The organism is Paenibacillus sanguinis 2301083 = DSM 16941 (assembly GCF_000374825.1).
Taxonomy (GTDB): Bacteria; Bacillota; Bacilli; order Paenibacillales; family Paenibacillaceae; genus Fontibacillus; species Fontibacillus sanguinis.
This window is the reverse complement of record NZ_KB895391.1, coordinates 1-57,671: the sequence shown is the minus strand read 5'-3', so window position 1 is coordinate 57,671 and position 57,671 is coordinate 1. Positions and strand designations below refer to the sequence as shown.

General features: G+C 50.5%; 49 protein-coding genes and 2 pseudogenes (1 of these 51 running past the window's edge). 15 read left to right on the top strand and 36 right to left on the bottom strand.

Annotation, left to right across the window (positions count from 1 at the left end; all coding sequences use genetic code 11):
* The 4 genes and pseudogenes from C557_RS0119135 to C557_RS0119120 form a co-directional block, all read left to right on the top strand.
* Window positions 1-270 carry the 3' end of an LCP family protein gene (locus C557_RS0119135; protein WP_018753485.1) on the top strand. The gene continues 810 nt to the left of window position 1, outside the view, so the window shows 270 of its 1,080 coding nt (coding positions 811-1,080); its start codon lies beyond the left edge, outside the window; the stop codon is at window positions 268-270.
* 64 nt (window positions 271-334) lie between these two features.
* Complete coding sequence (locus tag C557_RS0119130) at window positions 335-1,645, top strand: glutamate-1-semialdehyde 2,1-aminomutase (RefSeq protein WP_018753484.1); 1,311 nt, start codon at window positions 335-337, stop codon at window positions 1,643-1,645.
* A 97-nt stretch (window positions 1,646-1,742) separates the two neighbouring features.
* Entirely contained in the window at window positions 1,743-2,711 is a 969-nt protein-coding gene (locus C557_RS0119125; protein WP_018753483.1) for a bile acid:sodium symporter family protein, read from the top strand.
* 366 nt (window positions 2,712-3,077) lie between these two features.
* Window positions 3,078-3,441 (top strand): annotated as a pseudogene (locus C557_RS0119120) (5-methyltetrahydropteroyltriglutamate--homocysteine S-methyltransferase); the annotation flags it as partial.
* 69 nt (window positions 3,442-3,510) lie between these two features.
* Here C557_RS0119120 and C557_RS0119115 read toward each other — a convergent pair.
* The 12 genes from C557_RS0119115 to C557_RS0119060 all read right to left on the bottom strand — a co-directional run bounded on the left by C557_RS0119115 (window position 3,511) and on the right by C557_RS0119060 (window position 20,391).
* A complete protein-coding gene (locus C557_RS0119115) occupies window positions 3,511-4,962 on the bottom strand; it encodes an ABC transporter substrate-binding protein (RefSeq protein WP_018753481.1) in 1,452 nt (483 codons plus the stop codon).
* A gap of 117 nt (window positions 4,963-5,079) precedes the next feature.
* Window positions 5,080-5,946, bottom strand: coding sequence for a carbohydrate ABC transporter permease (locus C557_RS0119110; protein ID WP_018753480.1), 867 nt, complete (start codon window positions 5,944-5,946; stop codon window positions 5,080-5,082).
* A gap of 1 nt (window position 5,947) precedes the next feature.
* Complete coding sequence (locus C557_RS0119105; RefSeq protein WP_018753479.1) at window positions 5,948-6,886, bottom strand: carbohydrate ABC transporter permease; 939 nt, start codon at window positions 6,884-6,886, stop codon at window positions 5,948-5,950.
* 93 nt (window positions 6,887-6,979) lie between these two features.
* A complete protein-coding gene (locus C557_RS0119100; RefSeq protein WP_018753478.1) occupies window positions 6,980-8,308 on the bottom strand; it encodes a response regulator transcription factor in 1,329 nt (442 codons plus the stop codon).
* Window positions 8,309-8,333: 25 nt separating this feature from the next.
* Complete coding sequence (locus C557_RS0119095) at window positions 8,334-10,139, bottom strand: sensor histidine kinase (protein ID WP_018753477.1); 1,806 nt, start codon at window positions 10,137-10,139, stop codon at window positions 8,334-8,336.
* A gap of 349 nt (window positions 10,140-10,488) precedes the next feature.
* Window positions 10,489-11,166, bottom strand: coding sequence for a beta-phosphoglucomutase (gene pgmB, locus C557_RS23815; RefSeq protein WP_018753476.1), 678 nt, complete (start codon window positions 11,164-11,166; stop codon window positions 10,489-10,491).
* Window positions 11,167-11,415: 249 nt separating this feature from the next.
* On the bottom strand, window positions 11,416-13,803 hold the full coding sequence (locus C557_RS0119085; protein WP_018753475.1) for a glycosyl hydrolase family 65 domain-containing protein: 2,388 nt from the start codon (window positions 13,801-13,803) through the stop codon (window positions 11,416-11,418).
* Window positions 13,800-16,103, bottom strand: coding sequence for a glycoside hydrolase family 65 protein (locus C557_RS0119080; RefSeq protein ID WP_018753474.1), 2,304 nt, complete (start codon window positions 16,101-16,103; stop codon window positions 13,800-13,802). The genes C557_RS0119085 and C557_RS0119080 overlap by 4 nt, the downstream gene beginning before the upstream one ends.
* Before the next feature lie 242 nt (window positions 16,104-16,345).
* Window positions 16,346-17,329, bottom strand: coding sequence for a mannonate dehydratase (locus C557_RS0119075; RefSeq protein ID WP_018753473.1), 984 nt, complete (start codon window positions 17,327-17,329; stop codon window positions 16,346-16,348).
* 13 nt (window positions 17,330-17,342) lie between these two features.
* Entirely contained in the window at window positions 17,343-18,650 is a 1,308-nt protein-coding gene (locus tag C557_RS0119070; RefSeq protein ID WP_018753472.1) for an ABC transporter substrate-binding protein, read from the bottom strand.
* Window positions 18,651-18,672: 22 nt separating this feature from the next.
* On the bottom strand, window positions 18,673-19,512 hold the full coding sequence (locus C557_RS0119065; protein ID WP_018753471.1) for a carbohydrate ABC transporter permease: 840 nt from the start codon (window positions 19,510-19,512) through the stop codon (window positions 18,673-18,675).
* The gene (locus C557_RS0119060) at window positions 19,513-20,391 is read right to left on the bottom strand and encodes a carbohydrate ABC transporter permease (protein ID WP_018753470.1); all 879 of its coding nucleotides are present in this window, start codon (window positions 20,389-20,391) and stop codon (window positions 19,513-19,515) included.
* Between the two features lie 307 nt (window positions 20,392-20,698).
* Between C557_RS0119060 and C557_RS0119055 the strand changes: the two genes are divergently transcribed.
* Window positions 20,699-21,601, top strand: a complete 903-nt coding sequence (locus C557_RS0119055; protein ID WP_018753469.1) for an RraA family protein — start codon at window positions 20,699-20,701, stop codon at window positions 21,599-21,601.
* Between the two features lie 51 nt (window positions 21,602-21,652).
* On the opposite strand, the gene C557_RS0119050 is transcribed toward C557_RS0119055, so the two are convergent.
* The 8 genes from C557_RS0119050 to C557_RS0119015 all read right to left on the bottom strand — a co-directional run bounded on the left by C557_RS0119050 (window position 21,653) and on the right by C557_RS0119015 (window position 29,412).
* Complete coding sequence (locus C557_RS0119050) at window positions 21,653-22,831, bottom strand: helix-turn-helix domain-containing protein (RefSeq protein ID WP_018753468.1); 1,179 nt, start codon at window positions 22,829-22,831, stop codon at window positions 21,653-21,655.
* A gap of 47 nt (window positions 22,832-22,878) precedes the next feature.
* Window positions 22,879-23,517, bottom strand: coding sequence for a GntR family transcriptional regulator (locus C557_RS0119045; RefSeq protein ID WP_154656282.1), 639 nt, complete (start codon window positions 23,515-23,517; stop codon window positions 22,879-22,881).
* Window positions 23,518-23,744: 227 nt separating this feature from the next.
* Window positions 23,745-24,614, bottom strand: a complete 870-nt coding sequence (locus tag C557_RS0119040; protein WP_018753466.1) for an inositol monophosphatase family protein — start codon at window positions 24,612-24,614, stop codon at window positions 23,745-23,747.
* Between the two features lie 222 nt (window positions 24,615-24,836).
* Window positions 24,837-25,607, bottom strand: a complete 771-nt coding sequence (gene fabI / locus C557_RS0119035; RefSeq protein ID WP_018753465.1) for an enoyl-ACP reductase FabI — start codon at window positions 25,605-25,607, stop codon at window positions 24,837-24,839.
* An 80-nt stretch (window positions 25,608-25,687) separates the two neighbouring features.
* Window positions 25,688-26,689, bottom strand: a complete 1,002-nt coding sequence (gene uvsE / locus C557_RS0119030; protein WP_018753464.1) for a UV DNA damage repair endonuclease UvsE — start codon at window positions 26,687-26,689, stop codon at window positions 25,688-25,690.
* Window positions 26,686-27,009, bottom strand: coding sequence for a hypothetical protein (locus tag C557_RS0119025; protein ID WP_018753463.1), 324 nt, complete (start codon window positions 27,007-27,009; stop codon window positions 26,686-26,688). The genes uvsE and C557_RS0119025 overlap by 4 nt, the downstream gene beginning before the upstream one ends.
* Before the next feature lie 42 nt (window positions 27,010-27,051).
* On the bottom strand, window positions 27,052-28,149 hold the full coding sequence (locus tag C557_RS0119020) for a D-alanine--D-alanine ligase (RefSeq protein WP_018753462.1): 1,098 nt from the start codon (window positions 28,147-28,149) through the stop codon (window positions 27,052-27,054).
* A gap of 252 nt (window positions 28,150-28,401) precedes the next feature.
* A complete protein-coding gene (locus tag C557_RS0119015; RefSeq protein ID WP_018753461.1) occupies window positions 28,402-29,412 on the bottom strand; it encodes an amidase domain-containing protein in 1,011 nt (336 codons plus the stop codon).
* Between the two features lie 229 nt (window positions 29,413-29,641).
* On the opposite strand from C557_RS0119015, the gene acnA reads away from it, so the two are divergent.
* On the top strand, window positions 29,642-32,359 hold the full coding sequence (gene acnA / locus C557_RS0119010) for an aconitate hydratase AcnA (protein ID WP_018753460.1): 2,718 nt from the start codon (window positions 29,642-29,644) through the stop codon (window positions 32,357-32,359).
* Window positions 32,360-32,426: 67 nt separating this feature from the next.
* On the opposite strand, the gene C557_RS0119005 is transcribed toward acnA, so the two are convergent.
* Window positions 32,427-34,742, bottom strand: a complete 2,316-nt coding sequence (locus tag C557_RS0119005) for an AraC family transcriptional regulator (RefSeq protein ID WP_018753459.1) — start codon at window positions 34,740-34,742, stop codon at window positions 32,427-32,429.
* 358 nt (window positions 34,743-35,100) lie between these two features.
* Here C557_RS0119005 and C557_RS0119000 point away from each other — a divergent pair, with 358 nt between their 5' ends.
* From C557_RS0119000 to C557_RS0118985, 4 genes are all read left to right on the top strand, one after another.
* Window positions 35,101-36,039 carry an ABC transporter permease gene (locus C557_RS0119000; RefSeq protein ID WP_018753458.1) on the top strand — a complete coding sequence of 313 codons (939 nt, stop codon included), beginning with the start codon at window positions 35,101-35,103 and terminating at the stop codon, window positions 36,037-36,039.
* Window positions 36,040-36,048: 9 nt separating this feature from the next.
* Entirely contained in the window at window positions 36,049-36,933 is an 885-nt protein-coding gene (locus C557_RS0118995; protein ID WP_018753457.1) for a carbohydrate ABC transporter permease, read from the top strand.
* A gap of 76 nt (window positions 36,934-37,009) precedes the next feature.
* On the top strand, window positions 37,010-38,548 hold the full coding sequence (locus C557_RS0118990) for an extracellular solute-binding protein (RefSeq protein ID WP_018753456.1): 1,539 nt from the start codon (window positions 37,010-37,012) through the stop codon (window positions 38,546-38,548).
* A 31-nt stretch (window positions 38,549-38,579) separates the two neighbouring features.
* Window positions 38,580-39,623 carry a glycoside hydrolase family 130 protein gene (locus C557_RS0118985; protein WP_018753455.1) on the top strand — a complete coding sequence of 348 codons (1,044 nt, stop codon included), beginning with the start codon at window positions 38,580-38,582 and terminating at the stop codon, window positions 39,621-39,623.
* A 79-nt stretch (window positions 39,624-39,702) separates the two neighbouring features.
* Here the strand turns inward: C557_RS0118985 and C557_RS0118980 are convergent, their stop codons facing one another.
* Window positions 39,703-40,449, bottom strand: a complete 747-nt coding sequence (locus C557_RS0118980; protein WP_018753454.1) for an IclR family transcriptional regulator — start codon at window positions 40,447-40,449, stop codon at window positions 39,703-39,705.
* 239 nt (window positions 40,450-40,688) lie between these two features.
* Here C557_RS0118980 and C557_RS0118975 point away from each other — a divergent pair, with 239 nt between their 5' ends.
* The gene (locus C557_RS0118975) at window positions 40,689-41,690 is read left to right on the top strand and encodes an alpha/beta hydrolase (protein ID WP_018753453.1); all 1,002 of its coding nucleotides are present in this window, start codon (window positions 40,689-40,691) and stop codon (window positions 41,688-41,690) included.
* Window positions 41,691-41,811: 121 nt separating this feature from the next.
* Window positions 41,812-42,960, top strand: coding sequence for a Fe-Mn family superoxide dismutase (locus tag C557_RS0118970; protein ID WP_018753452.1), 1,149 nt, complete (start codon window positions 41,812-41,814; stop codon window positions 42,958-42,960).
* A 108-nt stretch (window positions 42,961-43,068) separates the two neighbouring features.
* Here C557_RS0118970 and folE read toward each other — a convergent pair whose 3' ends face one another.
* The 7 genes and pseudogenes from folE to C557_RS0118935 form a co-directional block, all read right to left on the bottom strand.
* The gene (gene folE, locus C557_RS0118965) at window positions 43,069-43,662 is read right to left on the bottom strand and encodes a GTP cyclohydrolase I FolE (RefSeq protein ID WP_018753451.1); all 594 of its coding nucleotides are present in this window, start codon (window positions 43,660-43,662) and stop codon (window positions 43,069-43,071) included.
* Window positions 43,663-43,706: 44 nt separating this feature from the next.
* On the bottom strand, window positions 43,707-43,937 hold the full coding sequence (locus C557_RS0118960) for a YneF family protein (RefSeq protein WP_026263571.1): 231 nt from the start codon (window positions 43,935-43,937) through the stop codon (window positions 43,707-43,709).
* Window positions 43,938-44,029: 92 nt separating this feature from the next.
* Window positions 44,030-45,064 carry an HD-GYP domain-containing protein gene (locus C557_RS0118955; protein WP_018753449.1) on the bottom strand — a complete coding sequence of 345 codons (1,035 nt, stop codon included), beginning with the start codon at window positions 45,062-45,064 and terminating at the stop codon, window positions 44,030-44,032.
* 55 nt (window positions 45,065-45,119) lie between these two features.
* Window positions 45,120-46,286 (bottom strand): annotated as a pseudogene (queG, locus tag C557_RS0118950) (tRNA epoxyqueuosine(34) reductase QueG); the annotation flags it as partial.
* Window positions 46,287-46,367: 81 nt separating this feature from the next.
* On the bottom strand, window positions 46,368-46,808 hold the full coding sequence (gene rnhA, locus C557_RS0118945; protein ID WP_018753447.1) for a ribonuclease HI: 441 nt from the start codon (window positions 46,806-46,808) through the stop codon (window positions 46,368-46,370).
* A gap of 23 nt (window positions 46,809-46,831) precedes the next feature.
* Window positions 46,832-47,446 (bottom strand): signal peptidase I, encoded by a 615-nt coding sequence (lepB, locus tag C557_RS0118940; protein ID WP_018753446.1) that lies wholly within the window; start codon window positions 47,444-47,446, stop codon window positions 46,832-46,834.
* Between the two features lie 159 nt (window positions 47,447-47,605).
* The gene (locus C557_RS0118935; protein ID WP_018753445.1) at window positions 47,606-48,049 is read right to left on the bottom strand and encodes a GNAT family N-acetyltransferase; all 444 of its coding nucleotides are present in this window, start codon (window positions 48,047-48,049) and stop codon (window positions 47,606-47,608) included.
* Window positions 48,050-48,468: 419 nt separating this feature from the next.
* Here C557_RS0118935 and C557_RS0118930 point away from each other — a divergent pair, with 419 nt between their 5' ends.
* Both C557_RS0118930 and C557_RS0118925 read left to right on the top strand, forming a co-directional pair.
* Window positions 48,469-49,083 carry a superoxide dismutase gene (locus C557_RS0118930; RefSeq protein WP_018753444.1) on the top strand — a complete coding sequence of 205 codons (615 nt, stop codon included), beginning with the start codon at window positions 48,469-48,471 and terminating at the stop codon, window positions 49,081-49,083.
* Between the two features lie 10 nt (window positions 49,084-49,093).
* Window positions 49,094-49,306, top strand: coding sequence for a hypothetical protein (locus tag C557_RS0118925; protein WP_018753443.1), 213 nt, complete (start codon window positions 49,094-49,096; stop codon window positions 49,304-49,306).
* Between the two features lie 79 nt (window positions 49,307-49,385).
* Here C557_RS0118925 and C557_RS25045 read toward each other — a convergent pair whose 3' ends face one another.
* From C557_RS25045 to C557_RS0118890, 7 genes are all read right to left on the bottom strand, one after another.
* Window positions 49,386-49,535 carry a hypothetical protein gene (locus tag C557_RS25045; protein ID WP_018753442.1) on the bottom strand — a complete coding sequence of 50 codons (150 nt, stop codon included), beginning with the start codon at window positions 49,533-49,535 and terminating at the stop codon, window positions 49,386-49,388.
* Between the two features lie 14 nt (window positions 49,536-49,549).
* Window positions 49,550-50,860, bottom strand: coding sequence for a 6-phospho-beta-glucosidase (locus tag C557_RS0118915; RefSeq protein WP_018753441.1), 1,311 nt, complete (start codon window positions 50,858-50,860; stop codon window positions 49,550-49,552).
* Window positions 50,857-51,834: an N-acetylglucosamine kinase gene (locus C557_RS0118910; RefSeq protein WP_018753440.1), complete on the bottom strand. Its 978-nt coding sequence runs from the start codon at window positions 51,832-51,834 to the stop codon at window positions 50,857-50,859. Before C557_RS0118910 ends, C557_RS0118915 begins: the two co-directional genes overlap by 4 nt.
* A 12-nt stretch (window positions 51,835-51,846) precedes the next feature.
* Window positions 51,847-53,496, bottom strand: a complete 1,650-nt coding sequence (locus tag C557_RS0118905; RefSeq protein ID WP_018753439.1) for an extracellular solute-binding protein — start codon at window positions 53,494-53,496, stop codon at window positions 51,847-51,849.
* Window positions 53,497-53,521: 25 nt separating this feature from the next.
* Window positions 53,522-54,415 carry a carbohydrate ABC transporter permease gene (locus C557_RS0118900; RefSeq protein WP_018753438.1) on the bottom strand — a complete coding sequence of 298 codons (894 nt, stop codon included), beginning with the start codon at window positions 54,413-54,415 and terminating at the stop codon, window positions 53,522-53,524.
* A gap of 49 nt (window positions 54,416-54,464) precedes the next feature.
* Complete coding sequence (locus C557_RS0118895; protein WP_240472986.1) at window positions 54,465-55,328, bottom strand: ABC transporter permease; 864 nt, start codon at window positions 55,326-55,328, stop codon at window positions 54,465-54,467.
* Window positions 55,329-55,664: 336 nt separating this feature from the next.
* Window positions 55,665-56,549, bottom strand: a complete 885-nt coding sequence (locus tag C557_RS0118890; RefSeq protein ID WP_018753436.1) for an AraC family transcriptional regulator — start codon at window positions 56,547-56,549, stop codon at window positions 55,665-55,667.
* Window positions 56,550-57,454: 905 nt separating this feature from the next.
* On the opposite strand from C557_RS0118890, the gene C557_RS0118875 reads away from it, so the two are divergent.
* Window positions 57,455-57,671 (top strand): transposase (locus tag C557_RS0118875; RefSeq protein WP_018753433.1); only part of this gene is annotated, 217 nt, incomplete at its 3' end.

Genomic DNA, 57,671 nt, shown 5'->3' with positions numbered 1-57,671 from the left:
GGCTACGATAGCCAAATGACGGCAAGCGAGCAGATTCCTCCGATGGAATTGCTGGAGGAAAAGACGGTTGGTGGCTCGTCTGTGCTTGGTGTACGTAGTGAAGAAGAATTAAAGCAATACGTCCAGGACGTATTTAATAAAAGTGAAACAACCGGGACGGATAGCGAAAGTACGTCTGGAAACGGTGCAAATAGCGAGACCAACAGTCTTAGCAATAATGACGGCTCGGGCAACGGCAGCTCCAGCAAGGAAGGGTCCTCCGGTCCATGACCGGGGGAAGTTTTTTTGCGTCAACAACTACAAATTCATTCTGTGTGGAAAGGAAGTTATAATCATGAAGCGATTGCAATCAGAACAACTGTATGAAGAAGCACTTCAACATATTGTAGGAGGCGTCAACAGCCCCTCCCGCTCTTTCAAGGCGGTTGGCGGCGGGGCGCCTGTTTTTATGAAGAAAGCGGAAGGAGCCCATTTCTGGGATGTAGACGGCAATCGTTATGTCGATTATCTGGCAGCCTACGGCCCGATTATTACCGGTCACGCCCATCCGCATGTGACCAAGGCAATTCAAGAGGCTGCGGCGAACGGCACCTTATACGGCACACCTACAGAGCTGGAAATTCGCATGGCGCGTATGCTGAAGGAAGCTATTCCTTCCATGGATAAGGTGCGGTTTGTCAATTCGGGCACTGAAGCCGTCATGACCACCATTCGCGTCGCCCGCGCCTATACAAAGCGGAACAAGATCATCAAGTTTGCCGGCTGCTATCATGGCCATTCTGACCTGGTATTGGTTGCCGCTGGCTCCGGTCCGTCCACACTTGGCATTCCCGACAGTGCAGGGATTCCGACCAGCATTGCCCATGAAGTGATTACCGTGCCCTTTAATCAAACGGAAGCCTTGCAGGAAGCACTGGAGAAATGGGGCGACGATGTTGCCGCCGTTATGGTCGAGCCGATCGTCGGCAACTTCGGCATGGTTATGCCTAAGCCGGGCTTCCTGGAGGACCTCTGCCGTCTGGCACGGCAGCATGGCGCTCTCGTCATCTATGACGAGGTCATTACCGCCTTCCGCTTCCACTACGGCTCTGCGCAAACCTTTGCCGGGCTGCAAAATCATGAAGCGATTCGGCCGGACCTGACTGCGCTCGGTAAAATTATCGGCGGTGGTCTGCCAATTGGCGCCTACGGCGGCAGCAAGGAAATTATGGAGCAGGTAGCACCGCTCGGGCCCGCTTATCAGGCGGGTACAATGGCAGGCAACCCTGCTTCTATCTCTGCGGGAATTGCCTGCCTGGAAGTCCTCCAGGGCGCTGGCGTTTATGAAGAGATGGACCGGCTGACCATCAAGCTTACAGACGGCTTGGCCGAGTCGGCCCGCCGCCATAACGTGCCATTGACGATTAACCGGATTCGCGGCTCGTTCTCCACCCATTTCTGTGATCATCCGGTCACGGACTATGAGGAAGCGCAGGACACCGATGGTGAAACCTTTGCCGCCTTCTTCCGGGCGATGCTGAACCGGGGCGTGAATCTGGCCCCCTCCAAATATGAAGCCTGGTTCCTGACGACCGCACACACGGAAAGCGATATTAATTTTACACTGGAAGCAGCCGACGCTGCATTTAAAGAGATTGTTCAATAATTAAGTCATCTCTTGAAGCTCTTTGTTGCTGAGGGCCTGATTTAGGGATCTCTCATTTCAAGAAGTGTGGCAATAAACGGGAGAGGAGGCCATACCTGTGCTCGTCGAGCTTAATCGCAAGCTGAACAAGTTAATGCCGCTGATTACACCAACCAGCATTTTCGTTGGTATACTTTGCGGGAGCAGTCTGGCCTCCTACACTTATCTTTCTCCGTGGCTATTTGCCTTTATGACCTTTGCTGGCAGCATTAGCTTAAGCTTCCGGGATTTCCTGAGCGTGCTCAAAAAGCCGCTCCCGTTATTGCTGTGTCTGTTCATTTTACATCTGGCCATGCCCGTGCTGGCGATGACCGTAAGCCACCTGTTGTTCCCCGGAGATCCTTATATGCTGACCGGATTTGTGCTTGCAGCCGTCATACCTACCGGAATCAGCACCTTTGTCTGGGTCAGTATCTATAAAGGGAACATTGCATTGACCTTGTCGATCATCCTGATTGATACGCTCCTGGCCCCCTTCGTTGTGCCTGGTGTGTTATCCTTGCTGGTCGGTGCCAGCGTTCACCTGGATGCCTTGTCGATGATCGGAAGCTTGTTCTGGATGATCGTGGCCCCTTCCCTGCTCGGTATGCTGCTGAACGAATGGAGCAAGGGGAAAATTATTCTGTCGTGGGGGCCGTGGCTTAACCCCTTCTCCAAGCTGGGGATGGCCTGTGTCGTTGCTATTAACGGGGCGGTCGTGGCCCCTTACCTAAGCGACTTCAACCCCCGGTTGCTTGGACTGGCCGCCGTCATCATCGGGCTGGCATTGGTCGGCTACCTGCTGGGCTTCGGCTTGTCCCGGCTGACCAGGCTCAAGCAGTCCGACAAGGTAGCTCTTGTCTTTAACGGCGGCATGCGCAATATTAGCGCTGGCGCAGTGCTGGCGGTCACCTATTTCCCGCCGCCGGTGGCTGTTCCGGTTGTGCTGGGCATGGTGTTCCAGCAGTTGACTGCCTCGCTGATCGGCCTGGTGCTCGGGCGTCAAAATCGCAGGCATCAGCAGACAGACTCGGCTTCTGCTGCGTAAGCCCAGGCATCAGCAGACGGACTCCGCTTCTGCTGTGTAAGCCCAGGCTCCGACAGGCACTATGCTCCAACTAACGGGAAATCCTCCATCTAAAAATTTGCCTTGAGCGCATTAATAGCGATTATAGGGAATACCTCCATATAATATCGCCCAAAATGACAAATATGGAGCTACAGCACCGATTTATAAGGAGCTTTTCCAGCTAATCATCAAAATTCAGCCTATTTACGCATATTAACAGGAGGTTTTCCTACTACCCACTACTTATGGCGAAACCAGCTATTGCGAAACCAGTCAGGCGACAAGAAGGAGCCATATATTACAGGCGGATAAGCGAACTATGGAGTGATCTGAAACTCCACCTGAACAGGCTCCGATGGTTATGACGCAGCGGCTGAGGCTATTTTTGCCGGCCTGAACCTGGACGGATTGTTCCTGGAATTCGACGACGAACGCTCCGGCGGCTTTGAGCCAGCCACTTCGCTATGTGCATCGCCCTGACCTGCAGGTCGTGCTGGGGCTTATTACCTCCAAATTCGGTGAGCTTGAGGATCAGGAAGCAATCAATCGCCGGATTGAAGAAGCCTCCCGCTATGTAGGTCTTCATCAGCTTAGCCTAAGTCCGCAATGTGGCTTCGCCTCCACCGAGGAAGGCAATATGCTGGCCGATAAACAACAATGGGCCAAGCTAAGCAGCGTAGTCGATATCGCCAACGACGTGTGTAAATAGACGATTAGAACGACAGCAACCCCCGCCAATACAGAGCTTGGCGGGGGTTGCTTTTTTAAAATTCATGATTTACTGTTGTGGTGCCTTATCGAAGAAATTCTCCTGTACATATTGCGCCGCTACATCGAGCTGCTTCTTGGAATCCGTACCCTTCTTGGAGAACGACTCCTGCACCACATTGGACATAGTCGCATAATAGTCCTGCGTGCCGAATTGCGCCTCCGGCTTGCCCTCCAGCAAGCTGAACAGTTGCGGATCATATTTGTACACATTGTCGTATTGATCGTAAATCGCTTTCACTTTCGCAGCATATTCGGAATCCTCGCTGAAGTATTCAAGTGGAGTTGGAATGAAGTATTTCCCTTCTTCTTTACGTGCCTTGATGGTATCCTCCACCGATTTCAAAGCATCATTTGTGAAGTAATCAAAGGTAATGTAGCGGAAGGCCATCTCCTGCTCATCCTTGGTTGCATTCGGGTTGATCACCAGATAGTTGCCGCCCAGAATGCCATAGTGCTTGCCACCCTTCTCCGCTGCCGGCATCGGATAGGCAATAACATCCTCCGGCTTCATGCCGCCTTCATTCAGGGCCGCCTGAATGACGTCAAATGCTCCGGCAATAACCATAGCGGTACGTCCTTGCTTGAAGGAGCTGACTGCATCCCCCCAGCCCAGCGCCCAATCCTGCGGGATGGCGTTGGCTTCCCATCTCAGCTTCTTGTAGAAGTCCAGTGCCTTCACACCTGCTTCCGAGTTGAATACCGCAGTCAGCTTGCCGTTATCGTTCTGCTGAATGTCTCCTCCGGCTTCAAACAGGAAGTTCGTCCAGTTCCATCCGGCTTCGTTGCCTTTCCCCATCGGAGCAATCCCGGAAATCCCTTTCTTCGGATCGGCTACACCCTTGGCCGTGTTATACATATCATCCCACGTCCAGTCAAAGGCTGGTGCCGCTACGCCCTTCTCGTCGAGCAATTTCTTGTTCACCACCGTCGAGGTGACATAACCGTTTTGCGTCACGCCATACACCTTGCCATCGACTACAAATTGATTTTGCAGCACAGGATTCATCTCATCCTTGTACTCCCAGCTATTCCACAGCTCTGTGATATCGGCAACCCAGCCGCGCTCTACCAGCAATTGGGCTTCGGTTGCCCATGTATTATAGAAGGTTGGAGCCTCATTGGACGCCATTTTTGCCCCGATTTCATTTACGTTGTAGGCCCAATCATCCTTGACGATTGTAACGTTCGGATACTTCGCCTGGAACCGGGCAATTTTATCGTCCTCCTGCTTGCGCAGTGTCGCTTCATCAGGCAGTGGATAATGGATCTTCAATGTCACCTTACGGTCGGCGATATCCCCCGACTCTCCTGCTGCTCCGGCTTCATTGCCACTGTTATCGCCCGTACCAGCATTCCCCGTGTTGCTCCCTTCTGTCTGATTCCCAGCCCCGCCGCCGCAAGCTGCCAGCAAAGAGCCGAACAGCACAAGGCACATCAGAAGTACAGTTAACTTGCGCATTGAAACTCCCCTTTTCGTGAATTGTTTGTTGTTACCTTCTCATCATAGAAGAGAACATGCCGGCAATCGATGTGCAATCATATTTCTTTCGTGTGCGGACCTACGATATTGTACGCGTTATCCTTTCACTGCCGACAGATTGACGCTGCGCATAATAAACTTCTGGAACACCAGGAATACGAAGATCGGCGGAATCATGGCCATAAACAGGATGGTAAATTTCACGTTCGTATCCAGGCTTCGCGCATTCACCACATATTTATAAATGGCGGTGGCCAAGGTGTATTTATCCTCGGTCTGCATGACGAGCGATGGCCAGAACCAGTCATTCCAGGCCGTAGAGAAAATAAAAATAGATAGCGTAGCAAAGATCGGTACAGACAAGGGAATGGCAATACGGATATAGTTAGTCCAGTCCGAGGCTCCATCGATGCGCGCTGCTTCAAAAATCTCCGGATGTATCCCGTCGAAGAAATTTTTGATCAGCAAGAAATAATAAGCACTGGCTCCCGCTGGCAGCCAGAAAGCCCAAAACGTATTTAACAGGCCTAATTCCTTCAGGTTCACAAAGTTCGGAATCATATAGCTGGACGCTGGAATGAACAAGGTCATCAGGATGAAGAAATAGACAAATCGGCCAAGGGGAACCTGGATTCGCGAGATACTGAATGCCGCTAGCCCCAATACCAAAATAGTGACCACAAGGCTGCCGACAAAGACCAGCATCGTATTCTTCAAATAACCCGGCAAGTTCATAAACTCCCAACCTCTGATAAAATTCTCCCAATGCCACTCCTGCGGGAAGAAGTGAGGCGGGAAGGAGTTTACCTCCGGATTGCTCTTGAGTCCGTTGAACATTGTCATAGCAATTGGATATAACATGGTCACAACCATCACGGCTATACATAACAACATGAACCCGTAAACGACTTTGTTGAAGGGCTTGCGCAGATCGGCGGGTGATAAGATGCCTCTTTCCTTCATGCTAGTACTCCTCCCTGTTCAGCTTGAATTGGATAACTCCCAAAATCGCCAGCACAAGGAACATCAACACGCCTAGTGCGGTCCCTGAACCGTAATCCAATTGGGTAAAGGCATATTTTACCGTCAGCAAGGCATAGGTGAGCGTGGCTTTATTCGGGCCGCCATCCAGCATGGCAAGCTGTGATTGATAAGCCTGAGAGGTGCCGATTAACTGGAGAATCAGCATCAGCATAATCAGATTGCGCATCGCTGGCAGCGTGATATACTTGATCCGGCTCCATACCCCCGCACCATCAATTTCTGCCGCCTCATACCAATCTCGGGGAATGCTGAGCACACCTGCCAAATAAATAAGCATCGCCGAGCCAAACTGCTGCCACGTCTCCATGAAGACGAGGGAGACCATCGACCATCTCGGATCGGAAATAAAGGCGATTGGATCAACGCCAAACGAACTCAGCAATGCATTGATAGGTCCTACCGGATCGTACATCCATCTCCACAACCCGTAGAGGACAACCCCCGGCACCACATAAGGCAGATAGGCGGCGATCCGCGCAAAGCCCTGGAAGAATTTCAACTCAGAAATCGCAATCGAGGCGGCGATAGGCACCCAAAACCCGATAACCAGACATAAGAGCATGTAATACAGCGTGTTCTTAATCGAGATAAGCACATCCGGGTTGTTCAGCACCTTGATATAATTATCCAATCCAACGAACGTATTCCCGTTAACAAAATCGATATGATAGAAGCTGTACACCATCCCCTTAATGATTGGAATCCATAAAAAGACGATGAAAATAGCAATCGCCGGAACGAGGAACAAATACCCCATCATATATTTTTTGAATTGCATCCCTCTTCGCGGCTTGATTTGCAGCGGCTTCTCCGCACGCTTATGCTGAGCACGCTTTGGTGTAAAGGTCGTCTCCCCCATCTTCTCCCTCTTTTCTTCATAGTGTCTATCCCTAATTGTAGAAAAGAGGCGGAGAGGCGAACATGTCTAAAACTATGTAGAGTATGCTTGATCTTACTTCTTCAATTCACTGGGGCTGATTCCAAAATATTTTTTGAAAATTTTGCTGAAATGCTCGGGAGATTCATAGCCTACGCGCTCGGCAATCTCGTAGCGGCGCATATCCGTGTTCAGAATAAGCGACTTGCTTTCCTCCATCCGCAGCTTGATTACATACTCCCACAGATTGTAGCCCGTGTTTTTCTTGAACAGATAGCTGAGATAGTTGGGACTGACATGGTTCTCCTTCGCCACCTCATGAATCGTTAAACCCTTGCGGTTATAGTTCTGTTCGATATAGTCTCTGGCATTGTCTACGATCCGGTTCGTCTGCGTATGCAGTTCCTCTTGAGAAGGCTCTTTGGCATAGCTATGCCAGTTGTAATCACCATAATAAAAAATATGGTATTCCCCGTGCTCCCCACTCCATTCAATCGCCTTGTCCGCTTGCAGATTTAATTCACTCAGGAAGCGGATGCCCTTGAGGATTTGGCTGATCCCCACGGTGCATACAATGCCAAGATATTTATGCACATGGTGATGCAGGCTTCTGCCAATCATCTCAAGCTGGTTGATTTTATTGACGCTGGACTCGGCGTATTCCCCTTCACCCCACTGCATGATAATGGCAATCTCCATATCACGGGTGTAGAAGGATAACGCATTCCACTCCTCATGCAGCAGCTCCTTGATGATATTCAGCGCAGCATATTGGAACAATTGAACATCTCGCTCATTGTACCCTTCTGTCTCCTTCCCCGAAGGAAGCGCCAGCTTCATTTTGATCACGGAAAAATAAGGACCCAGCCCCCTCAGCCACTGTGTCCCCTCCCGTTGCCAGACTTCTTCCGTCAACTCCGCGGATGACTCCAGCAGTCGCTGCAGCCACTCCACTCTCTCTGGCCGCGGTTCCTCCATGCGGAAGTTCTCCCGGCTATCCGACAGCCATTCCTCAATCTTCAGGACAGGCTTATCTATCTTAAGCAGCGTATTCCGTACGGAATCGAGAAATTGCTCACTGTTCAGCGGCTTGATAAGGTAATCCCTTGCCCCCAGCCTGATGGCCATTTGCGCATATTGAAAGGTCTCATGGGCTGAAATAATAATGGTCTGCACCCAGGGCTTTAATATCTTGGCTTGATACATAAGCTCAATACCGCTCATCTCGCCCATTTGGATATCCGTTACAATCAGATCGATGTCCTCCATCCGGACATAATCCAGTGCCTCGTGGGCATTAAGAGCAGTAATGATCTGCCCGATCTCCAGTCCTGAGGCCGATAATAGCCCGGTTAACCCTTTACAGATCAACGGTTCGTCATCTACGACCAGGATATTGTACATGCTTGGCTTCCTCTCTTTCGTTTCGTTAGTCCTCTGATAGTTCTTTTCGGGGCAGCGTGATGGTCACGGCCGTGCCTCCCCCCGCTCTTACGGCGTAGTCCAGTCCATATTCCGGTCCAAAGTGCAGCCGAATCCGCTGATGGATATTACGAATACCATAACCTACAGACGGGCTGGGACTTTCATGATTCAACAGTTTATGGATTGCTGCAAAATCAACCGGCTTGTAGCCGTTATCCTCAATAACAATTTGGATGCGATCCTCCTGCGAAACAGCGCGAATCGTGATTTCACCATCTTCGCCCATCTGCTTCACGCCATGCATAATTGCATTCTCGATTAACGGCTGGAGGGTGATCTTCGGTATGATGTAATCATGAAGTTCCGCAGGCACATCCCAGGTTACCCGAAATCCATATTCATAGCGATACTCCTGCAGCTTGAGATAAGCTGCCGCATGCTCAAGCTCCTCACCTAACCGGATCAACTCCCGGCCCCGGCTCAGACTGATCTTCATCAGCTTGGACAACTGCTTGATCATTTCGGCAGAATCCGAGTTCCCCTCCATCTTGCTCTTCCAATAGATGCTTTCAAGTGTGTTGTACAGTAAATGCGGATTGATCTGCTGATACAAAATTTGCAATTGGGCTTCCTTTTGCTTAATGTCCATCTGGTATTTGTAGTGGATAAGGCTGTTGAGTCTACGCGCCATCTCATAAATGGTGGAGATCAGGACGCTAACCTCATCATTTCTGCGCCATTTTGGCGTTTCCGGCACTACCTTCCCCGGCTCATACCTTCTCACAAAATAAACCAAGCGCTGCAAAGGAGTCATCAAGGCTCGCCAGAAATACAAAATCATAATCAGACCAATCACGAAATAAGCAATTGAAATCAACAAAATAATCCGCTTAATTTCGTTTTGCTGCTGGAGCAGTGTCTTCAATGGCACTTTATAGATCAATTTCTGCTGCAGCACCTCATTATAATTAACAACATAAATGAAATTATTTGTAATGATATCCCTGGCGCCAATTCCCGAGCTGAGCACCTCTCCATCGTGTGGCAACTCCAATATCTCGCCTACCCCTGAGGCCGAAGAGGTTAATATCCGGTTCTCCCAATCCGTGAAGTACAGCTCACCATCGGGAATAGAAACCGTTTGCAAAGATTCGCCGATGCGGGCATCTACATTAGATACAACCAATACACCGATCGTGCCACCTCGATCAATATTATTGATCGCTCTGATGTAGGCCAGTGTGTGCTGATTCTTCTGCCCCTGCACAGGCGGAGACAAGTGCTCGATCAACCGCAAATAGCCGTTCCCCTTCTTGGCGACCGCTTCGTCAAACCATTCTGGCTTCTCCTTCTCCAGAAAAAAATAAACCCCGGCCTTCATAGACTCCGGATAATAGGGGGCAAAGGAATAGGAGTTGGAGGGATCATACACAAACAAGGAGTAAAATAACGGCGCCTGCTGATCCGCTTCCTGGGAATAACTATTCAGCAAGCCTTCCAAGCGTTCGTAGTTCTTAACACGCTCCAGCATGCTGCTGTTCACATCCGGGTTTAATTGCTGAACCGTCGGGTGTTGAAATACGGTGGAGGTCACCTTGTTGATCGATTCAATATCCCGGCTAATCAGCTTGAAATTTTGCTTGTTCAATTCAATATAAGCGTTGGATACATTCCGCTTCAAAATTTGATCCGTTCGATAGTTGCCATACCAATTCAATAGAAACAGAGGGATGACCAGCACCAGAAATACCAGGATAATCTGCTGTTTCAAATTGATTTGCTTCAACGGGTTCTTGAATCCTGCATTCATCCTTCTGCCTCCTCCTGCCCTTTAACTATATCAAGATTAAAAACATGCCAGGTATGCGCGTTTCTACGGAAATTGTGGTGTTTCCTCCGATGGCTCACCCGAAGGAACGTCTTCCTTCCTTCTAGTGTAGGTTTTTTTTTCGTTCTTGCCAGTCCTAATTTTTTCACGAGGCTGAGCGAACCACCAGAAGGCGGCGTTGATGCAGGCTATACTGCTTGAATGCGTTGTGTCAGGCACTTATTTTCTGGTGATTCACTGACTATGACCGAGCATGAAGTTAAAGGTAGAGGTCGTAGCAAACCATTAAGAAAGGCCCTCACCACACGGGCAAAGGCCTTTCTAATTATCTTCAGTTATTGTATGTCCCCTGGTTTCTAGCCTTGCTAATGGACTGGCTAGTTAGCTCATTCAGGCCACTTACAACCAGGTCGGCGGCCCCCAGAATGGCGGGATTGCCGATGCCAACGACGCGGCAGCCGGCGGCTTGCCCGGCCTGTACCCCAGCCTCTGCATCCTCGAATACGACGCACTCGGAGGGCGGAAGCCCCAAGGCTGCGCTGGCCGCGAGGAATACCTCGGGGTCCGGCTTCGCCTTGGATACCTTCGTGCCATCGATCACCGCGTCGAACAGATCGCTGATTCCAAGCCGCGCCAGAATGAAGGCGGCATTCTTGCTGGCCGAGCCTAGCGCAATCTTCACCCCCTGCTCCCGCAGCTCCAGCAAATATTCCCTGGCTCCCGGCAATATTTCTGACGGCTCCAGCCTGGAAATATAATCAACATATTCATTATTCTTCATCTCGGCCATTTTCTCGCGTTCCGCTTCCGTGGCCGTTACGCCTCCTACTTCCAGCAAAATGCGCAAGGACTCCATTCGGCTGACTCCCTTAAGGCGTTCGTTATCGGCTTCGGTGAACTCGAAGCCTAGTCGCTCTGCCAGCGCACGCCAGGCGAGGTAATGGTATTTGGCCGTATCCACAATTACACCGTCGAGATCAAAGATGGCTCCCTTCATCGTTTGCAGCATGTTATCCTCTCCTTTTTTAGGCTCAACACCAAAATCAGTGCTTGACATGCTAACAATGAGGCTCTACGGGTCCATTGGGTTCTTCCAATCGCTGTTGTTCCTGGATTTTCCTGATTCAATAAATTCTTATGAAGGTAGCAATCCACTCACAAAGGCGACCACTTCGTTTCTCCAGAATCCCTACGACCCTCCGTTCTATAGCTGTCTTTTATCAAGCACTGATTTTTAGATTGAGCCTTTTTAGGCTCATTAAATAGATAGACTCACTTGTTGTCCCGGCATCACGGCCAATTCCTGTTCACCAATGACAAATCGCGCAGCTCCAGTATTATCTGCCTCGGAACATATCAAAACATTCTCACGTCCAACGCGTACCCGGTAGGCTCCTTCGCGCAGCCGAACTGGGAACTCGACAGCCTGCCATGCGGAAGGCAACGCAGGCTTCAAGGTAGCCTTAACGCCATCGTAGCGCAATCCGGCAAAGCCCAACACCGCCGCCATCCAGGCTCCGCCATTAGCAGCCGTATGCGTCCCGCCGATATACAAATCTCCGACGTATTGCTTTGATTCCCCGGTCAAATCAATGGTCGCCGTCTTCAGAAAGTAGGGGTAAGCCCAATCTGGTGAACCAATATCGGCAGCTACCAGGGCATAGACACAGGAACTTAGACTTGAACCGTGCTCTGTCCGCGGTTCATAGAACTCCCAATTGGCCTGCTTGATCGCCTGAGCATACTCATCCTTATACAAATGCAGCATCAGCACTACATCCGCCTGCTTGAGAATTTGGGTTGTCGTAGCCAGTCCGTTGCCTCCCCCCAGATATTCATGGGGATTGATCATCCGTGCCTTTAGCTCAGGGAGCGCAACGTCCTCCAGGGTAAAGTATCCATCAAATTGCTCGATAATTCCACTAGCCGGATCGGGCTGCGGCACATATAAGCCGTCATGCATATCCTGAATATGCTCGGGACGAATTGAACCCTCTGCCAGCAGGCGGTCATATGTGCGGGAATCATGTTTTTGCAGCAATGCCATCACATCTATAGCAATGCGCAAAGTCTCCTTGACCAGCCGGTTTGTAAAGGCATTATTGTTCACACGCTCATGGTATTCGTCAGGTCCAGTCACGTCAAGAATTTCGTACTGTTGCTTGGAGGGATTAAAGTAAGCGTAAGAATAGAAGAATCTGGCGCACTCCCATACGACTTCCGCCCCGCCATCCAGCAAGATACTTTCATCGCCAGTAAAGACGTAATACTGCCATATCCCGCAAGCGACATCAGCACTGATATGCACCTGCTTATCCCGGAAAAAGGTCCGCATCGGACGTCCGGTAAACACGTCGTTCACGTTAAACAGTGTACAAGCGTCATCCCCTGTCTCCTGACTCTCCCAGGCATAGAACGCCCCTTCATAGCCATATTCCGCCGCCTTGCGCCGGGCTCCGTCCAGCGTGTGCACCCGGTACATCAGCAAATTCCTCGCTACCTCTGGCCGAGTGTACAGGAAGAACGGAAGCATGAACATTTCAGTGTCCCAGAACACTGCGCCCTTATAGACCTGGCCGGATAACCCGCGCGCCGGAATCGACACCTTCTCTGAGCGGTCCGGGGCAATAATATGCAATTGATACATGCTATAGCGAAGCGCCAACTGAGCTTCTTCATCGCCCTCGATCACGATATCGGAGGCAGACCACTTCCGCTCCCACTGCTCGGCATGCTCTTGATAGAGCCTGTCATAGCCAAGCTGCTGCGCTTCGCGGATGGAGGATACCGCCGCCTGGACGGAGCTTGGCTGTACTTCCCCGGTCCCCCCGACTGATCCGGCGACCACGGATACGTATTTGACCCAAGTATACGGCGTTTCAGCCGAAACATGTAAACGAATAATTTGCGAGATGGAGTTGCCTTCCCTTTGCAGCTCCCACTGCTCTCCAAAGCCTTCTGGCATCGTGCTACCTTCCAGCGCTGCCGCGGTAGTGACCGGAACATTCAGCTCATGCGTCCAGCCGGTCAGCGTTAATAGATTATCCGTTTTATTTGAATCCGTATGCCCTACCTTTACCGAGTTTAAGCCCTTGCTTTGACTTGTATTTGTCTCTCGGTTCACCTCGCTCACCAGCCGCTCCAAATGCGGCCCGTTAATGTCCCATACCTCGCCATCAATCCCCGTATTGATCACGAGTTCTCCCTCACGGCTGCTTTGTACAGTAAAACGCTGAACGATCAAGTCAAGCCGTGCCGCGCTGCACCAACGCTCCGAGAACACCGTCACTTGGGCGCCATCCGGTGTGCTGAATACCGACTTGCGGCGATGTACAGCGTGGAAGATATCCAGCGACTGCTCATGTTGGGGCAGTTCTACCTGACCCGCCTTCGCCTCCAGCACACTAAGCGGAACGCCGTTCCAATGCAGCTTTGTCATTAAGCCATTGGGCGCATTTACCGGCTCCCGCCACTGGTCGCCAACCTGATCATATAGCCCGGCGATGATCGTAGCTGTCAGCTCTTCTTTTCCGAATTCCTCCAGGGTTCCCCGAATTCCCAAGGCTCCATTCCCGGTCATGAACTTGTTGCCGTTCATCGCAATCCGCTGCGGGTCAAACCCGCTCTCCTTCACGATCCAGCTCATGAGACAACCGCCTTCCGCACAGGCCCCTGCATGCCCGCTTCGTCAATCACACAGACCTCTCCATACAGCATAATTTCCACCGTTCCACCGGATGCCTCAATAGACACGCTTTCCTGAGTAACCTTGACCAGCAGCTTGATACCGCGGTATGTCACCGGGAAGCTGTAGCTGTCCCAACGCGCCGGAATGCTTGGATTCAGCATGAGCTGTTCCCCGTCCGAGCGCATGCCGCCAAAGCCATACACGATGTTCATCCACGCTGCGGCAATGGAAGTCGTATGCAGCCCTTCCCGCGTGTTCCGGTTGTAATTGTCCAAATCCAGACGTGTAGCAAACTCAAAGAAGCGGTATGCTTCATCGGAACGTCCAATTTCTGCCGCCAGGATCGAGTGAATGGAGGGAGACAGAGAAGACTCATGAATACAGCGCGGCTCATAATAATCATAGTTAACCTGCTTCTCCCGGGCGGTGAATTCGCTGCTATAGAGAAACATGAACATCAGCACATCGGGCTGCTTGATCATATCATAGCGGTACAAGCGATCATACGACCAATGCGAATACAAAGGGAACTCCGTGACTGGAATAGCGTGGATATCCAGATGCGGCAGGTCAAAGAAACCGTCATGCTCCTCATAGACCCCCGTCCGCTTATCCTGCGGTATTTTCATATGCTGAGCCTTATTCCGCCAGTCCTCCTGCTCTTCTGCGGTCAATTCCAGACGTGCCTCCAATTCCCGATAAGCCTCGGTGGCCTCCGTCCGCATCGACTCCAGCACCTCCAGCGTGTACTCGAACAGCTTCTTGGCCATAAAATTGATGTAGCAGTTATTGTTGACCATCAATTGAAACTCATCGGGACCCATGACGCCGTAGTAGCCATAAAGCCCCGTTTGCGAACCCCACTGCCCACGAGTCGCGTAAAATCGGCTGATCTGGATGAGCATCTCTGCCCCTTTCTCATACAGAAACGCCGTATCCCCCGTAGTTCTCGCATAATGACGTAATCCGTAAGCCACCGCTGTGCCGACATGCAATTGCAGGTTGGAATGCTGCCACAGATCGCAGCTTTCCGTCCCATCGATGGTGGCAATCGGGTAGAAGGCCCCCTCGCAATCAAGCTCCTTGGCTCGCTTCAAAGCTTCGGGCAACGACTTGTAGCGGAACTCCAACAGACTTCTCGCCGCCTTCGGATTGTTAAAGATATAGAACGGCAGACAGTAGGATTCCGTATCCCAGAAGGCCAAACCACGATAAGCCTCCCCGGTCAGCCCCTTCGCTCCAATATTGAATCCGGGGTTGTCCCCATGATAGGTCTGATACAATTGGAAAATGCAAAAGCGAATGCCTTGCTGGTTCTCAGGATCTCCCTCAATTGCAATGTCGGAATCGGCCCATACCTGCTCCCAGTAGCTGCGCTGCTCAGCAGCAACCGCCTCATATCCCCTATGGACATGTTTGACCGCTATCTCCATTCCCCTTTGCCAGAGCTCATCCGTGCTCTTGGTGTGGTCCTTTTCCGCCACATTAACAACAAGCTTGTCAATTCGGGTTGCTGTTCCTTGCTCCAGGGCCAATACCAGTTCCCGGCCAATGTAGCTCTCGTCCTTCACCAGCTTGCTCTCAAGCGCTTCGCCAGCTTCTACCCGAAATGCAGAGAACAGCCGATTGCCTGTGTTCGCGGTCTCGCCAAGCAATCCGGCAATTTCACCAGATGCTTCCCCTTGCTTCCGAACCTGCCAATAGCGACGCCCCTGATCCTCATGAAGCACGGCCAAATCCAGGCCGGTACGCACGCTCACCGTGCCTGAAAAATTCAGCGGCTCCAAGGTGATTCGCTGCGCTCCCAAATGGGATACCTTCATACTAACCAGACGCTCAAACGTAAGTCTAAGATCCTTACCGCCAGCCGAATGCCAGACAAACTCCCGAGTGTAAATCCCTGTACGAAAATCTACTTCCCTCCGGAAGCCACTGAATTTGCTCTTCGCCAAATCCAAAGTTTTGCCATCCAGCGTAATCCGCGTATGCAGCCAATCCACCGCATTGACCATAAAGCGCAGCGATTTAATAATTCCTTTATAGTGGGCCGTAACCGGGCTCTCCTCAAATAAACCATTGAAGTAGCTGCCCAATAGCGTATCCCCGCTATACCCTTCCTCCGGGTAACCTCTAACCCCCATATATTCATTGCCCAAGGAAAAAATCGACTCACTCACCCGATTGCGTTCAGCATCAAAGCCTTCCTCCACAACCTTCCAAGGATTGACCTGCAAATATTTATCCGCAATTTTCGGCATGCTCCACCCTCTCCTTCTGTTTCATCCCCTCTTATTTGGCCTGGCTTGCTGCAACGTGAAATAAGCAAAGCCACTCCCCTCCAGCTTACCGAACCCTCTCACTTCTCCAAATGTCCAGGAATAAGCAACTTATGTGTAATCATACGGAATAGTCGAATAGGGCCGCCCCATTGCGGGGCGACCCTGTCAAGCACAATACTTGGCCCCCCTATCGGGTAAGCCATAGACCCAAGTCAGTAACATCACCAGCTTATGCCATATCGTTTATAACCTGCAGCCTCCATCAGCCCGAGCATATACCCGTTGCCGAATAAGCGCCCCATGATTTCATAGCCGGGAAATTCATTTTTCTCTCCAGCCATCGTCGGTACATGATCCGCACGGACCGGTCCGTTATATCCGATTTCATAGTAGGTTTTCATCGCTGCAAACATATCGGTCTTGCCGTCATCATGAAAGGTCTCATGAAACTTGTCCGCAGTTCCGCTAACATCGCGAAAATGCACAAAAAATATTTTATCCTGCCTGCCAAATTGCCGAATCGCCTTGGGAATATCATCACCCGCTGTAGCCAGCGTGCCTTGACAAAAGGTAATCCCATTATAGGGGCTGGGCACCAGATCAATCGCCCGCTGCAGCGCATCAGCATTGCGCAATATTCTTGAAATGCCGCGAATAGGCGAGATCGGAGGATCATCAGGATGCAGCGCCAGCTTAACCTTGGCCTCTTCCGCAACGGGAACGACCCGTTCCATAAAATACTGAAGATTGCTCCACAACGTCTCTTCGCTTACATGTCCATGTGCGGTCAGCGGCTCCTGTTCCATTTGCTTGTGATCGTAGCCCGATACCAGAGCTCCGCCGCGAGTGGGTATATCCAAGGCCGAACGAAACCAACCAAATTCGGCCATAAAATTATAGCAAAGCACCGGTATCCCCAGCTTGCCCATCCCTCTAATTAAAGTCTGGAAATAAGCGATTTCCTCATCTCTTCCCGGCAAGCCAAGCTTGATCTTGTTGGAAGGCGGCATGCTTTCAATAACGGTTACCCGCAGCCCCCCTTTCGCATACATTTGCTGAATCCGGGCCAGGTTATCGTATTCCCAGGCATTCCCCTCAGTTAATGAAGTCAGCGGAACTACAGCGTCAGTAATCCCCATCTGTTTAGCCAAAGACCATAATTCGCATTCATAATCATGGAAAAAATAAGCCTCTGCCACCTGCATTCTCTTCAGCTCCTTATCTGGACAAGCTTTTCGTCGTTTCCTCTCCCTTTTTAACAATAATTTCGTATGCCTTTTCCAATGAAATCTTATTAAACATAACCTCTGTCATGGTATCCTCATAGGTCTTGATAAAATCCGACCAGCCGGATGGAGCCGGGGAGAATGGCAAGGCCTTATCAATAGCTATGTCGTACAGCTCAACCCCCATAAGCTCACCTTCCGTAAGCTCGCCCTTGATTGCATCGAATACGCTTTCATTAATCGGAATACCGCGAGTTGTTTTTAGCAGCTTGCCAGATTCAAGATCGTTCACCAGCCATTTGAGAAATTCCAGCGATTGCTCCTTGTTGTCGGAATTGGCACTCAGCGACCAATACATGGTCGATTGGGCCCAACCTCCCCCGGCCGGACCTACCGGATTGTTGACAAGCGCCAGCTTGCCGGGCATCATGCTGTTCAAGGCCCCCACCGAGCCGACGGGCACACCCCGGGTCATAATTTTGCCGGATACAATCGGATCTGTCACCGGATCATTCTCTACCAAAGACAGCATAGTTTGCGGGTCTGGAACTACGTTTTGCTCACGGAAATCAGCGTAAGTTTGCTGAAATTTGAACCACAGCTCTTTATCAATATTCAGCTCCGTTCCGTTTTTAAACAAGGGCCCTTTGTCGTAGGACATTTGATAAGCCTGATACCAATCCCAAATCGGTGTATAATCCCCGATTCCATATTTTCCGTCCGGCAGCTTCTCTCGGGCCTCTAGTGCAAACTCGAAGAACTGTTCCCAAGTCCAATCCTTTACCGGCAAGGTAATTCCGGCCTCCTCCAGCTCCGTCTTGTTATACGCAAGCCCTGTTCCATTGTAGCTAAGCGGGATGCCATACAGCTTACCGTTAATTTTGGACAGCTCAAGCAAATCCTTATCGATAATTTCTGCCAAATCGCTGTCCGACAGCTCCGCCAGGACATTGCGGCTGGCATATTCCTGCATATACGCGGCATCCATTTGTAATATATCAGGCAAGGATTGTGAAGCTGCAAGGGTAGGAAGCTTCTTCCAGTATCCCTCCCAGTCGGTATACTGCGGGGTGAAAGTTATATTCGGATGCTCGCTGCTGTAGAGGTCCATCGCCTCAAGCGTCGCGTCATGACGCTCCTGAGAGCCCCACCACATGATCCCCAGCTCCGTTCCCTTCTCTTTTCCACCTGCATCACCGCCCTCTGCCTTGTCTGAACCACCGCAGGCTGTAAGGAGCATAGCAAAAGCCAAAATTACTAAGAACATAGAACCCGTCAGCTTTTTGGAAGCTGCCTTCATTTGTCTCATCCCCCTTGGATAATTAACCTTTAATGCCCGTTGTAGCAATGCCTTCTACGAAATATTTCTGTGCGAACATGAAGATCACGGCAGAGGGCAATACAGATAATAATGACATCGCCAGCAGTTGACCCCACTGGATATCGAATTGATCAACAAACATGCGAAGCGCCAGACCCACCGTGTATTTATGAATCGAATTCAAGTACAAAATCTGCGACATAAAATCATCCCAGCTCCAGATAAAGGTGAAAATCGCTACATTCACCAAAGCCGGTACAATCAGCGGTAAAATAATGCGATAATAAATGCCGAAAGTAGAGTTCCCGTCAATCGTGGCCGCCTCATCCAGCTCACGCGGAATGCCGCGGATAAATTGCACCACCAGGAATACAAAAAATGCGCCTCCGCCTAGAAAATGTGGCAAAACAAGCGGAATATAGCTATCTACCAGCTCAAGCCGGTTATACAGGATGTATTGCGGTATTAAGGTTACTTGCCCGGGCAGCATCATCGTCAACAGCAATATAGAAAACCATAATTTGCTGCCTGCAAACTTGACTCTGGCAAATCCAAAGGCTACCAGTGAGCTGCTAATAATAGCGCCAATGACATTCCATAGCTCCATCCATAATGTGTTCTTGAAAAAGGTAGCAAAGGTATAGTCGCGAGAAAAATGCCAGCCTTTGATGTAATTGTCCCAAATTGGCTGCTTGGGCCAGATCGTTGCCAGCCCCATCTCTGATGCATCTTTTAGCGAAGCGCCAATCCACCAAAAAACAGGATACAGCATCAGTAGAGAGGCCGCGATCATCACTATATGTGTTATCGTGCTTTTGAAGAGAGGCTTGGACTGAAGCATTTATCGACCCTCCGATTCGTAAAACACCCAGTGCTTGGAAAACATAAAGTTAATTAACGTAAAGACAGCAATAATGATGAGCAAAATCCAGGCCAATGCGGAGGCATAACCCATCTGGAACTGATCGAAAGCCTTTTCATAAAGAAATAACGCATAGGTATAGGTTGCATTAGCCGGGCCTCCCTTGGTAATGATGAAGGCCGAGGTGAACATTTGAAAAGAGTTAATCATCCCGAGAATCAGGTTAAAGAACATAACCGGGGACAGCATCGGCAGTGTAATGCTGAAAAACCGTCGAAAGGCATTAGCACCGTCCACATTGGCTGATTCATACAGCTCTCGAGGAATCTGCTTCAAACCGGCCAGGAAAATGACCATCGTTGATCCGAATTGCCACACATTCAGCAAAATCAAGGTGCTTAACGCGGTATCCGGATGGGAAATCCAGCCGATGCCTTCAATGCCGATCCAGCTCAAGAGCTTGTTGACGTACCCGTCCATGCCAAACATATTTCGCCACAGAACAGATACGGCAATGCTGCCCCCGATTAAGGAAGGAAAATAGAAGGCTGTACGATAAAGATTCATGCCCCGAAGGTTTCCATTCAGCAGCATCGCCACAAGCAGAGAAAAGGCCAGCTTCAGCGGGACGGATACAAAAACAAAGGTAAAGGTGACCGCTAGTGATTTGTAAAATAAAGAATCTCCAAAGATGCCGCGGTAATTATCCAGCCCAACCCACTGCGGTGCCTCCAGCAGTGAATAGTCCGTGAAAGACAAATAGAAGGATTGCAGGATGGGCCAAAGTGATAACAGAAGGAAACCAAGCAGCCATGGAGAGATGAACAAATAGCCAGCGATATTATTATTTTTATTCATCCAAGATCAACACCTCAATTCCTTTTGTTGGTTATGCAGCGCTACTTGCCAATAAATATATCACCCGGTGTAAAGCCTTCATAGCAGACAAATATATGATGGAAGACGATGATTTTACACTACTTATGACAGCGTTATCATTAAATTTTACATAATATTTATATTTGACTTTATTTTGTAAGAATGAGGGGGCTTTTTATGTTTTTGCTCTTCAAAGAGTATAAGTTCTGCGGATAGACCTGCCGTTACCCGCTCGTTATGATGGTGAGGAACACCCATATCATATTGTTCTGGAAAGGTGGATATTATGTTTGACCGTAAAGAAGACATTTTGAAGTGGACTGCAAAATGGACCGGGGAACGCTATGAGAATGGCAGGCCAAAAGTATCCGACGACATATTGAAGCGTATCAAGAGGCTGACCATGGAGGAGGCCTGGGGACCGCTCTGGAACAACCAATATCGCTTCCAGTTTGAAGGGGGCTTCAAGATCATTCATCCGAAGCAAATTATGGTAGGCCGGGCCGTCACAGCCGTCATGGTGCCTACCCGTCCTGATCTTCATGAAAATTTGCTTGCTGTAGGAGCCGAGGAAGGACGCAGCGGTTTTTATAACCAGTGGGTAATTGATGTACTTGAAGAGAATGATATCGTCGTTGTCGACATGTTTGATAAGATTCATTTGGGGACTTATGTGGGAGGCAACCTGTGCACAGCGATCTCGACCCGTACCAAGCAAGGCGGAGCCGTAATCTGGGGGGGAATTCGGGATAATGCCCAAGTCGAGCAGATCACAGATATCAATGTGTATTACCGGGGTTATGATCCTACCGCTATTGGCGATGTGGTTATGAGCGGGATGAACGTGCCATGTCGGATTGGCAACGCGATTTGCCTCCCGGGAGATATTGTATTTGGCACCCCTGAAGGAGTTATCTTCATTCCGCCACATCTGGCCGAGCAGATGGTCATTGATGCAGAAAAATCGCAGGTCCGAGATATTTTTGGCTTTAGCCGCTTGCGTGACGGTACCTATACCACGGCGCAAATCGATTCCCCTTGGACTGTACCGATCTGGAATGATTTCCTGGAGTGGTTTGCTGCGGACGAGCAAGCTCGCAATTATAGTCATCTGAGCTGGGAGCAGGAGCTGAAGGAGGCTCGTGAGCAAGAGGCTCAGCCGAATCAAGGCCCGCGGGTCAGAGAATAGTCAAAAGGACATGCAAACAAAGGACCGGAAAAATAATCCGGTCCTCCATGCTCAAGCATAAGCAGCCATAAACTGCTCCTTATATTCACTGGGCGTCATCCCTACCCTTTGTTTGAACAGCTTGCCGAAATAGCGCGGGTCCTGATATCCCACCAGCCGTGATATCTCGGCATACCGCCTGTGCGAGGTCCTGATTTGCCGCTTGGCCTCCTCCATCCTCAAATCCGTCAAGGTGTCGATAAAGGTTTTGCCTGTGCGATTCTTAAACAGGAGGCTCAAATAGTTTGGTGTCACAAACACCTTGGAGCCGATATTTTGCAGTGTTGCGCCCGCCAAGTCATTCTTCATGTATAAGATGGCCTGATTCACGATATCCTGATCATTCTGAGGCTTCCATTGCGTGTAGATTTGGTGAAGCTTCAGGATAAGTTCAGTGACCCGGGCTTCGAGTTCCGTCAATAGGCCAGCCTGGGTAATATCAAACAACGGAAGGCCCGGAAAGGCTTCGGATTTGAGCGTTCCGTAGACGCTTTGCTCAATTGACACCAGCAGCCGCAACGTCACGGAGTAGACCGTTTCTACCTCTAGCACACCCCCCTTGTATAATGTACTGTAGAAGGAGTGTACTTGGGAGATGATCGCCTCCGGATCGCAATCATGGTTGAAAAATTGTTCAAGTATAGCTTTCTCGGACGCGCTTGGATATTCAGCCTGCTGGTTGTAGTTAAGCTGAGTATTATAATAGTAAACTCCAAAGCCTTTGATGAACTTCTCACGCAGCACTTGCAGCGCCTGGTCATAGGATTCGCGTATTGAGGATAGGTCCTCACAGCCAAGCCCTACACCGATGCTGAGAGGCAGGGGGAAGCGAAGCCGGAGTTCTTCATAAATATTTGTCCACAGCAAACGATCAGAGGAGGGGAACAAGCAGATCATCATGCCTTCCTCTGTACGCAAGAGCACATGCCGATGACCATATTGCTCCTGCAAATAGGTATAGGCAGCCTGACGAATTGAATTATCCTCATAGGATCGACGAGTCGAAGCATGGGTATCAATTAGCGCGATGGCCACATCGCTGCGGCAGGGCTCGGGAATGCAAAATATATCCCTGTTGTTTACCAGACGCAGCCCTTCCCAAGCCGTTTTTCCTAACAAATCAGCAAGAAAGCGTTGACTTATCATACGCTGAATCTCTATACTGAATTCACTAAGCTGATTAATGTCCACCAGGAAATCCCCCCGTTTGAACGCAATGTCATCAATTGAGCCTGCCTCTATATAGCCAGAACCTTGTACGCCTGCATATGAGCGATGAACCGCTGCTCCGTCGCATCGGGATCGCCAGCCTTCAAGCAATCCAGCAGATCGTAATGCTCTCTGATCATTTCATCTGTAGTATTAATCTTGAGTGAGATCGCCATAAAATGCTTCATCTTCATCTTCATCCGCTTCCACATGTCAATCGTCATCTGATTGCCACAACGGTTGTATAGGTGACCGTGGAAATTTAAATCCCATTTGAGAATATCCACCATGTTTCGCTCCTGAATGGCTACATCCATAAGCTCAACCATACGCTTCATATAATCAAAATCATCTTCACCAAGCTTGGGCAATGCTTTACGAATCGCATAGCCCTCAATCAGCTCCCGTAATTCAAAAATGTCCCGAATCTCCTTAGCTGATATGTTAGACACTACCGATCCCTTATTGGGAGAACCGATAATCAGCTCATCAAATTTCAAACGCTCCAAAGCTTCTCTTACCGGAGCCTGACTCACTTGAAATCGGTTGGCCAGCTCCAGCACCAGCAGACGGTCCCCCGGTGTATAGACGCCTGATAGAATATCCTCCTTAATGTGCTGATACACCTGCTCACTGATTGACGGAGAAATCATTATTTTACTTGGCAAGCTTCATTCACCTCTTAGATTATCGATAATCGAGAATATGTAATTATACTACCAAATGTTTACGCTTTCATCAAGAGGGATTTTCATATCTTTGGCAGCTCTGACCTGACACCGATATCCTTCCATGCATAGCAAAGGCGGCATCCGTCTTTTGGTACGAATCCCGCCTTCCACGTCTGACCCGCTTATGACGGGTCAATATGAAGCTGACTATGTTATTCCCCAGGCTACAGACCCGTGGCTTCTGCTTCCTGAATGGTCTCCTGCAGCTCCTGATGAATGATGCCATTGCTGGCAATCAAATGACGCGTGCCCAGATGGTAAGGCTGTCCAGCCGTGTCAGTAACCTTGCCTCCCGATTCCTGCACCATCAAAGCCCCGGCGGCGACATCCCATACATTCAGGCCCACCTCATAATAACCGCTGAGTCGACCGGCAGCAACATAAGCCAGATGCAGGGCTGCAGAGCCGGAAGCGCGCAAGCTGCGCACCTTCCCGGATAAGGCATTAAGTCCCCGCATATTCATTGGCAAGGCAAATTCCTGCTCCGGGTTAAAGCCTACAGCGACCAGGCTGTCAGAAAGAGAAGCCTCCGCAGATACCCGGGTACGCCGTCCATGAAGATAAGCCCCCTTGCCCTTCTCCGCTACAAACATCTCATCGCACATCGGATCATAGATGACACCTATGATGACCTCGCCCTTATAGGCGAGCGCAATCGAGACACAGAAGAACGGAAAACCATGTACGAAATTGGTCGTTCCATCCATCGGGTCGACAATCCACAGATAATCGGATGTGCTCGCCTGGCTCAGCGCTGCGGCCGAAGCTGCCGCTCCGGGAGCAACCCCTTCCTCTCCAAGGATGGCATGATCCGGAAAATGCGTCAAAATCAGCTTGCGGATCATGGCCTCCGCACCTTTATCCACATCCGTCACCAGATCATGGGGGGATTGCTTCGTATTCAGGTCATGAATTGTGCCCAGTCGGCTCTTGATCCATTCCCCGGCCTTTGAGGCACTGTTGATCGCAACCGCTGTGGGGCTTTTACTTCCTACTACATATGGAACTTTCAGATTTGATTCCAATCGATTCACTCTACTTTCCTCGTAAACTGTTAATCTATCCCTTTTTGAACAACCCCTTAAAAACTATACGCCAACGCTACTGCAAAGTTGCGAGCCTTCGTCCCGTTCAAGCCGCATTCGGGCGCTTCCCCGCGACAATAGCCGTTATTAACAAAAAGTTCGTGTCCGAAAGCAAGGAAGGGCCTTGCCGGAAACGAACTTCTTAATTCATGTTCAACCATTTATCCTGATTCAGGCACCAACGATATTGTAGCCGCCATCCACGAAAATAACCTCGCCAGTAATACCGCGTGACAGATTGCTGAGCAGGAACATCGCTGTGTCGCCTACCTCTGCTGTTTCCGTCGTTCTGCGCAGCGGAGCCTTCTCCTCTACTTGCTTGAGAATCGAATTGAAATCGCTGATTCCTTTTGCTGCAAGCGTACGGATCGGTCCGGCTGAAACCGCATTGACACGGATATTTTTGGGACCCAGGTCATTGGCCAGATAGCGCACGGAAGCCTCCAAAGCAGCCTTCGCGACGCCCATCATGTTGTAGTTGCGCATGACGCGCTCTGAACCCATGTAGGTCATGGTCATAATGCTTCCGCCTTCGGTCATCAGCGGCGACAACCGCTGCGACACAGCCACCAGCGAATAAACGCTGATATCGTTAGCCAACCCGAAGCCCTCGCGAGAGGTATCTACGAAGTCGCCGGCCAAATCCTCAGCCTTGGCGAAGGCAATGCTGTGCACCAGACCGTGTAATACACCAAATTCCGTACGCAGCGCATCAGCCAATTGATCGATCTCGCTATCTACCGTTACATTGCAAGGCAGAACCAGCGTATTCGGCAATGTTTCGGCCAGCTTGCGCACCCGTCCTTCTACACGTTCACTCTCATATGTAAATGCAAGGCGCGCCCCTTGGGCAGACAAGCTCTGAGCAATAGCCCAAGCGATACTGCGGTCATTGGCCACGCCCATGACGACAATATTTTTTCCAGCTAACAAATCCCCCATGATAATCCTCCTTTATCTTGTAACCCACATACATTGTAATTGTTCCATTTTGTCCAACTTACCCTATTTCCTTGCAATTTTCAAGGATGAATAAGCACGCTGGCTCCATCCAGTATATCCACACCGTCTCCGCCAAACTTCTGCAAGTCCTCCATCAACATGAACAATGCGCTGTCCTTCAGCTTCGCCTCCAGCATCACGTCAACTTGAGCTGTATGAGACGCAATGCCACGCAAGAACTCCAGCAAAGGCCCCACGAGAACATGGTCGGCGTGCGCCCTTGGGTCGCTGGCACTCTTGGGACTGGAGGCGTGGATTTTCGGAGCCAAGGACTGATCGGACGGTGAGTCCGCTTGTGCGTAGGGCGTAGCCCAGGTTGCCTGAATGCGCGGCCAAAGCTCCAGCAAATCCTCGCCAACGTTGTTCACGGCCTGGTGGTGGATATCCAGCACCATCGGAATGCCCAGGGCCTCGCACAGCTCCAGTGTTTCCGGAGCATTAAAGGTCTTGTCGTCGTTCTCGAACGTCAAGCGCTGCTTCGTAGGCTCCGGCAGGGCCGTTATGTTCTCACGAAAGCGGGCCGCCGCGGAAGGCTTGTCCCCGTATGCTCCGCCAACGTGAATATTGATCTTCGCCTGGCCGTTCAGCCCCATGGCATCCAGCATCGCCATATGATGGTTCATATCCCGCAGCGAAGAGCGAAGCACCTCAGGCCGGGGCGTGCTCAGTATCGTAAAATGATCCGGGTGAAAAGAAACCCGCAGCCCGTGCTTCCTGACATATTCCCCTAGAAGGGCAAATGGTTCCGCCAACGCCTCGTAAGGATTCCAGTCTGCGAGCGCCTCATGCGTCGCCAGCGGAATCAGCTTTGAAGAAAAGCGAAATACACGAATATCATGACCTACGTTATGACGCAGCAAACGCAGGGTGTTATGCAGATTTTGTCCCGCAATCCATTCAAGTCTGCGCACCGCTGCCTCACGGTCAGCAAGTCCGCTAAAGGTCTTGAACGTCATCGTCTTGGATGGCGATGCTTCCCCAATTACGGTTGACATAGCTACATAACCAAAGCGCACGATCATGCTCTGTCGGGATCTCCAAAAAACATTTCGTAGGCCAGAGCCGTCTGCACCGCAGACTCCTCCTCCGTCAATTGACGAATGAGCTCCAGTTCAACCGCTGTAACTTCCTCTCCATTGAAGTTGATTTCAGCGACACAAGCCGTGATTTTAACGATAGCAACCGCCTTATTGTCAGGAGTGTACGCGATTACCTTCTGACCTGTTGGAAAAACACGCAGTCCCTCCTTCAGCATCTTGCCACGTCCATATTCCAGCAATTCGTAAAGCTCTTGCTCTTTCTTAAACTTGCATACCGAGTTGAATTCCGTTTGAAAACCCATACGTCTTACCTTCCTTTCCAAGCGGCCCGGCGGTTATTCCGCCTAGTTCACGCCGCTTTCGAATTCGAGATTTTGCCGAGCGGCATGACGTTCCAGACCTAACTCAATTAGACGATCCAATAATACCTCATAAGCTACCCCGGTCTCTCTCCATAATAAAGGATACATGCTGAATGGAGTGAAGCCCGGCATCGTGTTCACTTCGTTAATCCACACGGTCTGGTCGGACTTCAGAACAAAGAAGTCGGCCCGGCACAAGCCGCTGCATGCAACAGCCTTGAACGCTTTGACGGCCAATTCGCCAATCCGGTCGGCAAGCTCCGAGTCCAGCTGCGCTGGAACCAGCATTTGTGATTTGCCATCCAGATATTTGGCCTGATAATCGTAGTACTCACCAGAAGACACAATTTCTCCCGGCACGGAAGCCAGGGGTTCGTTATTGCCCAGCACGCCAACCTCAACCTCACGGGCATCGACAAACTCTTCAACAATAACCTTGATGTCATAGCGGAAAGCCAAGGCCACCGAAGCCACTAGCTCCTCACGGGTTCTTGCCTTGGAGATGCCTACGCTGGACCCCAGGTTAGCCGGCTTGACGAAGCAAGGGTAGCCCAGATTCTCCTCGATCTCCTGGATCAGTGCATGACTGGAGCGTTCCCATTCTGTAGCGGTGAAATAACTGTATTTGCATTGAGCCAGGCCCGCATCAGCAAACAACTTCTTCATAGTGACTTTATCCATTCCTACGGCGGAAGCCAGCACACCTGCTCCAACATAAGGAAGGTCGGCCATTTCAAATAATCCCTGGATGGTGCCATCCTCGCCGTTCGTACCATGCAGCAGCGGGAAAGCCACATCAATCTTCGATTCACCCGTAGCGAGCTTGGAGAACAACAAGCTCATCGCAGCCGCGGTATCTCCCGCATCATCCGCCAGCTTAAGTTGCGCAAGCTCGGTAAATGGGCCTGACAGCTTGCTGCCTACCTTCCATTTCCCTGACTTGTCGATATAAAAAGGAAGCAAGTTGTATTTCGCATAATCAAAGGCTTGTGATACAGCCAGTGCGGTCTGCAGCGATACTTCATGCTCTCCCGATTTACCTCCATAGATAAGTCCTACGGTCAATTTGTCCTGTCCCATGAGTAACCTCTTTTCATTTATTGTGCAGTTGCCCTTCTGCTGAAAGTGCAGCATCGGGATTTCATTCTAAATGAAAGTTCAAAAAGTCAGGTTTTCAGCACCAGGAAGGTTGAATGAAGCTAGGGACTGAGTAGAGGAGCGTACGTACTGGGTACGTGAGCAACGGAAGCCCTCGCTGAATTCAAGATTCGACGCCGAATCCACTTCTGAAATCCACTTCGTGATCAAAAGATGACTTTTTGAACAATCTCTCTAGAAATGGTCAATGATATGAAAGAAACGATACACCGTCCGGTCCGTCCAGGCATAGGAATCCTGATAGTCCCAATAGCGGTGCTTGCTTGGCGTCGTATGGGCGTTCACCAGCGGCATGCCACCGGCATCGAACGCCGTCACCATCGTGCTGTGCTGATACGCGCCACTGCCATCCCAATCATAAAAAATGACGTCTCCCAGTTGCAACTGCTCCGGACGCTCCAGCGCTTCCGCGCGAAGTCCGGTCTGACTCTGTGCCAGGTGGCGTTCCAGGGCATTGGAGACGGACCAGCTATAGCTCCAGGCTTCCCGTCCGCCAATATAACCTTTGTACCACCAGCCCGATTCTCTTTTTCCAGTATAGTTGATTGGGGCACCGCCTGCAAAGAGGCATTGGGAGATATAATTGGTGCAGTCCACCTCGAAAGCAGCAAATTCCGGGTTAAAGCTATCCCACCACCGATCAGCATACAGGACAGCCTCGTCCCGGCGATATGGCTTGCTTCGGGAAGCCCCTCCCCCCTCCCCCAGAACGCTGCGGTTGAGGAACGGCCGGGGCAAAACCTCACTCCGCTCGGAATGAGCGCCAGCTCCGGTGGGTGGCAGCACAAAATCCGGGTGACGTTCAGGAACCGGCTGTTCAACCCGCGAGATTGTCCAGCCCAGGCCATCCTGCTGCAACGTCAGACGCTGCCGGTCGATGCGTTCCTCCTGATGACGGGCACCGCCCTTTTCATAGTGTATTTTCCGCATCAGCTGCAGATCCACCTCGATCTCTCCTGCACGCTTCTCGATTTCACGAATCAATTTCGCTCGGGTTTCGCAGCGGAGCGGGACTGCTCTGCGTGCATGATACCAAGCCTGCAGCTTGCGCTTCCGCTCTCCGCGGTGCAGCAAATGATCGACATCGGTCACGACGCTCCCTCCACCGGATGCGCGATAATCCACCTCATCCTGATTCTGCTCATTCACGTACACCGACAACGTCTTTTTCCAATCGTCCGCCACACCTTCGCCCCCTCGTTCCGGATTACTTTCATCTATATGTGTATGTGCCTTCACAGGCAAGTATGTTCGCTTCCGCGCCGCTCTGAAAGCCTCTACATCCTTATGGAATGGGCATTAACCAGCTTTTTCTAGGGCAAAAAGTTCTTTACTCGCAACGTAAGGAAAGGTATACTTAAAATAAATAATTTATGAAATATAGTTTCACCTAATGAAACAAGGAGGTTCATCCATGTCAGTTCGTGATTTTTTCTCCGCAGCCCGCACGCTGGAAGTCGGCGGTAAGAGCTACCGTTACTTCGATCTGCGGGCCCTCGAACAACAAGGGCTTGGCAATATCGCCAAGCTGCCATTCTCGATTAAGGTATTGCTTGAAGCTGCTGTTCGCCAATATGACGGCAGAGCCATCACCCAAGAACATGTGAAGCAAATCGCCGGTTGGAGCGAGGGCCGCGATGAGAACAAAGAGATCCCGTTTATTCCCGCTCGTATCGTATTGCAAGACTTTACCGGCGTTCCGGTCGTTGTTGACCTTGCCGCCATGCGCGACACCGTGAAGAAAGCCGGCGGCGATCCCAAGCAGATCAATCCGCTGGTGCCCGTTGATCTCGTCATCGACCACTCCGTTATGGTGGACGCGTTTGGCTCGCCGGATGCGCTTGAGTACAACATGAACGTGGAATTTGAACGCAACGAGGAACGTTACCGCTTCTTGCGCTGGGCGCAAACGGCCTTTGATAATTTCCGCGCCGTACCTCCGGCCACCGGGATCGTCCATCAGGTGAACCTGGAATATCTGGCTTCGGTTGCTGCAACGAAAACGGTAGACGGAGAAACTGTGGTATTCCCTGATTCTCTCGTAGGAACTGATTCGCATACGACGATGATTAACGGCCTTGGGGTCGTTGGCTGGGGCGTAGGCGGTATCGAAGCAGAAGCAGGTATGTTGGGGCAACCGTTGTATTTTGTTGCACCGGAAGTCATCGGCTTTAAGCTGACTGGCAGCCTGGCTGAAGGCGCAACGGCAACTGACCTTGCTCTCACAGTGACGCAAATGCTCCGCAAGAAAGGCGTTGTCGGCAAATTCGTCGAGTTCTACGGCCCGGGACTGGCCAACATTAGTCTGGCTGACCGCGCCACCGTAGCCAATATGGCGCCGGAATACGGGGCGACCATCGGCTACTTCCCGGTAGATAGCGAGACCCTCGCTTACCTGCGCGGCACCGGCCGTTCCGAGGAACAAATCGCGCTCGTCGAAGCTTACTATAGAGCACAAGACATGTTCCGCACCAATGATACGCCGGACCCTGAATTCACTGACCTGATCGAGCTTGACCTCGGTTCGGTGGTACCGAGCCTGGCCGGACCCAAACGTCCGCAGGATCGTATTGAATTAACTGCCATGAAGGAAAGCTTTAATAATATTATCCGCACGCCTCTCGACAAGGGAGGTTACGGGCTGAGCGATGAGAAGATCGAACAGACGGTGCCTATCAAGCATCCTGACGGCTCCACCAGCAAGCTCGGCACCGGTGCTGTCGTTATTGCCGCGATTACGAGCTGCACCAACACCTCGAACCCCAGCGTTATGGTCGGGGCAGGCCTCTTGGCCAAGAAGGCTGTAGAACGCGGGCTGACCAAGCCGGGTTACGTGAAAAGCAGCTTGACGCCAGGTTCCCTGGTCGTGACCGAGTATTTGCATAAGGCCGGTCTGATCGAGCCGCTCGAGGCACTTGGCTTCCACGTCGCCGGTTACGGCTGCGCCACTTGTATCGGCAACTCCGGCCCATTGCCGGACGAGGTAAGTACGGCGATTGCGGACAATGACTTGACGGTAGCTGCCGTATTATCCGGTAACCGGAACTTTGAGGGCCGCATCCATGCGCAGGTGAAAGCCAACTACCTGGCTTCTCCGCCACTCGTCGTTGCTTATGCCCTTGCCGGAACGGTGAATATCGACTTGCAGCATGATCCTATCGGTTATGATCGCGATAATCAGCCTGTATATCTGGAGGACATTTGGCCGTCCTCTGCCGAGATTAAGGCTGCCATCGGCCTCTCGGTAAGCCCGGAAATGTTCCGCGCCAAATACGAGCATGTATTTACGCAAAATGAACGTTGGAACTCCATTCCCGTGCCGCAAGGCGAGTTGTATGAATGGGATGCGAACTCCACGTATATCCAGAATCCGCCGTTCTTTGAGCAGCTTGGCGACGGATTACACGATATTGCAGATATCCGCAATGCCCGTGTATTGGCCCTGCTGGGTGATTCCGTCACGACGGACCATATCTCGCCAGCCGGGAATATTTCGCCAAGCAGTCCTGCCGGCAGTTATCTGACCGACCATGGAGTCGAACGCAAGGACTTCAACTCCTACGGCTCCCGCCGGGGGAATCATGAGGTTATGATGCGGGGAACCTTCGCTAATATTCGTATCCGTAATCAAGTGGCTCCCGGCACCGAAGGCGGAGTGACGAAATATCTGCCAACGGATGAAGTCATGTCGATCTATGACGCGTCCATGAAATATCAGGCGGAAGGGCAAGAGCTTATCGTCATTGCCGGTAAGGAATACGGTACAGGCAGCTCGCGCGACTGGGCGGCCAAGGGGACGTATTTGCTTGGGGTGAAAGCAGTCATTGCCGAGAGCTTCGAGCGGATTCACCGCAGCAACCTGGTCGGCATGGGCGTATTGCCCTTGCAGTTCCAGGAAGGCTCCGGCTGGAGCACACTGGCGATTGATGGTACGGAAACGTTCGATATTACCGGACTTAGCAACGAAGTGAAGCCTGGAGAAGAACTGACCGTAACGGCTACACGCCAGGATGGAACAACGTTCACCTTCCCGGTCATTGCCCGCCTGGACAGCATGGTGGATGTGGATTACTACCATAACGGAGGCATCCTGCAAACGGTATTGCGCCAAATGATTCAGGCACATGCCTAATTAGGCTTATCAATTAAGCATGCTATCTCCCCTCTTACTAAGAGGGGAGATTTTTTTGTATGGCTTGCTATTCGCTTCTATACATTTTGCGATATTGCGCCGGAGTGATGCCATATACCTTTTTAAAAGCGGAATAAAACGTATTTAGAGAGGAAAAGCCATAGGATGAAATAATCGGCTCAATCGGTGAATCCGACGTCAACAGCTCACGACAGATGCATTCGAGTCGCTTTTTAGAAATAGTATCCGTGATGGACTGGCTGGTTTCCGCTTTGTACAGACTGCGCAAATAATTGACGGACAAGCCAAGCTCATCGGCCAGCATTTTAGATGACAGATTCGGGTTGCTGAGTTGTTCAGTAATAATGCGTTCTACCTCTTGGACAAAACCTGCATGTTTAGACTGACTGCGGGCGGCAGCCAATTCCTCCAGTGCCTTGACCAGGAGCTGCTCCATCCAGGGGACCACACGATCCAGCGTTTCCAACTGAATAATCTGATTCTCCACCGAGGTCAATCCAAATGAACTGGGCAACGGCTCTGCGGCCTGATCCTGCAACAATCTGCGAACATCCATAAACAGGGTAATCAATGACATCTTGCTTTCAAAATAAGGCAGTGAACGAAGTGCTTCTACCGCTTGCTGTATAATAGCTAAGGCCAAATCCCCATCTGTCTTGTGGATCGCTTGTGCCAGTTGTCGTTCTTTATCGATAGGCAGATGATATACCTCACCGGAGACAGTCACTGAGGAAGGAGACCTGATGATGATAGATTCGTAACCCAAGCGAAAACGCTCCTGAGACAGCTCATAGGTCTCCATATAGGCCTCATGCAAATCACTGAACCGCTCAACCTCCCCTCCCCACGCCACGGTGGTCCCTAGCGATAAATATTGCTTGACTAACTGCTGGGCGTTTTTAAGCTCGGCGGTAAATTGGGCTGCCTCCCTACTGGCACTTAGAATAACGGCCACATGATCATTTCCCATATCTACCGTTTGTGCGAGTTGCCCCGAGAGCTTGAGCGACTCATGAACAATATTGCCCATGGCAAATCGAAGCAAGCGCCGATCCTTCTCAGCATAGCGATTCGTAAATTCCTGAAATCGATCAATTCTGAATAGTGCAATCGACAAGTATTTCTCCGGCAGTTCAACCCCCCACTCGGCAAATTGTCCTTGAATTTCCCCACGGGATAATAGGCCCCGCTCCAATAACTCACGCAGGAAGCGTTCTCTGCCCAGCACCTTGCTATTCCTCCAATGGGCTGTTAGCTCAATGATCTGCTCCTGCTGAGCGGTGAACACGCTAGATAGATAATCCAGTTCATCGGCAGACTTCTCTTGCGCAGAGCTTTCCACCTGATGTTGCTTCATCACACTCCTGACCAAATCCTGGATCGGGGAGTACACTCGCTTGGAAATGAGAACGGTTACGGTTAATGAGGCGAAGAATAGACCACTGAACAAGATCATGCTCAGATTGCGAAGCACCTCGATTTTCCTCAAAATCACATCCCTTGGAATCGTCTCAATAAAGCTCCAGTTCTGAATGCCTTTAACCGCTGTGTTGGAGAACACCATTAATTGCGCCTCCTGCTGAGCTGGCTTGAACATCTCCCATCCGCTAGTCCCGCGTATACGGCTGCGATATTCCCGAATCTGCTGTTGATCCAGCGGAACGCTGCTGAACACCAATTCATCGTGATCATTCAGCACAGCTATGTTCCGGTTCTGATACTGAGAATTGCTCTGGAGCAGCGTCATTAGCTCCAAGGTGTCCACGTTCAGCACAAAGGCGGAAATGGAGTTGCCCTTCTCATAAAGCCGGATCATCGTAATGACATCTTTATATGTATCGGTGCGGAGCGGAACGGGTAGTTTTCTTGGGATCAGCACCGTCTGGTCCGCTTGCCGGGGATTACGCAGCCGCTGCAGGATATCCTGGTCATAGAAGTCGGCGGCTTCATTGAGGCCAAGCTTGGAATCGATCACCGTGTCTGTGTAGTCATTAATCAAATACACCGAATCTATAGAGGGATTAGACATTTTTATGCTCATTAATCGGCTCCATACCTTATAGGTTTCATAATCACTGTACTTGTCAGAAAGGGCATACACCTTCAAATCATTGTCGTTGCTGGAAGAGAACGCGAAATCCAGCGACCACTCCAGCAGTCGGGCTGTATTTTGGGCCCCATTGATCAGCAGGGATTCCGAATGCTCACCAATTTCTTCAACAAGCGTACGAGAGGATTGCCAGTAGAGCACCAAAAAGGAAATAGCTAATACGAGCACATTGACACTAACGAAATAAAAGATAATGCGCATATAGGTCGGATGCTTCCGAAATGAATTTAACCAAGGCCAACGAAATTTCATCTACAGGCCCCCCTGTTTTTTGTAGAAGTCTTACCTCTGTCTGTGTGGATAAAACGTCTGCTAAAGCGCTTTATTATTGTAGCATATTGGAAGGAATCCACCTCTAAATCGTTCATTTCTGGATGACCGTTGCTTTTGGGAATCGCTGATTCTTTGCATTCAGGAGGAAGCGGAGCATGTCGGAATTGTCTGACTGATCACAGCTTGCTAAGGTTGCCTCATCGGGAACAGCGTGGCTGCTCATTACACCGCTGACATCCCGACCAAGGCTTAAAGAGGTTGTTCAAAAAGTCGTCTTCCCAGAACGAAGCTGTTCGAGGAGTAAATTCGACAAAGACACAAGGGGGTATGAACAATTATGCAAATGCAGCGAAAGGCAGGAATGCTCGCCAGGCTGAAGCAGATCGCCAACAATCCATTTCTTTATGTAATGGCTGCGCCGGGACTGCTGTTCTTCCTGATATTCAGCTATCTGCCAATTTACGGCATTACGATTGCCTTCAAGGATTACAACTTCTCCAAGGGAATCACAGGAAGTGAATGGGTAGGCTTTAAAAATTTCAACTACTTCTTTACTTCCGACGACTTCTGGATTGTGCTGCGTAACACACTGGGATTGAATCTTCTGTTCATCCTGTTTACGACGATTACGGCGGTACTGATTGCGTTGATGTTCAATGAAATCCGCAATAAATACTTCAAGCGAATCTCCCAGTCGCTGATCTTCCTCCCCTACTTCATGTCTTGGATTGTAGTTGGCATGATTGTTCAGTCCCTATTCGGTGGTGAGGAGCCTATGATCAACAACTGGCTGATAGAACTCGGTATGGAGCCGGTGAACTGGATGTTTGAGGCCAAGCTGTGGCCGGCGATTTTAACAGTGATTCGAGTCTGGCAGGGCGCCGGCTATCTCTCCATTATTTTCCTTGCAGCCATTACCGGCATCCCAGAGGATCTATACGAAGCAGCCAGAATAGATGGAGCCTCCAAGCTGCAAATTATGTTGCGCATTACCCTGCCGCTGCTCGTGCCGACCATTATGATCATGACCTTGCTCTCGGTCGGTAAAATCTTTAATGGTGACTTTGCCATGATCTACGCAATTATCGGAGACAATTCACTGCTGTATCCCACAACCGATGTCATCGATACCTTTGTATTCCGTTCCATGCGGCAACTGCATGATTTCGGCATGTCCTCGGCTGTCGGCTTGTTCCAGTCCGTCATGGGTTTGCTGTTCGTCCTGGCTGCGAATGCTGTTACCCGCCGATTGTCCAAAGAATCAGCTCTATTCTAGGAGGTAATTATGAAACAGAAGCAAAGTATGTCGGACCATATTTTTACAGGGACCGCCTATACCTTTCTGGCCTTATTCACCTTGTTTTGCCTGTTTCCGTTTCTGCTGATGGTCATCGGCTCCTTCACCGATGAGGGCGAATTGATTGCACATGGCTATACGCTATTCCCTGCCAATTTGTCGCTGGCCGCCTATGAGGCTGTACTGCAATCCGATGTACTATATAACGGGTATGCCATCACTATTTTTGTCACACTGGTCGGTACGCTGAGCGCATTGTGCATTTCCGCTATGCTGGCTTACTCTCTGGCCAATAAACGCAATGTGCTGCAAACCCCGTTTCTGCTCTTCTGCTATTTGCCAATGCTTTTCTCGGGTGGAATTATCCCGTTCTATATTGTCGTCAGCCAATGGCTGAATTTGCAAAATACCGTATGGGTGCTGATCTTAACCCTGTTATGTCAGCCCTTTCTCGTCTTTCTGCTGGTTAGCTTCTTCCGGACCATTCCGGAGGAACTGGAGGAGGCGGCGCGGATGGATGGCGCTAACGAGATGAGGATATTCTTTCAGATTATGGTCCCGATCTCGAAGCCGATTTTGGCTTCCGTAGGTCTGTTTTACGCTCTGAACTACTGGAATGACTGGTTTATGGGCCTGATGTTTGTGGACAATGAGAAGCTGTTTCCTTTACAGTTGATCTTGCGCAGAATGGTATCCAATATGGAAGCGGCCAAGAACCTGATTCCTTCCGGGGCCGCAATTTCGGTGACACCGCCAACCTATGGCGTACGAATGGCAACCACGGTGCTTACCATCGGACCGATTATACTGCTCTATCCGATGCTGCAAAAGTATTTCGTCAAAGGACTTACTATAGGGGCTGTCAAAGGATAGCCACGGATTCCGGCTCTAACCGGAATCCTCCGGTTAAGCATAGATGCAGACAATCAAAATCAGGGAGGTTACAGCAATGAAGCTAAGCAAATTTGCAGGATTGGCCTTATCACTATTATTGGTCTCATCCCTACTGCTCGCAGCTTGCGGCAATGGAAATACCAATAACGGCCAGAGTAATTCAGGCGGATCAGAGAACAACGCGAAGGCAGACGTGTCGAAAACAAAGGAAGCGATTGCATTAAAGGCCTATTTTCCCGGTGACAAGCCGGTAGGCTTCGATGAGGTGCTGCAGGCCGTCAATGACAAGCTGAAGGAGGATAATGTTGGAGCACAGTTGAATATCAACTTCTTGCCTTGGTCGGATTACGGCAATTCGGTAGCGGTCAAAATGTCGGCAGGCGAGGAATTCGATATGTATCTCGATGCCCCTTGGCTGTCCATGAACCAGATGATTGCCAGTAATTCACTGCAAGAGCTGGATGCCATGGTAGCGGAGCGCCAGGAGTTGAAGGCATCCATCCCTGATGAAATGTGGGAGTACAATAAATTTAACGGAAAAATTATGGGTATTCCTCTGGGAACCACCCAAGGCCCGGTATACGGTCTATTAATTCGCAAGGACCTGCGCGAGAAGCATGGTCTACCTGAACTTAAGACACTGGAGGATCTGGAGACCTTCCTGTATACGATCAAGGAAAAAGAAACCGAGGTAAGACCCTTTGTCATTAACGGAATCAAGGCTGATAAACTGCCATTCATTCTGAGCGATTCGGCTAACCTGGCCCTGGATGAAGTGCTGGAGATCGGAGTCAATATGTTTGCCTACTCTGTAAAGGATAAGAAAATCATTGGTCAGTGGGAGAGCCCGATGATTGCCGATGCCTTTGAACGAGTAACCAAATACTACAGCGACGGAATTCTATCCAAAAATATTGCTCAGGAGCAAAATGCGGAAACCCTGTTCAAGCAAGGCAAATACGCTGCAACTTATTATGCGGCAGACGGGGTTGAAGGCTTGAAATACAGCGAAATGCTGACGGATGGCAGCGACAAGCTGGAGGTATTTATCCCCAACGGAGACAAGGCTAAGCCTTACACCGCCTTCCAGCAATGGAACTTCCTCTGCATCCCGGCTTCCTCCAAGCATGCTGCTTTGGCTATGGATGTGGCTAACTGGCTGTCCATCAAGGAGAATCATGATTTGCTGGAATACGGCATTCCGGGCAAGGATTGGGAAGCGGTTGGAGATTCAAGCTATAAGGTTCTCTCTAATTACTCCTTCCCGGGGTATACCCTCACTTGGCGTCCAACACTCAACCGCACACCGGATACGATGATGGAGGATGACAAGAAGTGGTTTGATTTCTCTGCGGACCCCGCCAACTTTACGCTTAGCCCGACTGCGGGCTTCACGTTTGATGCAGAGAAGGTCAAGACCGAATACGCCAAGATTACCCCGTTCCATGATTCACTGTTCCTGCCGTTGGCCCAAGGCGTTCTGGCAGCCGATAAAGGCAAAGCACAGTTGGAAGACAAGATTAATAGTGTTGGCGGACAAAAGGTTATCGAGGAAATTCAAGCACAAGTTGATGCGGTTACGGCTGGAAAGTAACGGATAAATATAGGAATGGAGAGATTAAGCCATGCATGTCATTCGCTGCGAGAAGAACCCGATCATCCAAGTTGCCGATGTAACTCCTTCCCGTCCTGATTTCAAGGTGCTGGGGGCCTTCAATGCCGGGGTAGCCAAATACGGGGATGAGACCATTCTTCTACTTCGTGTAGCGGAAGCCCCCATCGCCGAGCAAGAGAACGAGGTGCTGGTTCCCCTGTTGGGGCAGGACGGTCACATCAAAATTCAACGTTATCACAAATCAGATTCCCGTTATGATTTCTCCGATTCTCGATACGTGTCGATTGAGGGAAGGATGATTATGCTAACCTCGATTTCCCATCTGCGGGTGGCGCGAAGCAAGGACGGGGTGAACTTTGAAATTGAACGGCAGCCAGCCCTATTTCCCGAGCATGAATTAGAGGCCTGGGGGATTGAAGACCCGCGAGTGACACAGATCGGCGATACCTACTATATTACGTATAGCTCGGCCTCCAGCCGTGGTGTAGGGGCCGCCCTGGCTGAAACGAAGGATTTCCGCAGCTTTAAGAAGCACGGCATGATGCTGGCCCCTGAAAATAAAGATGTCATACTGTTCCCTGAACCGATTCGGGGCAAATATGTTGCCATGCATCGGCCTGTTCCCAAATCCTTTGGTGAGCCGGAAATGTGGATTGCTGAGTCGCCAGATTTGCTGTATTGGGGGAACCACCGCTTCCTGATGGGGCTTAGCGAGCGGGGCTGGGATTCCGCTCGTATGGGTGGTGGCGCTGTTCCGATCAAGACCGCTCATGGTTGGCTAGCCCTGTATCATGGGGCAGACAGTAAACACCGTTACTGCATGGGGGCTGTCCTTCTTGACTTGCATGATCCTGGCCGGGTGCTATCCCGCTCCTCCCGCCCCTTCCTGGAGCCAGAGGCCGATTATGAAGTCAACGGATTTTTTGGCAAGGTTGTCTTCTCGTGCGGCGCTTTACTGGAAGGCGATACGGTCCGCATGTATTACGGGGCAGCCGATGAAGTGATGGCCATGGCCGATATTCCTCTGCAGGACATTCTGGACACACTGGAATAGACAAATAAAACTCCCCCTTCCTCAGCCTTAGCTGAATGACAGAAGGGGGAGTTCCCTATGTTAAAAAATAAAGAGCGCTTTAAGAAGGCATCATAACCCCCATCTCCCGTGCTGCCTCAATGAGGATTGGCCCGTATTCCGCCAGGCGTTCCCGCGTCAGCCGACTGACCGGTCCTGACACGGACAAAGCCGCGGCGAGCTTGCCAGTCCGGTCAAAGATGGGAGCCGCGACAGAGCTTGCCCCCTGCTCTCGCTCCTCATAACTGGTAGCATAACCTTGCTTGCGAATATCCTCCAATTGCGCCACGTAAGTATCCCGATCAATGGACTCAGGCCAATCCGGACTGTTCAGCACCGCCTGCAGCACTTCTTCCCCCGAATAAGCGACCAGTACCTTGCTGGAGGCACCTACATAGAGCGGAAGTCTTACTCCAACCGGGGCCACCCGCCGAACCGCCTGATTGCTCTGCACAGCTTGAATTCGCAGCCGCTCGCAGCCATCCCGCAAGTATAAGCTAACCGTCTCGCCGAGCCGATCCCGCTGCTTCTCCATCAGTGGCAACAGCAATATTGCCGGGTTATCGTGATTAGCCAAATGTGCGGACAGCTCCCATATTTTCAGACCTAATCGATATTTCTCCGTCTCAGGGTCCCGAACGACAAACCCCCGCTCCTCCAAGGTGGTTAATAACCGGTGTACCGTGCTTTTATGCAAGCCGATTTCACCTGCGATTTCCGTCAACCCCATACTGCTGGATTTGGTAAAACAAATCAATATATCCAAAGCCCGCTCCACTGCGCGAACCGTTAGCTTTCGATCCTCCACCCCGCATCAGCTCTCCTCATGTTTCACCATATGAAACTCGGTTACATAAATTATATGAAAGATGCTCTTTTCCGTCAATCACCCCCTGTTTTCCATTGACTTTGGGGAGCAAGCGTCTTACGATAAATTTAAGATAATCGTGTTATTTCGACATTTTTTCCTTTATTCTGTAATATATTACCTTTAGGTGCGTGTTCAATAAGTCAAGTCTTCAGCATCTGCACAAGGGGGGGAAGAACATGAGCCATATTGGCCGGGATGATCTTCCCTTGTCCTCTTCGGCTTACATTGCCGGCGACTCTTCCGCAACGGCCACACGGCGAATCAGCATGAAGCATATCATGATCGCATTTTTACTCTCCGTGCTGTTCTTCCTGTTGTTCTGCTTTGTTTCCCTTCATGGCTATATCGCCTGGGTGTTGTCCAATCCCACGGTAGCGCCATTGTACTCCAACCCTAAGCTGTCCAAAAATCTGGAGTACGAGGATATCGTGTTCCCGGCAGCGGATGGAAGCCGAATGATGCAAGGGTGGTATATCCCTGCGGAGGATTCCGCGAAAACGATCGTGTTTAGTCACGGATACGGGGCCAATCGCGAGGAAACCTGGATACCGATGTATGACCTGGCTAACTACGCCCATAGCCTGAATTTTAATGTCGTCATGTTTGATTTCGGCTTTGCCGCTCAGAACAGCAAAGAAGTCGCAACCGGCGGCAAGAAGGAAGCCCAGCAGCTACTGGGAGCCATTCAGGTCGCCAAACAACGCGGCGCTGACGAGATCATCATTTGGGGGTTCTCCATGGGTGCTGGCACAGCGCTACAGGCCACATTAAATAGCAAGGATATTGACGGGATGATTCTGGACAGCACCTTCCTGCTGGAGCCGGATACCATGTATCATAATATCCGCCAGTATATCGACCTGCCACGTCATCCATCGCTGGAAATTATCAGTATGCTGCTGCCTGTACTGAACGGAACCAGCATGCGGCAAATTCCCTATACTCAGGTTAAATCCGAGGATTACCCGTTCCCGATTCTGTTTATCCATGGAACGGAGGATGAGAAGGCACCCTATCCCATCGCCGAGAAGCTGGCCGCTCGTCAGAGCAACCCGATCTCCGATGTCTGGATCGTGGAAGGTGCGCACCATGAATTAATTTTCCGGGAGCACCCGAAGGAATATCTGCGCAAAGTCTCGCTGTTCCTCAGCAGTATCAAATCGCCTTCAGGCAGCTAGAAGCTGGCATATTAGCCTCATACGTTATGTCCATAGGTCCATATCTGAATAGCATAGGTCAACCATCCCTCGGCATAAGCTAATTATGAGTGTACGCTAAGTACCTGAGGAGGTAAGCCCGATGTTGCTCATGTATGGACCTTATTTGCCTATACGTATTCTCGAAGATATCCGCTCCTGGAAGCAGGAAGAGACAGAGCATACGAAATTAATCTCCAGCATCTCTGGCGGACTTGAAGAGGACTACGCCGAGCTGCTGGAGGATTGGCGCCAGGTATTCTCCGATATGGAAGCTGCGGCTGATCGGCTGCTGCGGGTGGCGTCTTCCGATCCGGACGCCTCATTTCATGCAGATGAGCTTCCCCGGCATACTGAACGCCTGCTTGGGGCGTCCTTCCGGCAATCGCAGCAATTTGTCAGCCAGCTCCAATCTATATTGGAACACAGCCGTGCCACTCAAAGCGCGGAAGCAGCCCCCTTCGTTCGCGAATACATCATCCCCAAATCCCAATATTATCTGAATCGGCTTGAAGGCTGGAATCAGCCCGGAGAAATCATGCGCAGTGTCATTAGCTGGACACCGCCCCTGCTCCCTGTTCCCCTGGAGACGGGCGGCTGGCGCTCGCCTCATGCCGAAGGGCAGCCTGTTCCCATCGGTGGGCATACCCTGCCGCCGCTGCCTTATCCTTATGATGCTCTGGAGCCTTACATCGATGAGAAGACGATGCGCATTCACCATGACAAACATCATCAAACCTATGTTGACGATTTGAACAAGGCGGAGAAGAAGCTTCAGGAAGCTCGCAAGTCCGGAAATTTCGATCTGGTCAAGCATTGGGAACGGGAACTGGCCTTTAACGGCGCAGGGCATTATCTTCACACGATCTTCTGGGACATTATGAATCCGGAAGGGGGCGGCAAGCCTGAAGGTGAACTCATGGCGCAAATCAAACGCGACTTCGGCAGCTACGAAGCTTTCCACAAGCAATTCTCCGAAGCCGCCGCCAAGGTAGAGGGAGGCGGCTGGGCCATTCTTGTATGGAGTCCACGCAGCCACCGTCTGGAAATTCTAACGGCAGAGAAGCATCAGAACCTGTCGCAATGGGATGTTGTCCCCTTGCTTACCCTCGACGTGTGGGAGCATGCCTACTATTTGAAGCACCAAAATGCTCGGGCCGACTATATCAAGGATTGGTGGAATGTGGTCTATTGGCCTGCTGTTGCGCAGCGATTTGAGGCCGCCCGGCAGCTGAAATGGCAGCCCTACTAAAAACACATACACCTCGGCGTATACAGCAAAAGAGCGCCTGACTCAGCCTGCGGGGTTCATACCCCGTCAGACCTCGGAAGGCGCTCTCTCAGTATAGGGTGTCCTTGCCTAATCCTTCAACAGCGACAGGAACTCTGCGCGCGAAGCTGCATCCTTGCGGAACGTTCCCCGCACAGCGGAGGTGACCGTCTTGCTGCCCGGCTTCTTGACGCCGCGGGCACACATGCAAAGATGCTCTCCCTCCACAACCACCATAACGCCTTGCGGCTGCAATACTTCCTCCATGATGTCAGCGATCTGCGATGTAATTCTTTCCTGTACCTGCAATCTGCGGGTTACTGCCTCAACGAGTCTGGCCAGCTTGCTCAGACCGGCAATATGTCCGCTCGGAATGTAGCCGATATGCACCTTGCCGAAGAAAGGCGCCATATGGTGTTCACATTGACTGTAATACGTAATATCCTTAACGATGACCAGCTCTTCATGATTCTCTTCAAAGGTAACCCCAAGCACGTCGCGGGGTTCTATCGCATATCCGGCGAAGATTTCCTCGTACATGCGGGTCACCCGAGCAGGGGTATCAAGCAAGCCTTCCCGCTCTACATCTTCCCCAATCAATTTCAATATCTCGCGAATATGGTGCTCGATCTGTTCGCGGTTATCGCCTACCTGCGTATTCAGATAATCCTTCACTCCGGCCATTCTTAGCGCCTCCTTCCCTTTCCCTCGTCTTTCGTGTTGAGCTGCTATTTTCTCTTTGGACGTTGACGAGATGGGCCGTTTTGGTTCTTCATCATCTGTTGCGCACGTTGCATCTGCTTGCTATTTAAATTGTAGCCCATCTGCTTCGCCATTTTCTGCAGCGCTTCGGGATCACTCTGCATTTTAGTCATCTGCCTGCGCAGATAAAATACCCCGAGCAAAAACCCAGCAACCAATCCGACGACCAAAGTAATAATTGGAATGATAATATTCATATATTTTGCCACCCCTGCCTTAATATCGTGCGGTTCCGACTGGCGGACGCACTTCAAATATAATAGCATTGACCCTTTTGTGATTCAACAGCTTAGGCTAGAACCCCCTCAATAAACAGGGTAGTCTCCTTAGCCAGATCAATTTCCGACACGTTCATGTCATCGCCCGTACCTCGTACAATGCGGATAACCGGACGACCTGGCAAGCCCCGATGCTGCCTTACGACCACACCGGTCTCCTTGGTAGATAGCCGGACAGAGGTTCCATTTGGATATACCGATATGATACGTGTAAATTCGACAAGCACCTCATGATCCAGTTCATGCTCAGAGCAAGCCATTAAATGCTCACACGCTTCATGAGGCAGCATTCTGCGACCATCCTTGCCTCCTCCGCTAATCAAATTGTCATACATGTTGGCGACTGCGACAATTCTGGCGAATAAATGAATTTCATCCCCGGCAATTCCACGTGGTATTCCAGCTCCATCCGGGCGCTCATGATGCTGTAATGCCGCATGGGCAATCAGCAAGTTAAACTCCCGCTTATGACGAAGCAATTCGTACCCCCGCCAGGTATGGTGATCCTTAGGATCCCCTGAAATAACATCGTCCGAAGTTAACGTGGCTTTACCGATATCATGCAGCATGGCTCCAATAGCCAAATCCTTGAGCTGAGAGAAATTCAACCCCATATTCAACCCAATCATTGAGGAGATGAGGCATACATTCACAGCGTGCAGGTAGGCCGCATTGTCCGCTGTTCTGATATCCGTGAGTTGGAGCAGTGCCTCCTTGTTGCCAAGCACATCGTTCAGCAGGCTGTCCACGCTGGCGCTGACCTTGCGCGCACTCCATTCCTTCCCCGACCGGATAATCTGCAAGGTATCGGACATCTCTCGAAACACAGCCTGCTTCGTTGCTTCGCTTAGCACCTCTTCCGGCTCGACATCCTCGTAATTGTCATCCTGAATATATAGCATAGTCACGCCAATGCGCCTTAATGTATTAATCATAAATACGGTAAGCTGAATACCTGCTGACAAAAGGGCCGTTCCATTCGCCGAATACACGGTCTTCCCCAGATGCTGCCCGGGTTCAATATCATCGACACTGATATATAACATATGTCATCCCTCCACGCTCACGTTAAAATCATGTCTCAGCGCCAGCGGCTTCCAGCTTCCGGGCAGCACGCCGAAGTCGCATCAGCACTTCATCGTCCTGTTCGGTACGAATCGCTTGCTCAATCGCTTCTCTCGCTTCATCGCCGCCAATTCGGCTTAAAGCCCATGCCGCAGTCCCCCGCAGCACCGGTCTGGGATCATGAACCATTACATCTATTAATTTCGGTACGGCAGCCGCATCTTTAAAATTCCCCAGAGCAATGACCGCATTCCGCTGTATGGGCATCTTGCCCCGCCAGGCAGCCGCGGTATCTCCGAAGCGCTCCTTGAACTCCCGATTGCTAAGGTCCAGCAAGGGCAACAGCAAGGGCTTGGCCTGCTCGGGCTTCGGCTGCAGCTCCGGTCGGTGGTTCCAGGACTTCCCCTTGTTCTTGGGGCACACGATTTGACAGGTGTCACAGCCATAAAGCCGATTGCCCATCTTGACCATGAAGTCATCCTCCACAAAGCCCTTCGTTTGCGTCAAGAACGAGATGCACCGCTGGGCATTCAGCACGCCGGGACCTACAAGCGCTTCCGTTGGACAAGCGTCAATACATCTGGTGCAATCCCCGCAATCTTCGGTTACCGGAGTATCCGGCGGGAAGGGCACATTCGTGATCAACTCGCCAAGGTAAATCCACGACCCCCACTTTGGAGAGATGATCGCACAGTTCTTGCCCTTAAAGCCGATTCCGGCCCGCTCTGCTACCGCCCGATCCACCAATGCGCCGGTATCCACCATGTTCTCAATTCTCGCCTCAGGCACGCGCTCCAGAATGAACCGCTCCAGTCGGTCCATCGCCTCGCGCAGCACATAGTGATAATCACGGCCCCACGCGGACCGTGCCATAATCCCCCGGCGATTACCCGGCTCCGACCTTGGAGGGTTCTCCATCTTCGAGGGATAGGCTACTGCCACCGAGATGAGCGAAGCCGGCTGCTCCAACGACAGCTCCGGATATATGCGCTTATTGATGTCCCGTTCCTCAAAGCCCGACTCGTACCCCTTGTCGCGACGATCCTGCAATACCGCCTTCAAGGACAAGAACGGGTCTGCGGAAGCAAATCCGATGTCATCAATACCAAGCTCCACAGCTACATCCTGAATTTCTCTCTTCAACTTGGCCCAGGGACTCTCGCCCTGCTGGAGACGGACCTGCTCGGGCGCTGTCTTCGACATTCGATTATTCCTCCCGACTGCTTCATATGCTCCTGCCGCGACAAAGGCGATGCCCTGTTGCCTGCTTCACAGTTCCCTTTATCATGAAGACAAGCTCTTGATCGCCTCCCGGGCTAACAGATCACAATGATTATTTAACTCGTTATCGCTATGTCCTTTTACCTTCACGTATTCCACTTGATGAATCCCCATCAATCGCCATAATTCTTCCCACAAGTCGCGATTCTCCACGGGCTGATTCTTACTGTTCTTCCATCCGTTCTTCAACCATCCGCGTATCCAATTCTGCTGAAAACAGTTCACGACATAAGCAGAATCGCTATATACCTTCACCTTGCACGGCTCTTTAAGCTGGCTCAGCGCAGAAATAACCGCCTGAATCTCCATTCGGTTATTGGTCGTCATCATTTCTCCACCGGACAAATCTTTGCGATGCCCGTTAAACAGCAGCACAGCTCCCCAGCCTCCGGGTCCCGGATTGCCGGAGCAAGCTCCATCCGTATAAATCGCAACTTCCTTCACGGTTTCCCCTCCACAATCACAAGCTATAATCCACGCACTCTTCCGACCGGCCAAAAAACAAACTCGGCCCGTCCCACAATCAATTCTTCGCTGACGCTCCCGAAATAACGACTGTCCTTACTGCGTCCGGCATGACGATTGTCGCCCATGACAAAGTACTGCCCTTCGCCAAGCACTTGTTCTTCCATATCTCCGTCCTCAATCAGGGTATCCGTGTAAACCTCATTCAGTGGTTGACCATTAACGATGAGAAGCTGGTTGCGCACCTCTACCGTATCGCCCGGCACAGCCACCACCCTTTTAACAAGGAATGACTTTCTGCCAGCATCCATGCTCGGGTCCTTAAGAATAACGACCTCACCTTGCCGGGGGTCCGTAAACCAGTAGACCAGCTTGTCTACAAATAAGCGCTCCTGCTCCTTCAGCGTGGGCTCCATGGACTGGCCCTTAACCATCGACAGATTAAACACATATACATTCAGCAACAACATAATGAGGAAAGCCACTACCATTGTCTTCAGTATATCCCATAATTCAGCAACCCAATGAGTTTCTCTCTGGTCAGGGGGATGCTGCGGTGCCCTAGGGCTGCTCTTCTCCGCCAGTTCCCGATCATCCGTATATACGCCCGGTTCCATCCTACACCTCGTCTAAGCTCGATAGATGATTTATCGCAACCTTCAGGTATTCTACAAAATTTTAAACAGTCTATATAATAGAAAAGCATATCCTCCATCCATTTGCAATGGATAAAGAATATGCTTCAACATTTCCCGATATATTCCAGGGAATATCGTTCAATTGGAACCTGATAAGGAATGCGTTGCTGCAATGCCAAGCTTCTGGAAAGCCTTCAGAAATTTGCTTGCCCCGTAACCCATCGCTTCGTATAACGGCAGGATTGCTTGATTATGCTCGTCTCCTGCAACCATGATTCGGCGTACGTTCCGTTGTTGAAACCGCTGCTCCATCGCAGTTACCAGGCTACGACCTACACCGCGCCGGCGATAGTCCGGATGAACCGCCATTCGGTAGATACAACCGGTGTTCTGATCGATCGTTCCAATTAAGACCCCTTTTATCTCTTCTTCTACTTCTGCGACCATAATCAGTTCGGAATCCCAAGATAGTTGTCTGGCAAACGCGTACTTGGTGTCTTCATAACAATCCTCTGATAAGGCCACCTGCAAGAGCTCCATCACTTGATTTGCATCACTCAACTGAAAGGAACGAATAAGCATGCTATGATCTCCCTTTTCTTCATACAAGATGAGGTGATGTTGGAAAACAAACTCTTTGTTTTTTACATCAACCTAATAATTTGAATCCAGACAAAAAACGAGAAAAAACTGCTTGCTTGTCCATTAAAACATATAAATCTCCCAAATACATCAATTTTCTTCTGAAAATGCTTTATATTAAACGCTTACAATTGTGAATTTTCTCAAAATGTCCTCGGATGATTCACAAAAATGCATATATTTCTATCCGATACCAATAATAGGAATGTAATGGAGTGTGTAAAGTCACACCCTGGCTTTACCCTCTTATAATCGTAATTTACGCTTTCCACCACTTTCTTCATGATTACAGTTCCCTGTACATGTTTATATAGAAAGTGGGAGACTTATTAGTCCAAATTAAATTGGAGGTTATTATCATGGCACATGAATTACCAGCTTTACCCTATCCCGCAAACGCATTGGAGCCTCATATCGATGAGCAGACCATGAATATCCACCATGATCGGCACCACAATACCTATGTAACGAACCTGAATGCAGCATTGGAGAAGTCACCGGAGCTGCAAAGCAAAAGTGTAGAGGAACTTGTTTCCGACCTGAACGCCATCCCCGAATCGATTCGTACCGCCGTACGCAACAATGGCGGAGGACATGCGAATCATAGTCTCTTCTGGAAGGTCATTGGACCCCAAGGGGGAGGAGCACCGACAGGCGCGGTTGCTAAGGCGATCGACAGTGATCTTGGCGGATTCGATAAATTCAAAGAGGAGTTCACCAAAGCGGCTACAACCCGTTTTGGCAGCGGCTGGGCCTGGCTTGTAGTGGGCAAAGATGGCAAGCTTGCCGTTACCAGTACACCTAATCAGGATAACCCGCTGTCAGAGGGATTAACTCCGATCCTGGGCCTGGATGTCTGGGAGCATGCTTACTATTTGAAGTATCAAAACAAACGTCCAGACTATATCGCGGCCTTCTGGAATGTCGTGAACTGGGATGAAGTGAATCGACTCTACGAGGAAGCCAGAAAATAGGAGGTTGCTTATGACGCCAGAAAACGAAAAGCTGTCCAATGACCCCGAGGAAATGTTGAAATCCAAAAAAGCGGACGATGTCCAAAAGCAGCAATTTACGGAGTTCGTTCAGTCCCTTGGCAACACTAATAATTCGGATCATGCCGGTAAGGTATCCGAAGAGGAGCATCGGGAGCCGGATATGCAAAACCATATGAAATCAGTGGAAAATTTGCGAAACTGATGTTGTGGGAAAGAAAGCATATGTATTGCTAATGAAAACAGCCCGTCATGAATATTCAACGGGCTGTTTTTGTATGTCGCTATTTTTCGACAAGCTGCTCCTTTTGACAGAGAGTTTTAGCTGGCTGGCGTAAACTTGATCCAGTCATAATACGCCCGTACTGGGGAGCCTGGATAAATGAATTTAGTTGACCGTCAACATACCATATCAACCTCATCGTCTTCTTCATTTTAATTTCCCCTCCTAATGGATTTGCGCGAAAAACTGCGGGAGATAACGCCGGTTCTGCTCCAGCATTTCATCCAGCATTCTCTCAACATCATTTACGGAGTAGGTCAATGGATGATGTGTCAAAGCCAATAGTGCCATTCCCCTGTCGCCAGTCACTGCCGCTTCGATAGCCAGTTGCTCATAGGTTTTTACAGATCGAATCAACCCCTTTGCCGCTTCCGGAACAACCTTCACTGGCTGAACCAGGGGCCCTTCACTTGTTACTTGGCAATTCACCTCAATACAGGCATCCTTCGGAAGGAAATCCAAGGTATCTCCATTAGCCACATTCAGCGTCTGAATGTCACCGGAATTGTTATACAGAGAATTCATTAATTTCACAGCAGCTTCGGAGTAGTAAGCTCCTCCCCGCTGCTCCAACTGTTTTGGCTTTTCTTTCAACTCAGGGTCCTTATAGATGTTAAACAATTCATCCTCCAGACGCTGAACCGTCTCGGCGCGCGTCTCCCCGCGGGCGGCTGCCTGCTGCTGTTCCTCCAGCATTTCTCGCTGCAAATAGAAATACTTCAGATAATAAGATGGGATAGCCTTCAGGGATTGAAGCAGAGCGCCGTTCCAGGCAAACTGCGGAACATTGCGAGCGGAGTAGCCTTCCTGGTTGGCCAGCAATTCCTCCAGCTTGGACTTGCCGTCAATGGTAATCTGACTGATCCAATGCAGGTGGTTCAAGCCCACGAATTCGCAGTGGATACGCTCGATGGGTACTGCGTACAAGGAGGATAGCCATTTGTAGGCCGCGATCGGTGAATTGCATAAGCCGATGGAACGAACACGGGAATGCTTCTGAATGGCTTCGGTCACCATCCCTGCCGGATTCGTGAAGTTGAGCATCCAGGCACCCGGGCAAAGCTCTTCTATGTCTTTGCAAATATCCAGAAGCACGGGAATCGTCCGCAAGGCCTTCATCATCCCGCCTGGTCCCGTTGTCTCCTGACCAATCATGCCATATTTCAACGGAAGGGTCTCATCCCAGGCCCGTGCTTGCAGCAGCCCCACCCGCATCTGGGTGGTGACGAATGTCGCACCCACCAGCGCAGAGCGCCGATCCATTGTCAGCTCCAGCTTAATGGGCAGTCCTGATGCCGCAATCATACGCTCTGCAAGCTGCCCCACGATCTTCAGCTTGTGCGCCCCTTCCGGGATATCCACAAGTACAATTTTGCTGACTGGCAGTGTCTCATAATTTTGAATAAAACCCTCAATCAGTTCGGGTGTATACGATGAGCCGCCGCCGATGACTGCGATTTTCAGTTCCCGCTTCATGTCTGTTCCTCCTTTACTGACAATCCTTCACTGAGTTGGTCATATACCACATCCTCCACGGGATGCCCGGATTTCTCCATAGCTAGCAAGACAGCCCCCGCTACCGGCTCCATCGCTAACCGCCTCAAGCGGCACCCTGGAGCTAACGGCTTAACAATTTCCTCGATCTGCGGTGTAATGAAGTGGCGATCACCTCGGGTCAACACGCTGCCAACCAGAACAAGGTCGAAGTGATCCTGCATCATACCCAGCTTGCGAATAACGGCAGCAGCAGCCTTGCCAAGCTCGCAGCCTTGCCGCTGGAGGATTGCCCTCGCCGCTTCATCTTGCTCTGCCACCTGGAACAACAGCTTGGTTAGATGTCTCGGGGCCCCTGCACCACGATCCAGATAATCATGGAATAAACGCTCCACTGAGGGATAATCCAGCGTTTGCAGAACGGCTTCGGTGAGAAGGGTGGAATGCTCCCTCCCCTCCCAAGCGCGAATAACCGTACGGAATACCTCTACCGCCAGCTCGCTGCCCCCGCCGTAGTCGCCGAACATGTATCCAAAGCCGCCAATTTGCAGCGACTCCCCCTGTTTGTTCATTCCGTAGCAGTTGGTGCCGCTGCCGCAAACCAGGACAACGCCATCCGCTTGCCTTGTGCCTGCCCGCAACCCGATTTCTGTGTCGCATACGATGCCATGCTGCGGAAATTGCATATCTGCAATCATCGGTCTCAGCACTTGAAAATCTGCCTCCCGGTCAGCACCAGCCAGGCCAAACATGGCATAGGTAAGCTCATTACGAGTAATACCGGCTTGTTGGATAGCTTCCTCTGAGGCCTGTTGAATGCTGCGCCGCGCCAGTTCCACCTGAACCTGATGATTGCCGCACCCGCTCAGCCCGCGTCCCATAATTCTGCCCTGCTCATCGGTGACGACGGCCAAGGTTTTGCTTCCGCCACCGTCTATTCCCAAATAGTAGTTCAACGCCGTCCTCTCCTATTTCAGCTTACTCAGGTTCTCTTGCCATCTCTCTGTCTTGTACTTCAGCAATTTGGCATACCCCGCCTTCTGTGCATCCGCTTCTGCCTTGTCGAGCATCGAGGCCACTTCTGCCTCTGACTTTGCGTTCATAACGGCCGCCGCCAGAGCCTTGGTATAGATATCGAGCACACTTTGGGCTACTATTCCTTCCTCACTATCCCCGGCTGGGTCCAGGTTCGTAAATTCTGTCGTATTGTATTGCGTCTCCCAGGTAATTTCCGACTGCCATCTTGACTCCCAGTTCTGCTTCTCCGGCGGAAGGGTGGATTCAAATTTCATCTTCGATTTATCCACGTACACGGTATTGCCCACCCATTGAAAGTTGACGGTGGCATTCATCAATTCATCGCGGCCTTTCGTGTCCGAAGTGAACTTTTCTGTAAATAAAGGAGCTTCTTCTTCATCCGCCCCATCCCAATACAGACCTTCCGGTCCCCACATGATGATTCGTTGTCCCTCGGGGCCGGTCATCCAATCCAGGAAGGCAAAAATCGCTTCCGGGTCCTTGGCTGAGCGGGTAATTACATTAACATTCCAGCCCTGCTGCTTGTAATCACCGGGATAAATTTTGTTCTTATCCAGCCCCGCCTTATGAATAGGCCATACCATGATATAGCCAGCCTCCGGATCTTCTGCCGAGAGCAGGGCATTGCCGATAGCTCCATACTCCGTTGGACTTGAGGCTACATACATCGCGATTTGTCCATTCCGCACCTTTTGCTCAACCTGCTCCAGCTTTTGCGTGAATGCATCCTGCGAGATTAAGCCTTCACGGTATAGCTTATTCGCAAATCCGATGCCTTCTCTGAACACAGGGTCGGTGAACAGCGAATTTAATTGATCTCGGGAAGGGACACCCTTTATTGCGGTGAATGTAGCGGGATAGTTCTCGCCAAACGCCGTTGTCAATATTTCTATGCCAGCACCTCCCTGCCCCACTTCCAAGGGTACGACATCCGGATAATTGGCCTTCACCTGCTTCAGATAAGCGTATAAATCATCGGTCGTCTCCAAAGGTGGAGCGCCAAGCTCATTGTATATCTTCTTGTTGACCAGATATCCTGCATTGCCGTTAGGCTGCGTCGTGTACCAGTTGGGGAACTGGTAGAGCTTCCCGTCCGGTGACCGAAGCATATCAAGCGTCGAATCCCCGGCCCATTTCTGCAAATTCGGGTACTTCTCCAAATAGTCATCAAAGGGAACCAGCATGCCCGCCGAGCGCAGCTTCTCCACATCCGCTCCCCGTTCCATCCAGATCACGTCCGGCAGTTCCCCGGATACAATCATGGTGCTCAGCTTCTGCTTCGCATTGCCGCCAGAACTGACAGGCTCCACCGTGACCTGTTTGTTCTCTTTAATCCATTTGGTGGACAGGTCCTCTCCCCAATTGGGCATCGTATACCAATCATAGTGGCCATAGAAGGTGAAGGTGAGCGGCCCGGATTCTCCCGCAGCTTCTTCCCCGCCTTGCGGGGATCCTTCAATTGCTTTGTTGCCCGTTGCTCCTCCGTCTCCGCCCGAGCAAGCGGTCAGCGCCAGCACGACAGCCAACATGGTGGTCAGCACCAGCTCTTTCGTGTTTTTCCAATGGTTCCTATGCTTCATTCAAGACTCCCCCTCATTTGCGGAACTATTCCTTCAAAGACCCGATCATGACACCCTTCACAAAATACTTCTGCACAAAAGGATATACGCACAAAATAGGTACTGTCGCGACCATCATCGTTGCCATGGACAACGACTTGGTGGTTACCGTCTTCATTCGGTTCAAATGGCTGGCAGCGGCCGAGTCCATCTGCGACATCTGCTCCAGCATGATGTTGGAATTCAATATCTGCTGCAATTTGGTTTGTATTGGCAACAGGTCCACGCTGGAGATATAAATGCTGGGGGCAAACCAGTCATTCCAGTGATACACCGCTGTGAACAAGGCCAACGTCGCCAGCACGGGTCCGGATAGCGGTAAGATAATACGGAACAGCACCCCCCAGTTGGAGCAACCATCGATGCGGGCAGATTCGTCCAGACCGGCTGGCATGCCTTTGAAGAACGTCCGGAATATAATCATGTTCCACACACTGATCAGCCCCGGTACAACCATGACCCAAAACGTATCAATCAATTGCAGTTCACGGATTAACAGGTACGTCGGAATAAGCCCACCGCTAAAGAACATGGTGACAATGCATAACACCATATAGAACTTGCGTCCGATCAACCAGTTTTTGGTCATCCCATAGGCAAAAATAGCGGTAGCCAGAATCGATAAGAGGGTCCCTGCTACCGTTCTCAGCACAGATACGCCAAAGCCGCCCAGCAGCCGCTCGTCCTTGAATACCACCGCATAGTTCTCCAAGGTAAACTCCCGGGGCCAGAAGGTGATGCCCCCTCGCATCGTGTCGTTTCCACTATTGAAAGAGATTGCAGCGGCGTTCCAGAAGGGATAAAAAGCGGCAAACCCCAGCACGAGCAGCATAATGTAAATGACCGCAGACAGCGTCTTGTCACCCAGAGTCAGCTTCATTGCGTCTTCCCTCTCTTCCGATTGGCGTGCTTGTCAGGACAAACGGCGGCTACCATAGGCTATTCCCCGACCGACGTGCTGCATAGTTAGCTCCGGCCAGCAGCGCCACACTAAGCACTCCCTTAAACAATCCGACAGCCGTCGCATAAGAATATCTGTTATTCTGAATCCCTACGCGATAGACGTAAGTGTCAATAACATCCGCAACATCTCGCAACACTGGATTTGCCCCCAGCAACAGAATGTCCTCGAAGCCTGCATTCAGCAAATTGCCAATGTTCAGGATGAGAAAAATGATAATGACCGGCAGGATGGAGGGCAGCGTAATAGAAAACATTTGTCGCAGCCGACTGGCTCCATCCATCGCTGCTGCTTCATACAGTTGGGGATCTACGCCGGCAATCGCGGCCAGATAGACGATGGAAGAAAACCCAATCTCCTTCCAAACCCCTGTCGTCACTAGAATGGTCCAGAAATACTCCGGAATGGATAAGAAATTGATAGGCTCATCAATCAGGTTAAGCTGCTGCAACAACATGTTGAAGCTTCCGTTATCCGTTGACAGCAACGAGGTAACAAACCCGGAAACAATAACCCAGGAAATGAAATGCGGCAAATAGCTGATGGTCTGAATGGTGCGTTTGAACACTCGGTTATGCACCTCGTTCAGCATAAGCGCGAGCAGGATCGGGGCCGGAAACCCGATAAACAGCTTAAGCAAGCTGATGACCACCGTGTTGCGAATTACACTCCAGAACTCAGGGGCATGAAAGAACATTTCAAAATGCTTGAGGCCCACCCATGGACTTGCCATAAAGCCTGTAAAAATGTTGTAATCCTGAAAAGCCATCAGCACCCCGTACATGGGGATATAGCTGAAGACCAGGATGAACAACAGTGCTGGCAAGACCATTAGCTGAACATCCCACTGTCTAAGAAAATCCTCCACCAACTTCGGTTTGCGGCCCCGGCCAGGCCGTTTCAAACCTTTTTGCTCTTTGTGCATACTGGGTTGCAGCAGCATCCCCCCCTTTTTTTGAAGAAAAGACCTTACGCACCTATTTTTTTGCGTAAGGTTTTCTTCCACTTGAGACTATTTTATAAGCTTATTTAGCTATATTCTCCCGTTAAACGTCTGAAAATTAACGATATTTTACTGAAAACTTGAGAAAAAGTGTTTATTTCGGCAAATATAAAACCTATGATGTTATGTTTATGTTATTTTTATGGAAATTGAAAGCGTTTGTCGCTATTTTGATATGTTACGAGCCCGAGCTTGCTTGGGAGACATACCGAAATGCTTGCGGAATAAGTGATTGAAGTTGGACAGACTACGGAAGCCGCATTCCATCGCAATGTCGCTAATTTTGTGCGAGGTAGTTTCCAGCAGCCGAAGCGCATGCTCCAGGCGAAGCTGAATGAGGTATTCCAGGGGAGGGCGCCCCACAGCCCGGCGAAAAATATCGCTGAAACGGGAAGGGCTAAGATAGGCGGACGCAGCCAACTCTTCCAGAGTCCATGGATGAGCCAATCTCTCCTCCATGGCATAAATAATCTGACGCACCTTCTCCAACTGCATCGAACCAATCTCCGAACGGCTTTGATTTGCCACATCCGCACGAAAATAGCGGTTTACGCAGGACAAGAATTGCAGCAGCAAGGCATGAACCATTGAAATGTAAGATCGTTGCTCCTGCTCATGTTCCTTCAGCATGGTTAGCAGCAAAGTACGCAGTTCCCCGATGTACGGCGAATTTCGATCCAGCAGATTCGTGAAATGGATGCCCATCTCTTTAAACGGCGCTAAAATCTCTGGATCGTACCGCAGGCTTCCGGCAAACCAGGCCATATCAAACTCAATGACCAAAATGACCAGATCGCGCATCTCGTAGGCACAGTGCAGATCATTGGAATTAATCAGGAGAATGTCGCCCTCCTTGAATTCAAAGGACTTCCCATTAATGATGTAGTAGCCACAACCGGAGGAAATATAGTTAATCTCCAGCACGTCATGCCAATGCAGCTTCTGGTAGTGGGTATTCACACCTACCGTTTCTGCAATGTAAAGAGGATATCTCTTGTCCAGCAATACTTTTTCCCTGGGGATAGCTCCCCCCAATCCGGCCAATTTCATGATCCCTTCACTCCTTTGAGGCAAAGTGTCCAAGCTGCACCCGTAAGGTTAACCACTACTTAATGTACGTATAAATATACCATTAATGAGACTTACCGGATACTTGATTCAGGGATGTTGCTCCTTATGGTGAGGCGCAAATTTGCTGGGTAGAAGAGAATAAAAAAATAGTAAGAATAGTAGGAAAAGTTAGGGGGATGAGATATGTAAAATGGGTGAGCTGGGGGATTGGGTTGGATAGGTTGGTTGAACTGGGGTGCTGGTTGTGCTAGGCGTGCTGGTTATGCTAGGCGTGCGGAGCGTGTTGGGGTGCTGGGCGTGCTGGGTTGCGGGGCGTGCTGGGCGTGCTGGGCGTGCTGGGCGTGCTGGGCGTGCTGGTTGTGCTGGGCGTGCTGGGCGTGCTGGGGTGCTGGGTGTGCGGGGCATGCTGGGGTGCGGGGCGTACTGGGCGTGCGGGGCGTGCTGGTTGAGAGGATGGGTAGGTGCGTTGGATGTTAGGATGAGTAGGAGAGTTGAAATAGTAGAATGTGTAAAATGACCAAGCTGCCCCGAGCATTGTTCCCCATAAGTACGATGTCGGGAGAGCCTGCCCTTAAACCAATGAACAACAGCCCCTTATCTACTTTTGACATGGATAAGAAGGCTGTTGTCGCCTTCATTGGATTTTATTGGTAATTATGATGCCTATTTTTTCGTTCAGCTTATGATTAGATGGAAATTCTCCATCTAAAATTCTGAAAATGCCTATATCTCCTGCTCTTATATGGAAATCCTCCAGTTAATTCTTCCGAATTGCAAGGATTCGAGAGAAATTGCTCAAATTATAGGGAGAATTAGAGCTAGAATAAAAAGTGGACACCTCGTTAAGAGAAAAAGATAATAAAACTAACTGAGGAGGTGTTCACGTGGGTGAGCAGCGGAATCGCTATAACGAAGAATTTAAAAGACAAACAGCTAAATATCTCCATGAACAGACGAAATCGGTGGAGGAAATCGCCTTAGAGATGGACATCCCAGCAAAGACGTTGCATGCCTGGAAAGCCAAATATCGCGAGTTCAAGAATGAGTCCATCTCCAGTGTGGAACGGCTTCGAGAATTAGAACAACTCTTAAAAGAGAAGG

Bases quoted from the DNA above. Each gene is read 5' to 3' on its own strand.
- C557_RS0119130 (WP_018753484.1), top strand. From the start codon at position 335: ATGAAGCGATTGCAATCAGAACAACTGTATGAAGAAGCACTTCAACAT.
- C557_RS0119115 (WP_018753481.1), bottom strand. From the start codon at position 4,962: ATGCGCAAGTTAACTGTACTTCTGATGTGCCTTGTGCTGTTCGGCTCT.
- C557_RS0119110 (WP_018753480.1), bottom strand. From the start codon at position 5,946: ATGAAGGAAAGAGGCATCTTATCACCCGCCGATCTGCGCAAGCCCTTC.
- C557_RS0119105 (WP_018753479.1), bottom strand. From the start codon at position 6,886: ATGGGGGAGACGACCTTTACACCAAAGCGTGCTCAGCATAAGCGTGCG.
- C557_RS0119100 (WP_018753478.1), bottom strand. From the start codon at position 8,308: ATGTACAATATCCTGGTCGTAGATGACGAACCGTTGATCTGTAAAGGG.
- C557_RS0119095 (WP_018753477.1), bottom strand. From the start codon at position 10,139: ATGAATGCAGGATTCAAGAACCCGTTGAAGCAAATCAATTTGAAACAG.
- pgmB (WP_018753476.1), bottom strand. From the start codon at position 11,166: ATGCTGCAAACGATGAAGGGAGCCATCTTTGATCTCGACGGTGTAATT.
- C557_RS0119085 (WP_018753475.1), bottom strand. From the start codon at position 13,803: ATGAGCTGGATCGTGAAGGAGAGCGGGTTTGACCCGCAGCGGATTGCG.
- C557_RS0119080 (WP_018753474.1), bottom strand. From the start codon at position 16,103: ATGCCGAAAATTGCGGATAAATATTTGCAGGTCAATCCTTGGAAGGTT.
- C557_RS0119075 (WP_018753473.1), bottom strand. From the start codon at position 17,329: ATGCAGGTGGCAGAGGCTTATTTTTTCCATGATTATGAATGCGAATTA.
- C557_RS0119070 (WP_018753472.1), bottom strand. From the start codon at position 18,650: ATGAAGGCAGCTTCCAAAAAGCTGACGGGTTCTATGTTCTTAGTAATT.
- C557_RS0119065 (WP_018753471.1), bottom strand. From the start codon at position 19,512: ATGCTTCAGTCCAAGCCTCTCTTCAAAAGCACGATAACACATATAGTG.
- C557_RS0119060 (WP_018753470.1), bottom strand. From the start codon at position 20,391: ATGAATAAAAATAATAATATCGCTGGCTATTTGTTCATCTCTCCATGG.
- C557_RS0119055 (WP_018753469.1), top strand. From the start codon at position 20,699: ATGTTTGACCGTAAAGAAGACATTTTGAAGTGGACTGCAAAATGGACC.
- fabI (WP_018753465.1), bottom strand. From the start codon at position 25,607: ATGGGGGATTTGTTAGCTGGAAAAAATATTGTCGTCATGGGCGTGGCC.
- uvsE (WP_018753464.1), bottom strand. From the start codon at position 26,689: ATGATCGTGCGCTTTGGTTATGTAGCTATGTCAACCGTAATTGGGGAA.
- C557_RS0119025 (WP_018753463.1), bottom strand. From the start codon at position 27,009: ATGGGTTTTCAAACGGAATTCAACTCGGTATGCAAGTTTAAGAAAGAG.
- C557_RS0119020 (WP_018753462.1), bottom strand. From the start codon at position 28,149: ATGGGACAGGACAAATTGACCGTAGGACTTATCTATGGAGGTAAATCG.
- acnA (WP_018753460.1), top strand. From the start codon at position 29,642: ATGTCAGTTCGTGATTTTTTCTCCGCAGCCCGCACGCTGGAAGTCGGC.
- C557_RS0119005 (WP_018753459.1), bottom strand. From the start codon at position 34,742: ATGAAATTTCGTTGGCCTTGGTTAAATTCATTTCGGAAGCATCCGACC.
- C557_RS0119000 (WP_018753458.1), top strand. From the start codon at position 35,101: ATGCAAATGCAGCGAAAGGCAGGAATGCTCGCCAGGCTGAAGCAGATC.
- C557_RS0118995 (WP_018753457.1), top strand. From the start codon at position 36,049: ATGAAACAGAAGCAAAGTATGTCGGACCATATTTTTACAGGGACCGCC.
- C557_RS0118990 (WP_018753456.1), top strand. From the start codon at position 37,010: ATGAAGCTAAGCAAATTTGCAGGATTGGCCTTATCACTATTATTGGTC.
- C557_RS0118985 (WP_018753455.1), top strand. From the start codon at position 38,580: ATGCATGTCATTCGCTGCGAGAAGAACCCGATCATCCAAGTTGCCGAT.
- C557_RS0118975 (WP_018753453.1), top strand. From the start codon at position 40,689: ATGAGCCATATTGGCCGGGATGATCTTCCCTTGTCCTCTTCGGCTTAC.
- C557_RS0118970 (WP_018753452.1), top strand. From the start codon at position 41,812: ATGTTGCTCATGTATGGACCTTATTTGCCTATACGTATTCTCGAAGAT.
- folE (WP_018753451.1), bottom strand. From the start codon at position 43,662: ATGGCCGGAGTGAAGGATTATCTGAATACGCAGGTAGGCGATAACCGC.
- C557_RS0118960 (WP_026263571.1), bottom strand. From the start codon at position 43,937: ATGAATATTATCATTCCAATTATTACTTTGGTCGTCGGATTGGTTGCT.
- C557_RS0118955 (WP_018753449.1), bottom strand. From the start codon at position 45,064: ATGTTATATATCAGTGTCGATGATATTGAACCCGGGCAGCATCTGGGG.
- lepB (WP_018753446.1), bottom strand. From the start codon at position 47,446: ATGGAACCGGGCGTATATACGGATGATCGGGAACTGGCGGAGAAGAGC.
- C557_RS0118935 (WP_018753445.1), bottom strand. From the start codon at position 48,049: ATGCTTATTCGTTCCTTTCAGTTGAGTGATGCAAATCAAGTGATGGAG.
- C557_RS0118930 (WP_018753444.1), top strand. From the start codon at position 48,469: ATGGCACATGAATTACCAGCTTTACCCTATCCCGCAAACGCATTGGAG.
- C557_RS0118925 (WP_018753443.1), top strand. From the start codon at position 49,094: ATGACGCCAGAAAACGAAAAGCTGTCCAATGACCCCGAGGAAATGTTG.
- C557_RS25045 (WP_018753442.1), bottom strand. From the start codon at position 49,535: ATGAAGAAGACGATGAGGTTGATATGGTATGTTGACGGTCAACTAAAT.
- C557_RS0118915 (WP_018753441.1), bottom strand. From the start codon at position 50,860: ATGAAGCGGGAACTGAAAATCGCAGTCATCGGCGGCGGCTCATCGTAT.
- C557_RS0118905 (WP_018753439.1), bottom strand. From the start codon at position 53,496: ATGAAGCATAGGAACCATTGGAAAAACACGAAAGAGCTGGTGCTGACC.
- C557_RS0118900 (WP_018753438.1), bottom strand. From the start codon at position 54,415: ATGAAGCTGACTCTGGGTGACAAGACGCTGTCTGCGGTCATTTACATT.
- C557_RS0118895 (WP_240472986.1), bottom strand. From the start codon at position 55,328: ATGGTCTTGCCAGCACTGTTGTTCATCCTGGTCTTCAGCTATATCCCC.
- C557_RS0118890 (WP_018753436.1), bottom strand. From the start codon at position 56,549: ATGAAATTGGCCGGATTGGGGGGAGCTATCCCCAGGGAAAAAGTATTG.